Source organism: Kitasatospora sp. NPDC127067 (assembly GCF_042724755.1).
In the GTDB taxonomy this organism is placed as follows: domain Bacteria; phylum Actinomycetota; class Actinomycetes; order Streptomycetales; family Streptomycetaceae; genus Kitasatospora; species Kitasatospora lactacystinica.
This window is the reverse complement of record NZ_JBHXEM010000074.1, coordinates 1-43,413: the sequence shown is the minus strand read 5'-3', so window position 1 is coordinate 43,413 and position 43,413 is coordinate 1. Positions and strand designations below refer to the sequence as shown.

General features: G+C 74.1%; 47 protein-coding genes. 25 read left to right on the top strand and 22 right to left on the bottom strand.

All coding sequences use genetic code 11. From position 1 onward, the window contains the following. Positions 1–279 precede the first annotated feature (279 nt). Together ACFWJ4_RS26495 and ACFWJ4_RS26490 are read right to left on the bottom strand one after the other, a co-directional pair. Positions 280–501, bottom strand: coding sequence for a hypothetical protein (locus ACFWJ4_RS26495; RefSeq protein WP_380547749.1), 222 nt, complete (start codon positions 499–501; stop codon positions 280–282). A gap of 237 nt (positions 502–738) precedes the next feature. After that, positions 739–1,488 (bottom strand): SDR family NAD(P)-dependent oxidoreductase, encoded by a 750-nt coding sequence (locus ACFWJ4_RS26490; protein WP_380547746.1) that lies wholly within the window; start codon positions 1,486–1,488, stop codon positions 739–741. 93 nt (positions 1,489–1,581) lie between these two features. Between ACFWJ4_RS26490 and ACFWJ4_RS26485 the strand changes: the two genes are divergently transcribed. The 4 genes from ACFWJ4_RS26485 (at position 1,582) to ACFWJ4_RS26470 (ending at position 5,080) form a co-directional block, all read left to right on the top strand. Next, complete coding sequence (locus ACFWJ4_RS26485; protein WP_380547761.1) at positions 1,582–1,992, top strand: winged helix-turn-helix transcriptional regulator; 411 nt, start codon at positions 1,582–1,584, stop codon at positions 1,990–1,992. 76 nt (positions 1,993–2,068) lie between these two features. Beyond that, positions 2,069–2,734 (top strand): SMI1/KNR4 family protein, encoded by a 666-nt coding sequence (locus ACFWJ4_RS26480; RefSeq protein ID WP_380547743.1) that lies wholly within the window; start codon positions 2,069–2,071, stop codon positions 2,732–2,734. A gap of 71 nt (positions 2,735–2,805) precedes the next feature. Beyond that, positions 2,806–3,228 (top strand): PH domain-containing protein, encoded by a 423-nt coding sequence (locus ACFWJ4_RS26475; protein WP_380547740.1) that lies wholly within the window; start codon positions 2,806–2,808, stop codon positions 3,226–3,228. A gap of 160 nt (positions 3,229–3,388) precedes the next feature. After that, the gene (locus ACFWJ4_RS26470) at positions 3,389–5,080 is read left to right on the top strand and encodes a DUF4157 domain-containing protein (RefSeq protein WP_380547737.1); all 1,692 of its coding nucleotides are present in this window, start codon (positions 3,389–3,391) and stop codon (positions 5,078–5,080) included. 83 nt (positions 5,081–5,163) lie between these two features. On the opposite strand, the gene ACFWJ4_RS26465 is transcribed toward ACFWJ4_RS26470, so the two are convergent. Together ACFWJ4_RS26465 and ACFWJ4_RS26460 are read right to left on the bottom strand one after the other, a co-directional pair. Next, on the bottom strand, positions 5,164–5,469 hold the full coding sequence (locus tag ACFWJ4_RS26465; RefSeq protein WP_359910675.1) for a hypothetical protein: 306 nt from the start codon (positions 5,467–5,469) through the stop codon (positions 5,164–5,166). 204 nt (positions 5,470–5,673) lie between these two features. Further along, positions 5,674–6,171: an aegerolysin family protein gene (locus ACFWJ4_RS26460; RefSeq protein ID WP_359910672.1), complete on the bottom strand. Its 498-nt coding sequence runs from the start codon at positions 6,169–6,171 to the stop codon at positions 5,674–5,676. A gap of 215 nt (positions 6,172–6,386) precedes the next feature. Here ACFWJ4_RS26460 and ACFWJ4_RS26455 point away from each other — a divergent pair, with 215 nt between their 5' ends. Beyond that, positions 6,387–9,485 (top strand): BTAD domain-containing putative transcriptional regulator, encoded by a 3,099-nt coding sequence (locus ACFWJ4_RS26455; RefSeq protein WP_380547734.1) that lies wholly within the window; start codon positions 6,387–6,389, stop codon positions 9,483–9,485. A gap of 30 nt (positions 9,486–9,515) precedes the next feature. Here the strand turns inward: ACFWJ4_RS26455 and ACFWJ4_RS26450 are convergent, their stop codons facing one another. Continuing rightward, positions 9,516–11,423 (bottom strand): serine/threonine protein kinase, encoded by a 1,908-nt coding sequence (locus ACFWJ4_RS26450; RefSeq protein WP_380547732.1) that lies wholly within the window; start codon positions 11,421–11,423, stop codon positions 9,516–9,518. Positions 11,424–11,912: 489 nt separating this feature from the next. Between ACFWJ4_RS26450 and ACFWJ4_RS26445 the strand changes: the two genes are divergently transcribed. The 6 genes from ACFWJ4_RS26445 (at position 11,913) to ACFWJ4_RS26420 (ending at position 18,890) form a co-directional block, all read left to right on the top strand. Beyond that, entirely contained in the window at positions 11,913–12,797 is an 885-nt protein-coding gene (locus ACFWJ4_RS26445) for a MerR family transcriptional regulator (RefSeq protein ID WP_380547729.1), read from the top strand. A 140-nt stretch (positions 12,798–12,937) separates the two neighbouring features. After that, positions 12,938–13,900 carry a quinone oxidoreductase family protein gene (locus ACFWJ4_RS26440; protein WP_380547727.1) on the top strand — a complete coding sequence of 321 codons (963 nt, stop codon included), beginning with the start codon at positions 12,938–12,940 and terminating at the stop codon, positions 13,898–13,900. Between the two features lie 17 nt (positions 13,901–13,917). Next, positions 13,918–14,511 carry a TetR/AcrR family transcriptional regulator gene (locus ACFWJ4_RS26435; protein ID WP_380547758.1) on the top strand — a complete coding sequence of 198 codons (594 nt, stop codon included), beginning with the start codon at positions 13,918–13,920 and terminating at the stop codon, positions 14,509–14,511. A gap of 469 nt (positions 14,512–14,980) precedes the next feature. Further along, positions 14,981–16,387, top strand: a complete 1,407-nt coding sequence (locus ACFWJ4_RS26430) for an MFS transporter (RefSeq protein ID WP_380547724.1) — start codon at positions 14,981–14,983, stop codon at positions 16,385–16,387. Between the two features lie 731 nt (positions 16,388–17,118). Next, positions 17,119–17,397: a hypothetical protein gene (locus ACFWJ4_RS26425; protein WP_380547721.1), complete on the top strand. Its 279-nt coding sequence runs from the start codon at positions 17,119–17,121 to the stop codon at positions 17,395–17,397. Between the two features lie 389 nt (positions 17,398–17,786). Beyond that, positions 17,787–18,890, top strand: coding sequence for an NADH:flavin oxidoreductase/NADH oxidase (locus tag ACFWJ4_RS26420; protein ID WP_380547718.1), 1,104 nt, complete (start codon positions 17,787–17,789; stop codon positions 18,888–18,890). Between the two features lie 75 nt (positions 18,891–18,965). On the opposite strand, the gene ACFWJ4_RS26415 is transcribed toward ACFWJ4_RS26420, so the two are convergent. Next, the gene (locus ACFWJ4_RS26415) at positions 18,966–19,484 is read right to left on the bottom strand and encodes a hypothetical protein (protein WP_380547715.1); all 519 of its coding nucleotides are present in this window, start codon (positions 19,482–19,484) and stop codon (positions 18,966–18,968) included. Between the two features lie 290 nt (positions 19,485–19,774). On the opposite strand from ACFWJ4_RS26415, the gene ACFWJ4_RS26410 reads away from it, so the two are divergent. Then, positions 19,775–20,215, top strand: a complete 441-nt coding sequence (locus ACFWJ4_RS26410; protein ID WP_380547755.1) for a carboxymuconolactone decarboxylase family protein — start codon at positions 19,775–19,777, stop codon at positions 20,213–20,215. A 24-nt stretch (positions 20,216–20,239) separates the two neighbouring features. Here ACFWJ4_RS26410 and ACFWJ4_RS26405 read toward each other — a convergent pair whose 3' ends face one another. Together ACFWJ4_RS26405 and ACFWJ4_RS26400 are read right to left on the bottom strand one after the other, a co-directional pair. After that, positions 20,240–20,653 carry a hypothetical protein gene (locus ACFWJ4_RS26405; RefSeq protein ID WP_380547713.1) on the bottom strand — a complete coding sequence of 138 codons (414 nt, stop codon included), beginning with the start codon at positions 20,651–20,653 and terminating at the stop codon, positions 20,240–20,242. Between the two features lie 48 nt (positions 20,654–20,701). Then, positions 20,702–21,712, bottom strand: coding sequence for a zinc-binding alcohol dehydrogenase family protein (locus ACFWJ4_RS26400; RefSeq protein ID WP_380547752.1), 1,011 nt, complete (start codon positions 21,710–21,712; stop codon positions 20,702–20,704). A gap of 191 nt (positions 21,713–21,903) precedes the next feature. Here ACFWJ4_RS26400 and ACFWJ4_RS26395 point away from each other — a divergent pair, with 191 nt between their 5' ends. The 3 genes from ACFWJ4_RS26395 (at position 21,904) to ACFWJ4_RS26385 (ending at position 22,826) form a co-directional block, all read left to right on the top strand. Then, entirely contained in the window at positions 21,904–22,284 is a 381-nt protein-coding gene (locus ACFWJ4_RS26395) for a winged helix-turn-helix transcriptional regulator (RefSeq protein ID WP_380547710.1), read from the top strand. A 74-nt stretch (positions 22,285–22,358) separates the two neighbouring features. Further along, positions 22,359–22,484, top strand: a complete 126-nt coding sequence (locus tag ACFWJ4_RS26390) for a hypothetical protein (RefSeq protein WP_380547708.1) — start codon at positions 22,359–22,361, stop codon at positions 22,482–22,484. A 54-nt stretch (positions 22,485–22,538) separates the two neighbouring features. Next, the gene (locus ACFWJ4_RS26385; protein ID WP_380547705.1) at positions 22,539–22,826 is read left to right on the top strand and encodes a hypothetical protein; all 288 of its coding nucleotides are present in this window, start codon (positions 22,539–22,541) and stop codon (positions 22,824–22,826) included. Positions 22,827–22,851: 25 nt separating this feature from the next. Here ACFWJ4_RS26385 and ACFWJ4_RS26380 read toward each other — a convergent pair whose 3' ends face one another. The 3 genes from ACFWJ4_RS26380 to ACFWJ4_RS26370 form a co-directional block, all read right to left on the bottom strand. After that, positions 22,852–23,253, bottom strand: a complete 402-nt coding sequence (locus ACFWJ4_RS26380; RefSeq protein ID WP_380547702.1) for a VOC family protein — start codon at positions 23,251–23,253, stop codon at positions 22,852–22,854. Between the two features lie 92 nt (positions 23,254–23,345). Beyond that, positions 23,346–24,560, bottom strand: a complete 1,215-nt coding sequence (locus tag ACFWJ4_RS26375) for a sensor histidine kinase (protein WP_380547699.1) — start codon at positions 24,558–24,560, stop codon at positions 23,346–23,348. Continuing rightward, on the bottom strand, positions 24,557–25,252 hold the full coding sequence (locus tag ACFWJ4_RS26370) for a response regulator transcription factor (protein ID WP_359910714.1): 696 nt from the start codon (positions 25,250–25,252) through the stop codon (positions 24,557–24,559). The genes ACFWJ4_RS26375 and ACFWJ4_RS26370 overlap by 4 nt, the downstream gene beginning before the upstream one ends. Positions 25,253–25,396: 144 nt before the next feature. Here ACFWJ4_RS26370 and ACFWJ4_RS26365 point away from each other — a divergent pair, with 144 nt between their 5' ends. Both ACFWJ4_RS26365 and ACFWJ4_RS26360 read left to right on the top strand, forming a co-directional pair. Further along, a complete protein-coding gene (locus tag ACFWJ4_RS26365) occupies positions 25,397–26,053 on the top strand; it encodes a M15 family metallopeptidase (RefSeq protein ID WP_380547696.1) in 657 nt (218 codons plus the stop codon). Between the two features lie 236 nt (positions 26,054–26,289). Beyond that, positions 26,290–27,189 carry an endonuclease/exonuclease/phosphatase family protein gene (locus ACFWJ4_RS26360; protein WP_380547693.1) on the top strand — a complete coding sequence of 300 codons (900 nt, stop codon included), beginning with the start codon at positions 26,290–26,292 and terminating at the stop codon, positions 27,187–27,189. Between the two features lie 46 nt (positions 27,190–27,235). Here ACFWJ4_RS26360 and ACFWJ4_RS26355 read toward each other — a convergent pair whose 3' ends face one another. The 6 genes from ACFWJ4_RS26355 to ACFWJ4_RS26330 form a co-directional block, all read right to left on the bottom strand. Continuing rightward, entirely contained in the window at positions 27,236–27,901 is a 666-nt protein-coding gene (locus tag ACFWJ4_RS26355; protein WP_380547691.1) for a GDSL-type esterase/lipase family protein, read from the bottom strand. 124 nt (positions 27,902–28,025) lie between these two features. Beyond that, the gene (locus tag ACFWJ4_RS26350) at positions 28,026–28,673 is read right to left on the bottom strand and encodes a hypothetical protein (protein WP_380547688.1); all 648 of its coding nucleotides are present in this window, start codon (positions 28,671–28,673) and stop codon (positions 28,026–28,028) included. A gap of 172 nt (positions 28,674–28,845) precedes the next feature. Further along, positions 28,846–29,901, bottom strand: a complete 1,056-nt coding sequence (locus tag ACFWJ4_RS26345; RefSeq protein WP_380547685.1) for a hypothetical protein — start codon at positions 29,899–29,901, stop codon at positions 28,846–28,848. Next, positions 29,898–30,812, bottom strand: a complete 915-nt coding sequence (locus ACFWJ4_RS26340) for a hypothetical protein (protein WP_380547682.1) — start codon at positions 30,810–30,812, stop codon at positions 29,898–29,900. Before ACFWJ4_RS26340 ends, ACFWJ4_RS26345 begins: the two co-directional genes overlap by 4 nt. After that, positions 30,809–31,666, bottom strand: a complete 858-nt coding sequence (locus ACFWJ4_RS26335) for a hypothetical protein (protein ID WP_380547680.1) — start codon at positions 31,664–31,666, stop codon at positions 30,809–30,811. The genes ACFWJ4_RS26340 and ACFWJ4_RS26335 overlap by 4 nt, the downstream gene beginning before the upstream one ends. 64 nt (positions 31,667–31,730) lie before the next feature. Further along, positions 31,731–32,603, bottom strand: a complete 873-nt coding sequence (locus ACFWJ4_RS26330) for a hypothetical protein (protein WP_380547677.1) — start codon at positions 32,601–32,603, stop codon at positions 31,731–31,733. A 387-nt stretch (positions 32,604–32,990) separates the two neighbouring features. On the opposite strand from ACFWJ4_RS26330, the gene ACFWJ4_RS26325 reads away from it, so the two are divergent. After that, positions 32,991–33,641 carry a hypothetical protein gene (locus ACFWJ4_RS26325; protein ID WP_380547674.1) on the top strand — a complete coding sequence of 217 codons (651 nt, stop codon included), beginning with the start codon at positions 32,991–32,993 and terminating at the stop codon, positions 33,639–33,641. Continuing rightward, the gene (locus tag ACFWJ4_RS26320; RefSeq protein WP_380547671.1) at positions 33,638–34,384 is read left to right on the top strand and encodes a helix-turn-helix domain-containing protein; all 747 of its coding nucleotides are present in this window, start codon (positions 33,638–33,640) and stop codon (positions 34,382–34,384) included. The genes ACFWJ4_RS26325 and ACFWJ4_RS26320 overlap by 4 nt, the downstream gene beginning before the upstream one ends. Here the strand turns inward: ACFWJ4_RS26320 and ACFWJ4_RS26315 are convergent. From ACFWJ4_RS26315 to ACFWJ4_RS26300, 4 genes are all read right to left on the bottom strand, one after another. Further along, complete coding sequence (locus tag ACFWJ4_RS26315; protein ID WP_380547668.1) at positions 34,360–35,016, bottom strand: class I SAM-dependent methyltransferase; 657 nt, start codon at positions 35,014–35,016, stop codon at positions 34,360–34,362. The genes ACFWJ4_RS26320 and ACFWJ4_RS26315 overlap by 25 nt on opposite strands. Before the next feature lie 274 nt (positions 35,017–35,290). Further along, positions 35,291–35,578, bottom strand: a complete 288-nt coding sequence (locus tag ACFWJ4_RS26310) for a DUF397 domain-containing protein (protein ID WP_380547665.1) — start codon at positions 35,576–35,578, stop codon at positions 35,291–35,293. A gap of 108 nt (positions 35,579–35,686) precedes the next feature. Beyond that, entirely contained in the window at positions 35,687–35,941 is a 255-nt protein-coding gene (locus ACFWJ4_RS26305) for a DUF397 domain-containing protein (protein WP_380547662.1), read from the bottom strand. Next, positions 35,938–36,795, bottom strand: a complete 858-nt coding sequence (locus ACFWJ4_RS26300) for a helix-turn-helix domain-containing protein (RefSeq protein ID WP_380547659.1) — start codon at positions 36,793–36,795, stop codon at positions 35,938–35,940. The genes ACFWJ4_RS26305 and ACFWJ4_RS26300 overlap by 4 nt, the downstream gene beginning before the upstream one ends. A gap of 235 nt (positions 36,796–37,030) precedes the next feature. On the opposite strand from ACFWJ4_RS26300, the gene ACFWJ4_RS26295 reads away from it, so the two are divergent. Together ACFWJ4_RS26295 and ACFWJ4_RS26290 are read left to right on the top strand one after the other, a co-directional pair. Then, positions 37,031–37,423: an ATP-binding protein gene (locus ACFWJ4_RS26295; RefSeq protein WP_380547656.1), complete on the top strand. Its 393-nt coding sequence runs from the start codon at positions 37,031–37,033 to the stop codon at positions 37,421–37,423. Then, complete coding sequence (locus ACFWJ4_RS26290) at positions 37,420–37,686, top strand: hypothetical protein (RefSeq protein WP_380547653.1); 267 nt, start codon at positions 37,420–37,422, stop codon at positions 37,684–37,686. The genes ACFWJ4_RS26295 and ACFWJ4_RS26290 overlap by 4 nt, the downstream gene beginning before the upstream one ends. A 411-nt stretch (positions 37,687–38,097) precedes the next feature. Here the strand turns inward: ACFWJ4_RS26290 and ACFWJ4_RS26285 are convergent, their stop codons facing one another. Further along, a complete protein-coding gene (locus ACFWJ4_RS26285; RefSeq protein WP_380358549.1) occupies positions 38,098–39,081 on the bottom strand; it encodes a hypothetical protein in 984 nt (327 codons plus the stop codon). Positions 39,082–39,297: 216 nt separating this feature from the next. On the opposite strand from ACFWJ4_RS26285, the gene ACFWJ4_RS26280 reads away from it, so the two are divergent. The 4 genes from ACFWJ4_RS26280 to ACFWJ4_RS26265 all read left to right on the top strand — a co-directional run bounded on the left by ACFWJ4_RS26280 (position 39,298) and on the right by ACFWJ4_RS26265 (position 43,359). After that, positions 39,298–40,434 carry an alpha/beta hydrolase gene (locus ACFWJ4_RS26280; protein WP_380547650.1) on the top strand — a complete coding sequence of 379 codons (1,137 nt, stop codon included), beginning with the start codon at positions 39,298–39,300 and terminating at the stop codon, positions 40,432–40,434. A gap of 49 nt (positions 40,435–40,483) precedes the next feature. Continuing rightward, the gene (locus ACFWJ4_RS26275; RefSeq protein WP_380547647.1) at positions 40,484–41,593 is read left to right on the top strand and encodes an RICIN domain-containing protein; all 1,110 of its coding nucleotides are present in this window, start codon (positions 40,484–40,486) and stop codon (positions 41,591–41,593) included. 372 nt (positions 41,594–41,965) lie between these two features. After that, positions 41,966–42,490, top strand: a complete 525-nt coding sequence (locus tag ACFWJ4_RS26270; protein ID WP_380547644.1) for an RICIN domain-containing protein — start codon at positions 41,966–41,968, stop codon at positions 42,488–42,490. A gap of 317 nt (positions 42,491–42,807) precedes the next feature. Then, positions 42,808–43,359 carry an RICIN domain-containing protein gene (locus tag ACFWJ4_RS26265; protein WP_380547641.1) on the top strand — a complete coding sequence of 184 codons (552 nt, stop codon included), beginning with the start codon at positions 42,808–42,810 and terminating at the stop codon, positions 43,357–43,359. Positions 43,360–43,413 lie beyond the last annotated feature (54 nt).

Here is a 43,413-nt window from a genome sequence, read left to right as displayed (position 1 = left end):
GGCCCCAGCGACTTCCCGCGCCTGGTGGTGGATTGAGACCCGATCACCCCACCCCTCCCGCAGACCAGCCGCCCGCGAAGGAAGTCGGACCCGCCGACTTCCTGCGCACCGGCTCGATGAAAGGACAGGGCCGGTCGGAGCCGCACCACCCCGAACAACCCACGCCCAAGCCCCGGCGCCGCACGAAAAGTCGACCCCGCCGACTTCCTGTACGCCATCCCAGAGGGCGTTCTGCGAGGACACGAGAGGTGCGCCCGTTGTACCGAAGGCTGGCTCCGATCAACGCGGTTGACGTTCGGCAAGGACGCGTTCCGACGGAAACAGGAACAAGCGCAGCCCCACCCGAGCGACCTCTCGGCCACCAGGGCGCGTGTCGAAAGTGCTGGTCACCGCCACTCGTTTGACGGCTTCGACCAGCACCGTCGCTTCGTGGCGGACAGCGAGTTCGTCGTGTCCCGTGGCTGCCGCGCGGTGGCGCTTGAAGCGGTGGATCACCATCACGGTGCCGCCGAGGCCGACTCCGCGCCCGGCACTCGCCCTTCGGGAACGGATCCGTCACGACGGGCGACACATCACGCCCGCCCTGGACCGGATACCGCGAGGCGACAGGCCCACCCGTCAGCTGCGCGAGCCGCGCCGAGGCGGCCGCACGCACCTCCTGCGGACGTTCACCGATCCGGCCGCGGGATGTGCCGACCCCAGGCATACAACGGAGCCCGCTGCCGAACGGACGGGGCGTCAGCGCATGCCGCCGGAAGCGAGGATGACATCCCCGGTGATCCAGCGCGCGTCGTCGGAGGCCAGGAAGGCCACCAGCGGGCCGTAGTCGTCCGGGGTGCCCGTGCGGCCCAGTGGGGTACCGGCGATCGCCTGTGCTTCCTGGGCCGAGCCGGGGAATCCCATGGCCCTGGTGCCCTCGGTGTCCGACGGTCCGGGCATGATCGCGTTGACCCGGATGCCGCGCGGGCCGAGTTCCTTGGCCGCCACGATGGTGAACGCGTTGACGGCGCTCTTGGACGCGACATAGAGCGAGGCGTACGGCGGGTGGGTGAGCGTGCCGGCCGTCGAGACGTTGATGATCGACGCGGCGCCGATGTCCTCCTGCGCGGCCAGGGCCTGCGTCGTGAGGATCGTCCCGAGCAGGTTCGTCGTCATCTCGCGCTGGAACTCCTCTTCGGTGATGCCCGACAGCGGCGCGAAGGCGGCGACGGCCGCGTTGTTCACGAGCACGTCGACCGGTCCGTACTCCTCGCGCGCGCGATCGAACAGATGGCGCACGTCGTCGCCGCGGGCCACGTCCGCCCGGACCGCGATCGCCCGGCCGCCCTCGGCGGTGATGCCGGCGACGACCCGTTCGGCGCCCTTCGCGTCCTCCCGGTAGTTCACCACCACGGCCGCGCCGGTCCCGGCCAGCGCCTTGGCGATCCCCGCACCGAGGCCCTTCGACGCGCCCGTGACGATCGCCGTACGTGCGTTGCTGCTGATCACAGTGACTCCTCGAACGTTGGTGCCTGCGGAAGTCACCGTAGGAAAGCTGGTTACTGCGAGGAAGTACGTACTTTTTTGTAACCTCATGACGTGATGGAAACTCAGCACGTCGCGACGGCCGCCCGGCTCCTGGCCCACGACACCTTCGACAACAGGTGCGTGCTCAGGCCGATCATCGATCAGACGACAAGCCGCTGGGCGACACTGATCGTCTCGGCCCTCATCGCCGGCCCGCACCGCTTCGCGCAGCTGCACCAACGGGTCGGTGGCATCAGCCAGAAGATGCTGTCGCAGAACCTCAAGGCACTGGCCCGGGCCGGGCTCGTCGACCGCCATGTCGCGCCCACCACCCCGCCCCAGGTCACCTACAACCTGACGGAACTCGGTGTCAGCCTGGCCGGGCCGCTGACCGAACTCATCCAGTGGTTCGGCCGGCACGGGGACGAGCTCCTCGCCGCCCAGGAGCACTACGACAGCCGGCAGGAGTCACAGCGCGCGTCCTGAGCGGGACGGCAGCCTGTCGGAGCCTTCGCCTAGAGTGCGGCATCCAGTACGACGACGGCCGGCAAGAGGACGGACGATGACCGAGGCGTGGAACCGACTGCGGGCGATCATGGGAGAGCCGGTGTACACCCCGGCACGCGTTCCGTGGGAGCTGGCGCCTGCCGAACTCGGGGTCCAGCTGCCGTCGGACTACCGCGCGTTCGTCGACCTGTACGGCGGGGTGAACCTGAACGGCGAGTGGGGCGTGTACACGCCGAGCGAGAAGCCGTCCTTCTACGAAGCGCCGGGCGGACTGGCGGACTGGCTTATCACGAACGACGTCGATCTCCGCGACCAGATCGAGGGCGAGGAGGTGTGGTGGGAGCAGCCCGGCCCCACCCCGGTGTTCCCGGACCCGGGCGGCCTGCTGTCCTGGGGCTGGAACAGCAACCACAACCAGTGCTGCTGGCTGACGACCGGTCCGGACCCCGAGCAGTGGCCGGTGACGGTGTTCTACGAGGACCGGCTCGACCACTTCGACGGTGGTTTCGCGGAGTTCCTGGCAACCGTGCTGACCGGCGGTTACGCGGCGGAGGACGAGTTGCTGGTGCGCGCGGACCCCGAGGTGTGGGGGCCTCAGCCGGCCCGACCCCTCTGGTCTCCCAAGAGCGACTGGGCGGGCAGGAACTGGGGCGCCGAGTGGGGTATCGAGGGATTCCTCGCCGCGCCCGGGTCGACGGAGATGCCGTGGGTCAGGGCGTGACGGGCGATCGGCGCGACGGGCAGCTCCGCTTCAAGGCGCCGATCCGGTACCGGCGGACGGGCCGGAGGACCTTGGTCCTCTTCCCGACCGCTCTGGCCTGCGCCCTTGCCTTCGTCCTCGCCGCGGGGGCCAAGGGCCGGGATCCCGCGATGATCGCGGCCTTCACGCTCTGCCTGATCGTCGCCTACGTCATCGCCGCCTCCTTCGTGGGCCCGTTCTGCGGCAGTACCACGGTGGATTCCGCGGGCCTGACCACGCGGACCCTGCTGAGGACACGTGTGGTCACCTGGCCGCAGGTGCGGTCGTTCGGGGTCTCGCCGGAGGTCAACCGCGGCATCGAGCACTGCCTCCTGGAGGTGCGCCTGCACCAGGGGCGGGCAGTCGTCCTGCCGGGCCTGGTCGCGTCGAGCGCGGACGACCCGGAGCTCCGGTCGCGCCTGTCCCAGCTGCGGGCCGCGTGGACCGCGCACCGATCCGCTGCCGCGGCCGGGTGATGCGGCTCGACGGGCGCGCTGCCCCGCGCCGGGCGGCCCGGGCGGCCCGGCCGGGTCTGCCCCGCGGGGGCAGTGACTCTGCCCCCGCGTACCTGGCCGGGGGCCGACCGTGGCACGTATACAGGAGGCTGAGCCGTCCTCCGCCCCGAAAGGGTCCCTCATGCACGCACGGGAAGCCGCCAGAACGCCGAACGGCGCCCGCTCCGGCCGCCAGGGCGCCGACTCCGCGCGGACGGCCCGCACCGCAGCCGTACCGGTGCGGCCGGCGGCGGGCCTTCCGTCCCCGCAGGAGGTGGCCGCCCTGCAGCGCACCGTCGGCAACGCCGTCGTGGCCCGGATGTTCGAGGAGGCCCGCCACCGGCACGCCCCGGACTGCGGCCACCAGGAGCCGGGCGGCGGCGGGGAGCCCGTGCAGCGCTCCGCCGTGCACCGGGTCCTCGGGTCGCCGGGCCGGCCGCTCGACGCCGGGCTGCGGGAGGAGATGGAGCAGCGGCTGCGGGCGGACTTCTCCGACGTGCGGGTGCACACCGGCACGGCCGCGCAGCGTTCGGCGCAGGAGGTGGGCGCCCGCGCCTACACCTCGGGCAGCCATGTCGTCCTCGGTGCCGGAGGGGCGGACAAGCACACCCTGGCCCATGAGTTGACCCATGTGATCCAGCAGCGCAACGGCCCGGTGGCCGGCACGGACCACGGCAACGGCCTGCGCGTCAGCGACCCGTCCGACCGCTTCGAGCGCGAGGCGGAGGCGACCGCGCGCCGGGTGATGGCGGCGCCGGTGCAGCGGGCCGTCGCCGCCCCGGACGCGCCCGGCCCCGCGGACCGTGCCCCGGACAAAGCAGCCCCGGGCGGGGCGGCCCCGGCGGTGCAGCGGGTCGTCAAGGTCGTCAACGCGGTCATCAAGGCGGATGAGACCGACAAGGTCCAGTGGAAGGCCGGGCGTCACCAGAGGCTGCCGGAGGCGGACAAGAAGGCGATCCTGGCCGAGATCGGGAGGATGGCCGAAGCGGAGGAGTCCGTACGGTTCAGGTCGTACGAGGAGCTCATCGACGCGGCCCACGCCCGGGTGCGGGCGGCGAGCGGGCAGAACCTGGCGCCGGTGACGCCCGTCGCCGTCGCCACCGGGGCGCTCCAGCACGCGTTGACGATCTCCGACGAGGAGCAGATGAAGCGCCACAAGGAGGTGCGCCGGCGACTGTCCCTGCGCGGGGTCGGCCTCGACCTGGAGGCGTTCCGCAACCGGCAGGCGATGGTGAACCCGTTCACGTACAGCGACGTGGAGGACGGCGCCTCCTACACCATCGGCGCCGGCGGGAACTTCGTCCTCGGCAGCGTGCAGGAGGGCGACTACTCCCAGCTGTTCGACCTGGCCAGGAGCAAGTCGGGCCTCACGGAGCAGCAGTTGGCGAACCGGTTCATCAAGGCGCTGTCGGAGAGCGGCAGCAGGCCGTTCGACGATCTGCCCAAGGACGCCCAGAAGTACTGCGCCAAGGTCGTGGCCATCATCCAGGGCGCCGAGTTCCGCCGGGCCGCCGCCAACCCGACCGCGGCCGTCGCGGCGTTCAACAAGGTCGCCACCGGTGAGACGGCCACGCTCCACGAAGCGATGAACACGTTCACCCTGTTCGCCAAGGCCGGCGGCGGATCGGCGGACTCGCAGTACCACCGCGACAGCAAGGAGCCCGACGCGGAGCTCAACGCCCGCATCCTCCAGGAGTTCAGGTCACTGGCCCAGCTCGTGTCCGCGAACGGCTTCGACCCCAACGACGAGAAGCAGTTCTACGAGGCCTGCGAGACCATCGCGGTCGGCTCCATGAACTCCTTCAAGTCGAACTTCAGCTACACGATGACGTGAGCGGACCGGCCCCCGGGCCCCCGCAGGCGCCGAGGTGTCGGCCGTCGCCGCCGCGACGGCGGCCGACACCCGTGTGCGGTGGGTCAGTTGTCGTTGTTGACCTTGGTGTAGGCGGAGCTGTAGCCGGTCGGACAGTAGAGGGTGTCGCTCCCGTTGCCCATGTGCCAGGAGCCGAAGACCGTCGTCTGGTTGCCCTTGACGTTGTCGTTGTTGCAGACCAGCACCAGCTGCCAGTGGTTCTTGGTGGCGGTGGTCTGGCAGCTCACCGACCCCCAGTTCGTGCCCTGGGTGGTGCTGCAGTACGAGGTCGCCGACGCCCCCGGCGCCGCCATCACACCGGCGGCCACCAGCAGCGCCGCACCGGTTCCCAGAGCCGCAATTCGACGCACGGCCTTCTCCTTCGTCGCATCTCGAACAATCGGTGCGGTCAGCATGCCGAAGATGCGACCGGATGTATCCACCGTCGGCGCGACTGGCCGAAACCGGCCCGTCCGCTTCCCCGGGCAGCACCTGCCGGAACCGCCGCACGCCCGGGGCGCCCGGCCGGGGAGGGAAGGTCCCGGCCGGGCGCCCGACGGTCAGCCGGCTACCGCTCAGGGGCCCGTGATCGTCCAGTACACGGCGGCGTTGTTGCCGCTGCCCCCGCTCTGCGCGAACCGGAACATCGGGTCGGAGCCGGCGGAGTCGTAGCCGTTGCTGCCGGCGTACGGGTTGTTCCAGTGCAGCTGCACGCGCTTGCCGTTGAGCCCGGGGTTCCCGCAGTTCTCCGCGTCGTAGATGACGTGGCCCTCGGTCCCGGTGAGGAAGCCGTTGCTCTCGGACTGCCAGCGCCCGGTGTTCCCGTCGCGCACGATGGCGTCCGGGGCCAGGCCGCTCGACCAGATGCCGTGGTCCAGCCAGGCGTTCTGCAGGCGCAGTTCGCAGCCCGTCCAGTTGACGACCGCGACCTGCGTGCTGCGCGCCGCGCTCAGCGCCTGCGCCGGCTGCTGGTCCGCGGTGGCCGCGCCGGCCGGGGCGGCCGTCGCGAACAGCGCGGCGGCGACGCCCGCCGCGGCCAGCGCCGAACGGACCAGGGACTTCCGCTGTGCCATGGGGCACTCCTCTCGTTCCCGGACCGCATCGGTGCGGTCCGACTGCTCGAAGCCTCGGCCGGGCCCGTCAACAGGCGGTCGACAATGTGTTGACAGGCGATGGACAAGCAGCGCGCCGTCGACCGCCCGGACCGGGCACGGCGCCTCTGACCAGGGGTGATGCGGTCGGTATCATGCGCCGGGGGGATCGTTGCGCGGGCGGAGGGGGACGGCTGGTGGGTGGTTTGCGGTTCGCGGTGCTGGGGCCGCTGCGGGGGTGGCGGGACTTCGGCGAGCTCGCGCTCGGGTCGCCGCAGCAGCGGAGCCTGCTGCTCGCGCTGCTGCTGCGGGCCAACCACCCGGTGTCGACCGGTCAGCTCGTCGACGACCTGTGGGGCGAGGAGCCGCCCGCCAAGCCCTCCGCCGTGATCCGCACCTACGTCCACCGCCTGCGCCGCGTCCTGGGGCCCGACGCGCCGACCACGCTCAGCGGGGGCTACCTGCTCGCCCTGGACCCGGGCGCACTGGACACCCACCGCGTCGAGGAGCTCCTCGACGAGGCGAAGGAACTGCGCGCCGACGGCGAGCACGCCCACGCCGCCGGCGCGCTCCGCTCGGCGCTGGCCCTGTGGCAGGGCGAGCCGATGACCGCGCTCCCCGGCCCCTACGCCGAACGGCAGCGCGGCGAGTGGGCCGAACGCCGGGTGACCGTCCTGGAGTCCTGCCTGGAGGCCGAGATCGAGGCCGGACCGTCCGGCGAGCTCGTCGCCGAGCTGACCGCCGTCGTGGCCGAACACCCGCTCAGGGAACGGTTCTCCGAACTGCTGATGCTCGCCCTCTACGGAACCGGCCGGCAGGCCGAGGCCCTGGGCCTCTTCCGCACGGCGGACCAGCGGCTGCGCGAGCAGCTCGGCGTCAGCGCGGGGCCCGGACTGCGCGAACTGCAGCGCCGGATCCTGGTGGCCGACACCGGCCTGGTGTCGCCCGCGCGGCCCCGGCCCGCCGGCGCGACCCGCCCGCCCCACCGGACCCGCCCGCCGTACCGGGCGGCGGTCCGACCCACCCAGGTCCCCGCCGACCTCGCCGACTTCACCGGCCGCGAGGCGCAGACCGAGGCCCTGCGGGCCGTCCTGCTCACCCCGCACACCGTGCCCGTGGCCACCGTCTCCGGCCTCGGCGGCGTGGGCAAGACGGCGCTGGCCGTCCACGTCGCGCACGAGCTGGCCGCCGACTTCCCCGACGGCCAGCTCTACCTCGACCTGCACGGCGCCGACGGCCGCCCGACCCGCCCCGAGGAGGCCGTGGGCACCTTCCTGCGCTCCCTCGGCGTACCGGCGGACGCACTGGCCCCCGGACTCGCCGAACGCTCCGCCCAGTTCCGCTCGCTGCTCTCCGACCGACGCGTGCTGGTCGTCCTCGACAACGCCCGGGACGCCGAACAGATCCGGCCGCTGCTGCCCGGCCGGCCCGGCTGCGCCGTGCTCGTCACCAGCCGGGCCAGGCTCGGTTCGCTGCCCAACGCGCACGTCGTCGAGCTCTCCGCCTTCGCCCGGCAGGAGGCCCTCGGCCTGCTCGGCCGGGTGATCGGCGGGCAGCGGCTGCGGGCCGAGGAGCGGACGGCCGCGGAACTCGTCCGGCTCTGCGGACACCTCCCGCTGGCCGTGCGCATCCTCGCCGCCCGCCTCGCCTGCCGGCCGGACTGGACCATGGCCCGGCTGCTCGACAAGCTGTCCGGCGACGGGCGCCGGCTGGACGTGCTGCGCGCCGGGGACCTCGCCGTCGAACCGGCGTTCCGCTTCGGCTACGACCAGCTGACGCCCGAACAGGCCCGGGCCTTCCGGCTGTTGGCGGTGCCGGAGGTACCGGACCTGTCACCGGGCGCGGTCGCGGCGGTGCTCGGCCTGCCCGAGGAGGAGGCCGAGGAACTGGCCGAGTCGCTGGTCGACTGCTCGATGCTGGAGACCGCGCCCCCGGACCGCTACCGGTACCACGACCTGCTGCGCGCCTTCGCCCAGCAGCTCGCCCCGGCCCCGCAGGCCGGACCGCAGGCGGAGGCCGGGCCACAGGCGGAGGCCGGGCCGCAGGCGGGGACCGGCTCGCAGGCGGCGGAGGAGGACTTCCCGGCCGCCGTACTCACCCGGCTGGCGGCCCACCACCACGCCGAGACCGTCGCGGCCCTCGGCCCGTCCGCCGCCCGCGCCGCCCTGCCCGGTGCCGTTGCCGACGCCGGTGCCGGAGCCGACGCCGGTGCCGGAGCCGACGCCGGTGCCGGAGCCGATGGCGGTGCCGGTGGCGGAGCCGCCTTGCGCGCGGCGGCACCGCCCCACGGCCGCGTCGACTACCACGGCATCGGCGCACTCGTCGGCCAGTACGCCGGGCTCCCCGAGCCGCCCCGGCTCGACCTGGTCGCCGAACTGCTGCTCGGCTGCAGCCTGTTGTGCGACACCGGCCAGGCCACCCGGCCGCTCGGGCACGCGGCCAAGGTCCTGCTCCGGGCCGCCCTCCAGCAGGGCGACCGCACGGCCGAGGTCAGGGCCCGGCTGGTGCTCGGACGACTGCTCACCGAGGTCGGCTCCGAACCCGCGGCCCTCGCCGAACTGCTCAGGGCCCGCGACCTGTGCACCGCCCACGACCTGCCGGGGCCGCTGCTCGCCCTGGCCCACGCCTCACTGGCCGCCCTGTTCGTCCAGGTCGGCCGGCCGGGCGACGCGGTCGCCGGCTTCACGGCGGCGGTCTCGGCCTGGGAGAAGCTCGGCGACCGGCGCTCGGTGGCGGCCGAACTGCTCAACCTGGCCCGCGCGTTCACCGAACTCGGCCGGTTCGACGCGGCCGTCCGCGTCGTCGACCAGTCCCTGCTGATCTGCCACCGGCTCGCCGACCACGACCTCCAGGCGCTCGCCCTCGACTCGATGGGGACGATCGCCCACGACCGCGGCGAGTTCGAACAGGCCCTGCACCACCACCGCAACGCCCTCTCCCTGCTGCGGCCGGACGACCGGCGCCGCACGGGCCGTACGCTGCTGCGGCTCACCGAGTCGCTGCGCGCCGTCGGCCGCGACGAGGAGGCGGTGGCGGCGGCCGACCGGGCGGTCGAGGTGCTGACGCTCGACGGCGACCGCCGGGGACGGGGGCTGGCCCTGGCGGCGCTCGGCGACGCACTCGCCGAGCGCGGCGGGGACGGCGACGGGGACGCGGCCCGGGCCCACCGGTCGGAGGCCTACGACATCCTGGCCTCCCTCGGCTCCCCCGAGGCCAACCGGTTGCGCGCCCTGATCGGCCCGGACGGGCCCGCCGTGCGGCCCCGCCGGCAGTGGCCGTCCTGGCTGCCGGAGTGACCTCCCAGGGCCCGACCGGCGGCCGGCGGCTCACCTCAACGTCCACACCTGGTTGTCCGCACCCGAGCAGGGCGCCACTCGGACCCAGTGGCCCACACCGTCGGACGTCAGGCACAGGTTGGTGTCGGCGTTGACGATCCGGTGGCCGCCCGGAACCGGCGTGATGGCCCAGACCTGGTTCCAGTTGGACGGCGGGCTCGTCCAGATCTGCACCCGACCGCTCTCCCTGTCCTGGTCCAGCCCCTTGGTGAAGTTGCTGGAGGCGTTGCGCAGGTAGTACCTACCCTCGTCGACCTTGTCCAGCCGCCACACCTGCGCCAGCGTACCGTTGGCATCGAAGGTGTCGACCTGGTTGCCGTCCCGGTCCTTGGAGTAGGAGTTGTCCAGCGTGCCGCCGTTGCTGCTGATCCGCGCCAGCTCGGGCAGCGGCGCCACCGGCTGCCGGGTGGGCTGCGTCGGCGTCGCGGACGCCGTGGGCGTGGCCGTCTCGTCGGGGGCCGGCCGGACCGGGGCGGTGGGGGTCGGCGCGGGCGCGGCGGGGTTCTCCCCGGTGGTGGAGGCGGGGGCCGGAAGCGGGGCGGAGCTGCGGGTGGGCACGGAGGCGGCCGGGGCGGGGGGCGTGGCGAAGGGGCTCCGGGCGGGCGGCGCGGGGGCGGCCGGGGCGGGGGCGAGGCTCTCGCCCGTGCCCGGCACGGCCGGCGGGGGCGGGAGCGGGAGCGCCGCCGGGGCGGACGGCTGTCCGATGAGCGGGCCGGCGGCCTCCACGAACGCGGCGGCGTCCGGCCGGTCGGGGCCGTCCGTGGGCCCGGCGACGGCGGCGGTGTCCTGCGGCGCGCCGTTCCGGTCGGACCGGACGACCGCCGCCCCGGCGGCCCCGGCCACGCAGAGCAGGGTCAGGGCCGTCACCCCGGCCAGCGCCCGCAGGCGGTGCCCGGTCCGCGGGGCGTGTCCGGTCCGCGGGGCACGCGCCGCGACCGGCCGGGGCCCGGTCCCACTCCCTGTCCAGGACGGGGACGGGCCCGGAGACGGCGCCGCCTCCACCGCGGTGAGGGCGCGGCGTGCTGCGGTGGCCATCGTCGCCGCGTCGGGCCAGCGCTCACCGGGTTCCTTGGCCATCGCCCGCTCGACCAGCGCCCACACCGGCGCGGGCACCTCCCCGGGAAGCGGCGGCACGGGCTCCGTCAGGTGCTTGAGGATCACTTCGAGGGCGGTCTCCCCCTCGTACGGGAGCCGGCCGGCGAGACACTCGTAGAGGACCACGCCGAGCGCGTAGAGGTCGGCCGAGGCGGTGACCGTCCCGGTGGAGGCCTGTTCCGGTGCCTGGTAGGCGGCGGTGCCCAGCACCATCCCCGGGACGGTCGTCCGGGCGTCGCAGTCGGGCCGGGCGATGCCGAAGTCCGCGATCACCGTCCGGTCTCCGCGGACCATCAGGTTGGCCGGTTTGATGTCCCGGTGGACCACCCCGGACCCGTGCGCGGCCTCCAGCGCCTCCAGCACCTGCAGGGCCAGCTCCAGGGCCTCCGCCACCGGCAGGGCTCCGCGGCGCTCCAGGACGGCGCTCAGCGGTTGCCCTTCGATCAGCTCCATGACCAGGTAGCCGACCGGGCGCCGCCCGTTCGCGGCACCGGACCCGGCGTCAGGCCCGTGGTCGTCGCCGAGCCCGGCGTCGGGCCCGCGGTCGTGGTCGTGGCCGGGCCCGCGGTCGTGCCCGTAGTCGTACACGCCGACGATGCCCGGGTGCCGCAGCCGGGCCATGACCCGGGCCTCGGCGTGGAAGCGCTCGGCGAAGCCGGGCTCGTCCAGCAGGGCGGGCTTCACCACCTTGACCGCCACCCGGCGGCCGAGGACCTCGTCCTCGGCGAGCCACACATCGCCCATCGACCCGCCGCCCAGCCAGTCCACCAGTCGGTAGCGGTCGGCGAGCACGGTGCCGCGCATGCATCTCCCTGAATCGAGCCCGAGGACCGGAGCGGATCCGGGGACCGGCCCGGTTCCCCGGGCGCGCCCTGGTCCGGGCGCACTCCGAGGATCATGACACCGGCAAGTCAACTACTGAATTCCCATCATATGAACCGCTCTCGGCTCGGGCCATCACCGGCCCCCGCCCCCCGGCGGGCCGGCGGCGGGCCCGGCCCGCTCCGGCGGCGTGCGGGGTGCCCGCGTCGTCGTTCGTCCACGGACGGTGCGACCCGGGGGCGTCCCCGCCCAGGTCGCGGGCAGCCGACCGTGCACGGACGGCCTCCGGTCCACGGCCCGGTGAACCGCCCCGCCCGGCACCGCGAACCGGCGGCGGATCCGGCGGACTTCCACGAACTTCCGCGGGCTTCTGCGGCTTCTGCGGGCGGTTCCGGTGCGAATGCCGACGTACCACCGCATAGCGTTCCGGGGTTTGCCCCTCCCCCAGGGGAAGGCGGCACAGTGGCGGGCGTGCAGGAGAACGTGATCACCATCGGCGAACTCGCCGCCCGGACCAGGCTCAGCCTCAAGGCCCTGCGGCTCTACGACGGGCGGGGGCTGCTGCCGCCCGCCCTGGTCGACGCGCGCACCGGGGTGCGCCGCTACGGCCCGGCGCAGGTCGAGCGGGCCCGGCGGATCGCGCTGCTGCGCGCCGCCGGGCTGCCGCTGGCGCGGATCGCGGCCGTGCTGGACGCGGCCGTGCCGGACCCCGGCGCGGACCCCGGCGCGGACCCCGGCGCGGACCCCGGCGCGGACGCGGACGCCGACGGCAACGCGGGCGAGCGGGAGCTGCTGGCGTACTGGCGGGAACGGGAGGCCGAGCACGCGGCCCGCCGGGAGGCGGTGGGCTACGCCCGGGAGGTTCTGAGCGGAAGGAGCACCACCGTGTTCGAGATCGCCGAGCGCGACGTGCCCGAGCAGCGGGTGCTGTTCGTACGCCGGCACGTGGACGCCGCCGCGCTGCCCGGCTTCCTCGCCGAGGCCGGCGAGTCGCTGCTCGGCCGGCTGCGGGAGGTCGGCGCGTGCCTGTCCGGACCGCTGTTCGCGGTGTACCACGGCCTGGTGGGCGAGGACTGCGACGCCCTGGTCGAGGTCTGCGCCCCCACCCCGAACGACGTCGGGCCGCACGGCCCGTTCGCGGTGCGCATCGCACCCGCGCACCGCGAGGCGTACACCGCCCTGACCCGGCGGGGCTTCACCGCGATGGCCGCCGCCCACGACGCGGTGGGCGCCTGGGCCGCCGCCCGCGGGTACGGGCGGGGCGGGCCGAACCGGGAGGTGCACTACCCGAACCGGGCGACCGCCGGACCGCAGGAGCACGTCGTGGACGTCGCCGTGCCGCTGGCCGCGGGGTAACCGCCCGTCGCCGTAAGGATTTCTGGACTTGTGGGTCCATTGTCGACTGCCTAGCGTGCTTGCTCGTTCCCCTCTTCTCCTCCCTCGCTTCGACGCGCTTCGACCCGCTTCGACGAGCCCGCACAGGAAGGTGTCAGCCCATGCACGCGATCCGGATCGAGGAGCACGGCGGCCCCGAGGTCATGCGCTGGACCGAGCTGCCGGACCCGGTCCCCGGCCCCGGCGAGGCGCTGGTGCGCCTGGGCGCGGCGGGGGTCAACTACATGGACGTCGGCGCCCGGGCCGAGGGCGGCCCGGGCTGGGCGGCACCGGTGGTCCTGGGCGCCGAGGGCATGGGGTACGTCGTCGCGCTCGGCGAGGGGGTGGACGGCCTGGCCGTCGGCGACCGGGTGGCCTGGTTCTACCACCCGGGCAGCTACGCCGAGTTGCTCGCCGTCCCGGCCGCCTCGCTGGTCGCGGTGCCGGACGGCGTACCGGACGAGATCGCGGGCGGCCTGCTGATGCAGGGCCTGACCGCGAGCCACCTGAGCACCGAGACCTACCCGATCGCCCCGGGCGACACCGCCGTGGTGCACGCGGCGGCGGGCGGGGTGGGCCGGTTGCTGACCCAGCTGGTCACGGCGCGCGGCGGCACCGTGATCGGTCTGGTCTCCCGCGAGGAGAAGGCCGCCGTCGCGAAGGAGGCGGGCGCCGACCACGTGCTGGTCCACTCCGGCGGTGGCTTCGAGGACCGGATCAGGGAGCTGACCGGCGGGCGCGGGGCCGACGTCGTCTACGACGGCGGCGGAGCCGACACCTTCCGCTCCTCCCAGCTGGCCCTGCGCCCGCACGGGGTGCACGCCTACTACGGCCCCTTCATGGGCGTGCCCGAGCTGCGGCCCACCGACCTGCCGAACAGCATCCTGCTGACATACCCGGTGGTGCACCACCACGTCCCCACCCGCGAGGCGCTGGTGCGGCGCGCCGGCGAGCTGTTCGACCTCGTCCTGTCGGGCCGGCTCACCCCGCGGATCACCGGCCGCTACCCGCTGGCCGAGGCAGCCCGGGCGCACGCGGACCTGGAGTCCCGGCGCACCACCGGCAAGCTGGTGCTGCTGCCGTGACCGTACCGAAGGGGCAGGTGCCGCCGACCCGCAAGGGCGCCGCGACCAGGCAGCGCATCATCGAGGGCGCCGCCCTGGAGATCCGCGGGACGGGCGTGTTCGCGCTGCGCCTGGAGGACGTGATGGCCCGCACCGCGACCAGCAAGAGTCAGCTGTTCCACTACTTCCCCGGCGGGAAGGACGAACTGCTGCTGGCCGTGGCCCGCCTGGAGGCGGCCCGGGTGCTCGACGACCAGCAGCCGGAGCTGGACTCCCTCACCTCCCGGGAGGCCTGGTGGCAGTGGCGCGACAAGGTCCTCGCCCGCTACCGCGCGCAGGGCGTCGACTGCCCGCTGCACGTGGCCCTGTCCCAGCTGGGCACGGCCACCGACGCGGGCCGCACGGTGGCCGCCGAGCTGCTGGGGCAGTGGCAGCGCCGGCTCGCCGCGGGCATCCGCCACCTGCGGGACGGCGGGGCGCTCGCCGCCGGCCTGGACGCCGAGCGGGAGGCCGCGGCGCTGCTGGCCGGGGTCCAGGGCGGGGTGCTGATCCTTCTGACCACCGGCTCCACCGACCACCTGGAGGCGGCGCTGGACTCGGGCCTCGCCCGGCTGGGGCTGACGCCGAGGTGAGCCGAGCCGAGCCGGGTTGATACCGGCCCGATGCCGGCCTGACGGAGCGCTCACGGGGAGCCGGCCGAGGGCCCGCCGCGGCCCGTCGAGGATGACGCACCGGGGTCGCCCCCGTACGGACGGGCACCGCCCGGGTGTGGAACGGGTCACAGTTCCAGGGCTGTTGGGGGCCGCGGGTGAGAAGGGTCACGCCCGGAGCGCTCTCGCGGCCCGCGGCGGCGGCCGCCCCCGGCAGGACTGGGCGGGCGCCGTTCCGGCACGGGCGAAGGGCCCGTCCGCTTCGGGACCTTGGTCGTGAATCCCCTCGACCTTCGGCCCGGTGGCGGCCCCGCGGGGCCGGGGCAACCGTGGACGGTCGCCCGTTGTGACCGGGCGATGGCGCCGTCCGAGGTGGGCGGCGTCTTCCCCTGCCGTCTACCCGGCGCACGGTGCGCAGTGCGTGCCGTACGCTCCGGAGGACCCTCAGCACATGTCCCAGACCATCGACAACGCCCCGTATACCGCGTTCCACCGCAGGCTGGCCCTGGCCTGTTCGGGCGGACCCCTGCTCGACGGCTACATCCTGAGCATCGTCGGCGTCGCCCTGATCGGGATGCGCCCGGACCTCGGGCTGTCCACCGCCGAGGTCAGCCTGATCGGCGCCGCCGCGCTGGTGGGGATGTTCGTCGGCGGCGCGCTCTTCGGCGTGCTGACCGACAAGATCGGCCGGGAGGTGATGTACACCGCCGACCTGCTCGTGATGGTCGCCTGCTCGGTGCTCTCCTTCTGGGTGGACGCGGTGTGGGCGATCGCCGTGCTGCGCTTCGTGCTCGGCATGGCCGTGGCCGCCGACTACCCCATCGCCACCTCGCTGCTCGCCGAGTGGCTGCCCGCCAAGAAGCGCGGCCGCCTGCTCGGGCAGCAGATCGTCGCCTGGTACGCCGGCTCGGTGCTCGCCTACGTGGTGGGCTACCTGTTCCTGGAGCTGGCCGGGCCCGGCAGCTGGCGGTGGATGCTCGCGAGCTCCACGGTGCTGTGCGTGGTGTTCCTGGTGATCCGGCGCGGCTCGCCGGAGTCCCCGCGCTGGCTCGCCGCCAACGGGCGGGTCGGTGACGCGGTGCGCGTGGTCGAGAAGCACCTCGGGGTCCGGGTCGACGGCCGCGAGCTGATGCCCGATCCGGCCGAACGCGGCCGCCCCGCCGGGCTGCGCCTGCTGATGACCCAGCCCTACCGGCGCCGCACCCTGTTCTGCGGCCTGTTCTTCATGTGCCAGGTCGGCCCGCTGTTCGCGATGCTCACCTTCGGCCCGCAGATCCTCTCCTCCTTCGGCATGCCGGGCGGCACCGTGATGGAGACCCTCGGCACCGGCCTGATCAGCCTGGTCTTCCTGCTCGGCTGCTACCCGGCGCTGCGCCTGATCGACACCCGCGGCCGGCGGCCCGTCATCATCTGGTCCTTCGCGCTGATGACCGTCCCGCTGGCGCTGCTGGGCGTGTGGCCCACCGCCCCGGCCGCCGTCGCGCTGCTGGCGCTGTGCGCGTACGCCTTCCTGTGCGGCGGGCCGAACGTGCTCGACTGGACCTACCCCAACGAGCTGTTCCCCACCGAGATCCGCGCCACCGCCGTGGGCGTCGCCACCTCGGTCAGCCGGATCGGCGCGGCCGTCGGCACCTACCTGCTGCCGCTGTCGCTGACCGGGCTCGGCACCGGCCCGACCATGCTGATCGCCGCCGGGACCACCGCCGTCGGCCTGCTGGTCTGCGTCCTGTGGGCCGAGGAGACCCGCGGCACCGCCCTCGGCGCCTCCCCCGCGGCCGCCGCCGGCGCCTCCGGCTCCGCCCCGCGTCCGGCCCGGGCCGCCGTCCCGGCCCAGCGGCTCCCGCAGACGGCGCGCTGACGGCCCCGCTGCGCACGGCCCCCGCGCCCCGCTTCGACGGCGCCGCCCGGTTCCCCCGGGCGGCGCCGTCCGGCGTTACGGGGTGCCGACTCCCTTTTCCCGCACCACCGACCGCACCCGCCCGACTCGCACCGGCGACACCGACCGCACCGGCGGCACCGACGGCACCGACCGCACCGACCGCACCGGCGACACCGGCGACACCGTCACGAGCCGCCGACCCCCGCGCCCCGAAGCGTTCCAGGGTGGCGTGGTAGGCCCGCCACAGGGGGCGCGGGCCGCACCAGGAGTGGGGCGGCAGGAGGTCGTCGCGCTCCACGTCGGCGGGCAACCGGCCGGTGACAGGGGTGACCACGCGTCCGCGGTGGTGGGCGAGGTAGGTCCAGAAGCCGACGGCGAGCGGTGCGGCGGCCACACCCGCGGGGACCGGCCAGGTCTCGCCGGTCTGCGGGTGCCGCGGCACCACGGCGATGTCCGGGAGCGGGCCGGGCAGCCGCAGGCCGGGACCGGCCAGAGCCACGCGCCGGGGAGGGCGCCCGGCCGCCCGTCCCGGGGGGAGCAGTTGGTCGAGCAGCGCGTGGAAGGCCTCGGCGAGGGGGCCGCCGGGCAGGACGACGGGCGAGCCGTCCGCGGCGGCGACCAGATGGGCGAGCACCACGGCCGACTCCGCCTCCCAGCGCGGGTCCCACCGCCCCGTCTCGTCGAACGGCTCGGCGGCGCACCACCATTGGGTGAGCGCCGCCCAGTCCGCGACCGGGCGGGCGGGGCCCGCGGGGACGGGGCGCACCGCGTCCGGCTCCAGCCAGGTGGCCTGCCACAGCGAGCAGTCGTCGATCCTGGTCGCGACCTTCCGGCCGCAGCCGGCGCAGGTGACGTTCGGGCCGTTGCGGCCGTCGATGCCGCAGCAGGCGCCGGGTTCGCGCCGCTGGACGAGGGTGGTGCCGTGGGCGTCACCGGGGGCGATCACGATCGAGCGGGAGGCGCTGCGAGGGTGGTCGTCGACGGCGTAGGTGCCCGATTCCATGAGGACGGGCATGGGGTGGCCGTTGCCGTAGCCGAAGCCCGCGTAGGCGGGGTACGGGACCCGTGACAGCGGCACGGTCAGTGCGTGTCCGCACCGCCCGCACGCGAAGAACTCCATGCACTCCCCTGTTCCGGCGCCGGGAGCGGTCGTGCGCGGCGCCGGTGGGTGAGTATCGCGGGCCCGGCGGCCGAAGCCAACGGGTTTTCCGCCGGCCCCGCCCCGACCCCGGGGCGGGGCCGGCCCGGCGGAGAACTCTTGCAAGTCCCTGCGTGCGCAACTATTGTTTGCGAATGTAAATGCAGCTGCAAAAGTTGCACACCAACCCTTGATTCGCCTCCGCGTCCTGGCGCCGGCCCGACCCACCGGGAGTCCGACATGAGCACCTCTCTCTTCGCCCCGCTCACCCTGCGGTCGCTGACCGTCCCCAACCGCATCTGGATGCCGGCGATGTGCCAGTACAGCGCCGCCCCGAACGGGGACGCGGCCGGCGTACCCACCGACTGGCACTTCACCCACCTCGCGGCCCGCGCCGCCGGCGGCACCGGGCTGATCATCACGGAGGCCACCGCGGTCAGCCCCGAAGGACGCATCAGCCCGTACGACCTCGGCATCTGGAACGACGAGCAGGTCACGGCCTTCCGCCGGATCACCGACTTCCTGAAGAGCCAGGGCACCGTCCCCGCCATCCAGCTCGCCCACGCCGGGCGCAAGGCCTCCACCGAGCGCACCTGGATCGACCGCGGACGCCCCGTCACCCCGGACGAGGAGCACGGCTGGACCCCGGTCGGCCCCAGCGCCGACGCCTTCTCCCCCGCCCACACCACCCCGGACGAGCTGACCGAGGAGCAGATCGGCGAGATCGTGCGGCAGTTCGCCGACGCCGCCCGGCGCGCGCTCGACGCCGGCTTCCAGGTCGCCGAGGTCCACGGCGCCCACGGCTACCTGGTCCACCAGTTCCTCTCCCCCGCGTCCAACCACCGCACCGACGGCTACGGCGGCTCCTACGAGGGCCGCATCCGCTTCGCGCTGGAGGTCGTCGACGCCGTCCGCTCGGTGTGGCCCGAGGACCTGCCGGTCTTCTTCCGCGTCTCCGCGACCGACTGGATCACCGAGAACCCTCAGGACGGCCGCGAGGGCTGGACCTCGCAGGACACCGTCCGCCTCGCCAAGGAGCTCCGGGCCCACGGCGTCGACCTGCTCGACGTCTCCACCGGCGGCATCGTCCCCGACGCCCGGATCGAGGCCGGGCCCGGCTTCCAGGTGCCCTTCGCCGAGGCCGTGCGCCGCGAGACCGACCTGCCGGTGGCCGCCGTCGGCCTGATCACCGACCCCGCCCAGGCCCAGGCCATCCTCACCGACGGCCGTGCCGACGCCGTCCTGATCGGCCGCGAACTGCTGCGCGACCCCTACTGGGCCCGCCACGCCGCCGCCACCCTCGGCGGCGAGGTCGCCACCCCCGCCCCGTACCACCGCGCCTGACGCCCGCATGCGCGCGTGGGGCGGGGAGCCGATCCGGTCGGCTCCCCGGGCCCCACGCGGGCACCGGGGGGCTGTTCAGGCCCCCTGTCGCCGCGAGCCGTCGGCGCCTTCGTCGTCCACGGCCGTGGCGTCGCTCAAGTCCTCCACCCTCACCGGCCGTTGGCCGTCGAACACCACCGCGAGGCCGTAGGGGTCGCAGATCGGCAGGCGTCCCTCGGCGAAACGCAGGTGCCACTCGTCGAGGTAGAAGTTGAGCTGCGGGCAGTCCAGTGGGAACTCCGCGACGGGCAGGCCGCGGTAGGGCTGCGCCTGCGCTTCGGTGAGGCCGAAGAAGGCCGGGTCGGCCTCCACCTGCTCGCGCACGAAGCGGATCCCCGTCCCGATGTAGTGGTCGACCCTGCCGAGCACCTCGCCGACCAGGGGAAGATCGGCCCGGTCGAGGTCGTCGGTGCCTTCGAGCAGGATGGTGGCCTCGACGGGGGCGCCGTACAGCGCACTCCTCGGCGCCCGGGCCACGCTCCAGACCCTCAGCCCGTCGGGCCCCTGATCGGGGAGCAGCTGTCCGATGCCGCTGCGGAAGACGTTCGAGGACACGGCTGCTCCATCTCGCGAAGCCCGGGGCCGCGGCCGCCGGGAACGGACGGGCAACGCTACCCCGGTACACGGCGCCGTCCCGCCGGACCGCGTGTCCGCAGGAAATCTTTCGGCCCGGGCAGGGCGGGGTGATGCCATTTCAGGGGGTCCGGGCCGCAAATCTTCCTGTGGAGGTGGAGTTGCGTGGCGGACTTGAGTTGGAGTGCACTCCAAGTTCTACGGTTCCTTCCGTGGTCGCCGGCGCCGGTGGTCGGCGGCCGGGAAACGGGAGAGGAGCAGCGCAGATGAGCATGTCCGCGAGTGAGGCCGAGGTCCGCCGGGAGCGTTTCGCGCACGGGGCCGCGGTGCTCGACCGGATCGACGGCGAGGCCGGGCGGCGGGTGGTGGAGTCGCTGGGCGAGGTGAGCCCCGAGCTCGGGCACCAGGTGGTCGCGTGGGGGTTCGGGGAGATCTACAGCCGTCCCGGGCTGGCGCCGCGCGAACGGCAGTTGGTCACCCTGGGCATGCTCACCGCGCTCGGCGGGTGCGAACCGCAGCTGGAGGTCCACGTCAACGCCTCGCTGAACGTCGGGCTCACGCCGCAGGAGATCGTCGAGGCGCTGCTGCACTCCGCCGTCTACTGCGGGTTCCCGAAGGCGCTGAACGCGACCTTCGTCGCCAAGAAGGTGTTCGGCGAGCGCGGCCTCCTGCCGGTCGTGACGGACGGGCAGGAGGACCGGTCGGTCGGCTGAGCGGCAGTCGGGCCCGTCGGCGTGTCAGGCCGTGGCCGGTGGTGCTTCCTCGGGCAGCAGGTGCCGGCCGAGGTGCGCCGTGAGAAACGCGGCGATCGCCTCCGCATCGGTGGACTCCGCCGGCAGGTCGCCCGGGCGGGGCTGGAGGAGCCCGATGAGTTCGTCCCGCAACCGGGCGTCGAGAAGCGGCGCCCGGTAGCGGTCGATGGTCCCGCGGTAGAACAACCAGTCGAAGATCCTGACGGCGGGGCAGCGGCCGGACTGCGGCTCGTCCGACAGATGGCCCTCGTGCCAGGCGCCGACGTAGACGTAGTCCGCGCGCCTCAGCGCCCCGTCGAGGTTCGGGGTGGGAAGGTCCTTCAGGTTCCAGTGGCTGCGGGCTTCGGCCTCGGGTACGGGTCCCGGGAGTGCGGCGAGCCAGAGACGAAATTCGAGCACCGAAGCAGCTTGGCAGACCTTCACCGGACCGTCGGCCGGGACACCGGCTCAGAACCCGGTCAGGGTCGTCTTGCCGATCGCCGCACCGGACTCCTGGAGGCGGTGGGCCGCCCGGAGGTTGGCGGCGTTGACGGGGCCGAGGTCGCGGGTGGCGGTGGTGGTCAGGACGCCCGCGTCCACCAGGCGCGCGACCCGGTCGAGGATCCGGTGCTGCACCGCCTGGTCGGCGGTGGCGTGCAGGGAGCGGGTGAACATGAACTCCCAGTGGAAGGAGATGCTCTTGCCCTTGAGGACGCCGATGTCCAGGGAGTCGAAGTCGTCGATGGCGACGATGCCGCCGAAGGGGTTCAGGGCCTCGGCGTAGGCGGCGAGGTTGCGGTCGGTGGCGACGGTGCTGAAGACGTGGTCGAGGCCGCCGGGGGCGGCCTTCGCCAGCTGCGGGCCGAGCGGGCGCGTGTGGTCGATCACGTGGTCGGCGCCCATGCGGCGGGCGAAGTCGGCCGACTCCGGGCGGGACGCGGTGCCGATCACGGTCAGGCCGGTGAGGGCACGGGCGAGCTGGGTGACGAGGGAGCCGACACCGCCCGCAGCGGCGGTCACCAGCAGGGTGCCGCCCTGCTCCGGGCCGCCGGTGCCCAGGCCGAGGCGTTCGAAGAGGCCCTCCCAGGCGGTCAGCGCGGTCAGCGGCAGCGCGGCGGCCCCGGCGTGGGAGAGGGTGGCCGGCTTGTGGCCGACCAGGCGCTCGTCCACCGCGTGGTAGCGGGAGTTGGTGCCGGGCCGCTCCAGGGCGCCGGCGTAGTACACCTCGTCGCCGACCTCGAAGAGTTCCACCTGCGGGCCGACCGCGACCACGGTGCCGGACGCGTCCCAGCCCAGCACCCGCGGCTCACCGCCCGGGTCGGCGTTCTGCCGGACCTTGTGGTCCACCGGGTTGACGGCCACCGCCTCCACCCGCACCAGCAGGTCGCGCGGGCCCGGCCGGGGCACGGGCAGCTCGACGTCGAGCAGGCTCTGCGGGTCGTCGACCGGCAGGCTCCTGCGGTAGGCGACGGCGGGCATCGTCGCGGGGATCGCGGCCGTCCCGGGGGTCGTGGTCGTCTCGGGCATCAGGGGTCTCCTCGTCGGAAGGGGTGGGCGGCGCATTGCCGTCCGGGCACGTCGGCGACGGTATGCGAGGGGTAGTGGTTACCCGCAAGGACCATTGGTACCCATCGGGTACCGAAGCAGTACCCGATGGGTACCATCGGCGGGTGACAACGACCCGTACGGCGAAGACCCACGCCCCCGACTGCACCGACCCCAGGTCCGTCTACGCCGCGGCCTGCCCCTGCCGCGACATGCTCGACCTGCTGGCCAACAAGTGGAGCGCCCTCGCGCTGGGCGCCCTGGAGGACGGCCCGCAACGCTTCGGCGCGCTGCGCACCCGCCTGCAGGGCGTCAGCCCCAAGGTGCTCACCCAGACCCTGCGCCGGCTGGAGGAGCACGGCCTGGTCGACCGCGAGATCCACGCCGAGGTCCCCCCGCGGGTCGAGTACAGCCTCACCGCACTGGGCGCGGACGCCTGCGTCCCGCTGGCGCACCTGCGCACCTGGGTGGAGCACAACATCGACCGCTTCCCCGGCCCCGCCTGAGCCCGGCCCGCCCGAAAGGCCCCGGGGCGAAACGCGCATGCGCTTCCGTCGGGGCGTCTGCCATCCTCGGGCGCATGCCAGCCCGCAACCGCCGGCTGCCGCGCGCACCGCAGACCTGGACCCTGTCCCGGCACAGCCGCTCCCGGCGCCCCGAAGGCGGCGGCACCGCCCACCGCGACGACCACCGGCCGTATCCCTGAACCACCCGTCGAGGGGCAGGAACCGCCCTTCGTACGGTCGGACCGCGCCCACGATTGCCGTCCCGGATCACGGCCGGTGCCGAGGCCAACGTCCACCTCCTCGCCGAGCACTCCGCCGGCCGCTACCGCTTCCACGACCTGGTCCGGCTGTTCGCCGCCGAGCGGGCCGCGCTGCAGGAGAGCGAGCACTCCCGCGGCCTCGCCCGGCGCCGCTGGTACGCCTGGTGCCTGCGGCACGCCTGGGCTGCCGCCCTCGACCTGTACCGGGAGCTCCCCGAGCACTACCGCGGCCCGGTCGCCCTCCTGACCTCCCTCGGCTTCACCCCGCCCGGTGGGCCGTGACCCGCCACCGGCCGGCCGCGGAGGGTCAGCCGTCGGCCTGGTCCGGACGGCGGCGCTGGCGCAGCGAGATGCGGTTGCCGTCCGGGTCCGCCGTCTCGATGCGGACCCCGAATCCGTAGTCCTCCGGCTCCGGCAGGTCGAAGACCACCCCGCGGTCGCGGAACACCCGGAAGTCGGCCCGCAGGTCGTCCGATTCGAGGATGACCGGGCCGGGCGTCCCGTCCGGCCCGTCCGGCCGGCCCGCGCCGGCGGGGTGCGCCCACAGGAGGAGTTCGACCGGGGTGCCGGGGACGCCGACGGTGAGGAAGCGTCCGCCGGGGTTGGGGAAGTCGATGCGCTTCTCCAGGCCGAGTTGCTCCGTGTAGAACGTCAGGGCGCGGTCCTGGTCGGTGACGTAGAGCGTCACGTACATGAGGTCGGTGAGCACGGCGGGGTCCTTCCGGCTGTCGGTCGCTGTCACCTCACCGACGGATCCCGGCCCGGGGATGTGACGGGCGGACGGAGGAATCTTTTTTCCGGTCATCCGGCTGCGCGCGGGGCGGGCCGTTCCCGGTCGGCGGCCGGGCCGGGCAGGGTGAGGGTCGCCCGCAGGCCGCCGGCCGGTTCGGGGGCGAGGTGGAGTTCGCCGTGGTGGGCCTCGGTGACGGCGGCGACGATCGCCAGGCCCAGGCCGTGGCCGCGGCGGGCCGGGTCGGTCCCTGCGGTGCGCCCGCGTCCGCGCAGGAACGGTTCGGTGAAGGTGGCCACGGCCTCCTCGGTCAGCCGCGGGCCGGTGTTGGTGACGGTCAGGTGCACCCGGCCGGGCCGTTCGGGGTCGGCCCCGGTGGCGACGGTGACCCGCCCGCCGGCGCCGGGCGGCAGGTTGTGCCGCAGCGCGTTGTGCAGCAGGTTGACGGCCGCCTGGCGCAGCAGGACGGGGTTGCCGGTGGTCGGGGCGGGGCGCAGGTCGGCGGTGAGGGTGACACCGAAGGCCTCGGCCTCGTCGCGGACGGCGGCCAGCGCCTCGCCGGTGGCGGCGGCGAGGTCGGTGGGGGCGAGGTCGGGCGGGGCGTGGCCGAGGTCGGCGAGCTGGAGCAGGGCCTCGCTGATCTCGATGCCGCGCTGGTTGGTGTCCTGGAGGCGGGTGACGAGGCGGCCCCAGTCCTGGCCGGCCGGGTCGGCGGCGGCGACCTGGAGCATGGTGCGGGTGATCGCGAGCGGGGTGCGCAGTTCGTGGGAGGCGTTGGCGGCGAAGCGCTGCTGGGCCTCGAAGGAGCGCTGGAGGCGCGCCAGCATCTCGTCGAAGGCGTCGGAGAGGTCGGTGAACTCGTCGCGCGGCCCGGTGAGGGCGATGCGGTGTTCCAGGGCCCCGCTCGCGGCGCGGTGGGCGGCGCGGGTGATGTCCTGCAGCGGGCGCAGCACCCGGCCGGCGATCAGCCAGCCGCCGATCAGGCCGACGGCGGTCAGCAGGGCCAGGGCGTAGCCGCTGGCCCTGAGCAGCGAGTCCAGGATCTCCTGGCGGGAGGGGGCGTCGGAGCGGTAGCGCGGGTTGGAGGAGGTGAGGGGGTAGTTGGGGACGTAGCGCATGCCGACGTAGACCACGGCGAGGGAGAGGAGGCCGGCGGTGACGGCGAAGAGGGTGTAGCTGAGGGTCAGGCGCATCCGGGCGGTCAGGCGGCGCGGTCGGCTTCCGGTGCGGCGTCCGCCGGTACGGCGGCCGGGGTCGGAGGGGTCGGAGCCGGGGTCGGGGTTCACCGCGGGGTGCCTTCCTGGCCGGGGTCGGTGGAGGGGTCGGTGAGGCGGTAGCCCACGCCCGGCACGGTCTGGATCACCCACGGGTCGCCGAGGCGTTTGCGCAGGCCGGAGATGGTGATGCGGACGGCGTTGGTGAAGGGGTCGGCGTTCTCGTCCCAGGCGCGTTCCAGCAGGTCCTCGGCGCTGATGACGCCGCCGCGCGCCGCCATCAGGACCTCCAGGACGGCGAACTGCTTGCGGGACAGGCCCACGTAGCGGCCGTCCCGGTAGACCTCCCGGCGGAAGGGGTCCAGGCGCAGCCCGGCGTACTCCAGGACGGGCGGGGCGGCCTGGGCGGGGCGGCGGGCCAGCGAGCGCAGCCGTACGACGAGTTCGGCGAGGTCGAAGGGCTTGGTGAGGTAGTCGTCGGCGCCGAGTTCGAAGCCGGCGACCTTCTCGTTCAGGCGGGCGGCGGCGGTGAGCATCAGCACCCGGCAGCCGAGGCCGCTGCGGACGATGCTGCGGCAGACGTCGTCGCCGTGGGTGCCGGGGATGTCGCGGTCGAGGACGACGACGTCGTAGCTGTGGACGGCCAGGCGCTCCAGCGCCGCGTCGCCGTCGGTGACGATGTCGCAGGCGATCGCCTCCAGCCGCAGGCCCGCCTGGACCGCCTCCGCGAGGTAGATCTCGTCCTCCACCACCAGGACCCGCACGTGCCGTTCTCCCTGCTCTCCGCTGTTCGTACCCATTGGACCCGATGGGACCTATCGAAAACGTATCGGCCTGCGCAGACGTCCTCGCAACACCGGTTCTCCTCCAATGGTCCGGCAACGGACGAGCAACACCGGGAGGCAGGAATGGACACGACGGACACCCCGACGGAGACGGGGACCAGCACGGGCACGGCGGCGCGGAGCGGACGGCGGCGGCTGGCCGCGGGCGCCGCCGCGACGGCGGTGCTGACCCTGGCCGGGGCGTGCGCCGCCGCCGACCCGCCGGGCACCGAGGCGGTACTGCGCACCCTGGCGGCCACCGTCACCACCTCGCCCGTCACCGCCTCGCCCGTCACGACGGAGGCCGAGGCGGACGGGGAGATCCCGGACGGCAGGACGCTGAGCCCCTCCGACACCGGCTCCCCGGCCGTGGGCAACCTGGACGGGCCGCTGCGCGAGGCCCTGCAGCGGGCGGCCGGCGACGCCCGGGCCCAGGGCATCGAGATGACCGTCACCTCCGGCTGGCGCAGCAAGGCCTACCAGCAGCGGCTGCTGGACCGGGGGGTGGTCAAGTACGGGAGCCTGGAGCAGGCCCGCAAGTTCGTCAACACGCCGGAGAAGTCCGCGCACGTCTCCGGCAAGGCGGTGGACGTCGGCCCGACCAGCGCCGACTACTGGCTGATCCAGCACGGCGCCCGGTACGGGCTGTGCCAGGTGTACGCCAACGAGATCTGGCACTTCGAACTGCTCACCCGGCCGGGCGGGACCTGCCCGGCTCCGCTGCCGGACGCCGCAGGGTGAGGGGGCGCGCCGTGACGTCCTCCGCGCCGTCCGAAACACCCGGGACTCCCGCACCGACCGGGACGCCCGCCCGGCCCGGGACGCCGGAGCGGCGGCGACGGGCCGCGCCGACGTGGCCGGCCGCACCGAGGTGGCCGGCCGCACTGAAGCGGCTCCTCGCGTCGAGGGGGCCGGGCGCACCGGGGCGGGGAGCCGCGCCCGCGTGGCGGGCCGTGCCCCGCTGGCGGCGCGGGCGCGTGCCCGCCGCGCTCGGGCTGCTCACCGCGCTCGCCCTGGGCGGCCACCGGCTGGTGCCGGAGCTCGGCGTGGGCCTGGGCAGCCTGTGGGAGAGCGCCCTGCCGTGGAGCGGCCTGGTGGCGGTGGCGGCGCTGCTGTGCGCGGCGCTGCGCCGGGCCCCGGCGGCGGCCTGCGCGGGCGGGGTGCTGGTGGCGGTGTGGGCGGTGGTGTTCGGGCCGCTGCTGCTGTCCGGCGGGGCCCCGGCGGGCGGGGCCGGCGGGCCGGGCCTGACGGTGGTCACCCACAACGTGAACGCCGCCAACCGGGACCCGGCCGGCACCGCCCGCGCGCTGCTCGCCGCCGACCCGGACCTCGTCGCGCTGGAGGAGGTCACCGACGCGGCCCTGCCCGCCTACCGGAGCGTGCTGGACCGAGCCCTGCCCCACCACGCCCGCACCGGCACCGTCGCCCTGTGGAGCCGCTACCCGGTGACGGAGTCCCGGCGGCTGATCATCGACCCCGGCTGGAACCGCTCCCTGCGGGCCGAAGTCAACACCCCGGGCGGGCCGTTGGCGGTGTACGTCGCCCACCTGGCCTCGGTGCGCACGACCTTCTCCGGCTTCGCCACCGCGCACCGCGACCGCGACATCGCCGCCCTCGCCGGGGCCCTGGACGCCGAACCGCTGCGCCGGGTCGTGCTGCTGGGCGACCTCAACACCGCCGCCGACGACCGCGCTCTGGCCCCGCTGGCCCGCCGTCTCACCCCGGCCCGCGGCGGCTTCGGCTTCAGCTGGCCGGCCGCGTTCCCCCTGGTCCGCATCGACCACGTGCTCACCCGCGGCCTTGCCGCCACCGACACCTGGACCCTTCCCGCCACCCCCAGCGACCACCGCCCGGTGGCGGCGAGGCTGCAGGGGTGACGGCAGGGGCCCGGCGGCCGGGCCGGGACGGTGCCCCCCGGCCCGGTCAGGCGACCAGGCGCAGCCAGGCGGCCGCGAGTGCGGCGTGACCGGCCGGGGTCGGGTGGACGCCGTCCGCGGACCAGTGCTCCGGTCGGGCCGTCGCGCCGAGTTCGGCGAACCTGCCGTCGGCGGCGAGCAGTTGGGCGCCGTACCGGCGGGCGAGCCTGCGCACGGCCTGGATCTTCGGGTCCAGGTCGGCGCGCCACTGCTCGCGTTCCTTCTCGCCGACGGGCACCGCGTCGCCGGCCTCGACGACGCCGCGGATCGGCACGAGGAACGGCTCGATGAGGAGCAGTCGGGTGCCCGCCTCGGCGAGGGGCGCGAGCAGGCGGTCGTAGGTCGCCTCGAAGCGCTCCGCGGGGATCGGGTACCCCTTCGGGTCGAGGGTGTGCCAGCCCGTGTCGTTGACCCCGACGAGGATCGACACCACGTCCGGGCGCGCGTCGAGCACGTCCGTGCGCCAGCGGGCCTCCAGGTCCATCGCCTTGTCGCCGGCGTTCGCGGTGTTCAGCCAGGTCACCGGCCGGTCCGGGTGGCGGTGGCCCCACTCGCCGGCGACGAGCAGCGGGTAGCCGGTTCCGAGGCCGTCCTCGCTCTCCCGGCGCCGGCCGTCGGTGATCGAGTCGCCGGTGAACATCACGGTGCTTCCCGGCCGGATGGTGATCGTCATGTGCGCTCCTCGGAAGAGGTGGGGCAGGTCCTCTTCCAAGGTGCCGGGCCGCGCCGTCGGCACACCGACGGCCGTCGGCATTCCGCCGTCATCCGGCTTTCACCATCGCGCATGTGACGTGGCGTCAGTTCGCGGGGACGGCATCCTTGGGCAGGGTGTGCCAGTTGGTGACGACCGGCTTGTCGACCGGGGTGGTGCCGACGGGGACGCTCGCCGGGTTCGGGTCGGGGGTGCCGATGCCGATGATGACGTCGGTGTACTGGACGGCCTGGTTGCCCTTGGTGGTCTTGGCCATGATGCCCGCGTAGGCGGTCTTGGCGCCGCTCAGGGTGATCGACTCCCCGGTGCCGTGCTCGAAGGGCCCGGCCTCGATGCCGCCGGAGCCGAACGCGATGACGGGGTGGGTGCCGGGGAGCGTGCAGGTGATGCCCTGCTTGGCCTTGGCGCTGATCAGGATGTAGCCGCCGGCCTGGGTTTCGGTCTTCGCGGTGAAGTCCAGGTCGTTGGCGCCGCAGGCCTGGCCGTACCCGCTCTTGTCGGCGGCGGGGGCGGAGGGGGCCGGGGAGGACTTGGGCGGGGCGGTCTTCGTCGGCGCGGCCCCGGCCGGGGCGGCCGTGGTGGGCGCGGCGGCGGGTGCCGCGGGGCCGGTGGCCGCGGGGCCGGTGGCGGCGGGAGCGGCGCTCGTGTCGCTGTTGTCCGGTCCGCAGGCCGTGGCGGTGGCGGCGATCGCCGCGACGGCGGCGGCGGTGAGGACGAGGCGGCGCGTGCGCATGGGTTCTCCTGCTGTCGATTCTCGGCGGTGCGTTCTCCGATGCGTGATCACCGTACGCGGGGGTCGTTCACGGGCCGGTGCGGGAAATATCCCGATCCTGTCCCAGAAGGCGCGCGGGGAAGACGGCCGGGCCGGCTCCCCGGGGGGAACCGGCCCGACCGCTGAGGCGGAGTCAGGACAGCAGGTCCGCCTGGAGGGTGACGACCTGCCGGAACGGCGCGGTGGGCACGCCGGCGGGGTTGGTCATGGTGACGACGGCGAGGACGTCGGCGGCGGAGAGGTAGGCGACGCGGGCGGTGGGGGCGCCCTTGGCGCCGGCCGCGGTGGACTCCACGGTGGTCAGGCTCATGCCGTCGAGGGTGTCCCAGTCGTCGTGGGGGGTGCTCCTGGTGTCGGCGGCAGCCTTGGGGCGGCCCTTGGAGCGCAGGTCGGCGAAGGCCTCCCAGGACTCCCGCACGGAGCCGAAGCGCAGCAGCCGGATCTGGGTGCGGGTGCCGTCGGAGGCCGTCCACTCCCGGACGGTGGCCGCGCGGCAGGCGTCCTCCAGCAGCAGGACGCGCACCTTGACCGGGTCCTGCTGGTCCTCGGCGAGCGCGTCGCAGGGCACCCACTGGCCGAACCCGGAGCCGGGCGCGGGCGCGCCGGCGGAGGCCGAGGGCGCCGGGGAGGCGGTCGGCGACCCCGAGGCGGTGGGCGACCCCGAGGGGGCGGCACCGGCACCGGGGGCCGGGAAGACGGGCGGGGTCAGCGAACCGCCGGCCTCCTTGGGCGCGGGCAGCAGCAGGTGGCGCAGGTCCGCGTGGTGCAGGGACTTGCCCTTGTCGTCCGGGGCCCCCTTGCCGGCCGGCAGCGGCGGCAGGGTCAGCGGCGCGAAGGTGTACCGGCCGTCGCTCGCGGTGGCCAGGCCCGGCAGGTCGGTGCGCTCGGGCGCGGTGACGGCCAGGGCGGTGCCGGTGCCGGCGAGGACGAACACCAGGGCGGCGCCGCCCCAGCGCACCGCGGCCTTGCGGCGCAGGGCCCGGCGGGCCTCCCGCTCCGCGAGGACGGCCGGGTCCTCGGGGACGGCGACGGGCGCGGCGAGCGCCGCCAGGAGCGGATCCGGCGCGTTCGCGGGGGCGTTCTGCGGTGCGTTCGCGGACACGCTCTCGGGCGCGGGCGCGGGCGCCGGGACGTTCCCGGGCGCGGGCGCGCTCTCGGGCGCGGGCGGCGGGGTGGCGTGGTCGGTCATACGGACGCTCCCGGGCGGGCGAGGCGGTCGAGCTGGGCGGTGAAGAGGGCGACGATCCTGTCCTTGGGCAGCGGTGCCACGCCCTCGGCGCTCATGATCACCAGGAGGTCGCCCTCGGCGGCCGAGCACTCCAGGTAGTCGATCGGCGCGGACGGCGGCGCCGGCATCAGGTAGCAGTGCGCCTCGGGGTGGCCGGGGATCGCCGGGCCGATCCGGAACAGTCCGGTGTCGCCGGTGAAGACCGCGGTGTACTCGTTGATCCGCTGCACTTCCTGCTGGTTGAACTGGCGCAGCTTCAGGCCGATCACCAGGTCGTCCCCGTCGGCGCGGTAGGTGCGCACGCCGGTGGCCTTGACGTGCATGCTCTCCCAGTAGGAGCGCATCTTGTCGCGCTTCTCCTTGGGGAGCTGCTGGAGGTCGGCGTCCAGCTCGGCGGCCAGCTGCTCGCCGCCCAGCTCGGTGTCGTTGCCGTAGCCGCCGTCGTCCGGGCCGGGCTGGTAGCCCGCCGGGACGGGCAGCAGCAGGTCGCGCAGCGAGCCGAAGTGGCTGCCGTTGGACTTGGCGCCGTACGGCGTGGCGGTCGCGGTGGGGGTGGGACCGGTGGACGGGGCGGCGGCGGTGACCGGTGCGGGGTCGTCGTACCGGGTCTTGATGATGCCGACGCCGATGACCACGCCGACCAGCGCGGCCGCGGCCGTCGCGGCGCCCGCGCGCAGCAGGCGGCGGGAGGCGGGACTCGGGCCGGCCGGAACGCCGGGCGCGGCGGGCGCGGCGGGATCGACGGATCCGAGCGGCGGAACGGACCCGCCGGGCGGCACGGACCCGATGGGCGGGCCGGTCAGGGCGGACGGGGCGCCGGGCGCCGGCTCGGGCGCGCCCGGGGCGGCGGCGGTCACGGTGTCGTCGTTCATACCAGCCGCTCCCACTGCCGCTTGGCGAGGTCCTTGAGGGTGTCGGGGTTCACCGGCTGGGGGCCGAAGACCTCGACCTTCATCTCCAGCGGGCCGCGCTTGGCGACGGCCTCGCCGAAGTAGTACTGCTCGTTGCTGTCGGCCCAGTGGTGCGGCGCGGCGTCCACCTTGTAGCCGCCGGGAGCGCCGTCGGCGAACGCCGGCCAGGTGACGGAGCGCACCTGGTCCGCGTGGTCCGCGGTGAACTGGGTCAGCGTGATGCGGTAGCGGACGTCGTCCTTCTTCCAGGCCACCTCGGCCGCGCGGCGGAAGCCGTTGGAGGCGAGGTCCTTGAAGGTGGCGACCTCGTCGCCGTTCTCCTCGGCGAGTTCGCCGATCGAGACCCAGCTCGGCTTGTCCGCGAAGTCCGCCCAGGGGGCGCTGCCCTCGGGGGCGGTGATCAGCAGCTTGGTCAGATCGCCGTCGATGGCCAGCGGCTTGGGCTGCTCGGCGGCGAGGGCGGCCGGGTCGACCGTGCCGGCCGGGTAGGACGGGTGGGCGACCTGGAGCGGCGGCAGCGGCGTGGGCGGGCGCTGGGCCTGCACGGCGTAGCCGACGCCGCCGCCGACCAGGGTGCCCAGCACCAGGGCGCAGGCGCCCAGCAGCACGGGGCGGGGGCGGCGCGGGGCGCGCGGGGCGGGCGGGGCTTCGGCCGCGAACGGCTCGGCGGGGACGGCGGGGACGGCGGGGACGCCGTGCTCCGGCGCGACGGGCGGCGCAGCGGGCGCGGCGGGCGGGGCGGCGGGCGGCGGCGGAACAGCGGCCGCGGACGCGGCGGGCACGGCGGGCGCCGGCTCCGCGGGTTCGGTGGTCACGGAAGTGGCTCCAGAGAAGGGGGAAGAGGAAGGGGTGGCGTCGGGCGGGCGGGCGGAGCCGGGCTCAGCCGCCGGTGGTGAGCCACTCGCGCTGGCGCTTCATCAGCTCGTTCAGCAGCGCCTTGTCGGGCGTCCCCTTCACGTCGACGTCGACCGTGTACTGCACGTCGCCCTGGCTGGAGATGCCGCTCATCGATCCGGTGTAGGCCTGCTGCTTGGGGGCCTGCAGGTAGCCGTGGCCGCCCGGGTCGCCGTCGATGTCGAACGGGCTCAGCGACTTGACCTCGTAGCCCTTGACGAAGTCGCGTGCCGCCGCGGTGGAGCCGAACTTCAGCAGGGTGACGGTGACTTCGGCCTTGCCGTCGGCGGTCCGGTACGTCCGGGTCGCGCCGCTCCTGTAGCCGTACGAGCCGAGGATGTCCATGATGCCGTCCTGCTTGCCGAAGAGCGCGGCGACGTCGTCGTTGGTCATGGTCATCCCGTCCGCGGGACCGTAGGACTCGCCGCCGGCCGGGAGGGGGAGCAGGAAGTAGCGCAGGTCGCCGTCGTGCTGGCCGTTCTTGACCGTGCCCTTGACGGTGCTGGCGGGGGCGGGTTCGGCCGGGGCGGCGGTGGGCACCGGGACGGGCGCGGCCGAGGGCGTCGCGGACGCGGTGGCACTCGCGGTGGCACTGGCGCTCGCGCTCGCGACCACCCTCGACGGGGCGGGGGCGGCGGCGGCCGAGCGGGCGGCGGGCTTGCCGACGGCGACGGTCACCGCGGCGCTGGCCGCGGTGACCGCGAGCAGGCCGGCGGTGGCCAGCGCGACGCCGACGGCGCGCGGCAGCCGGCGCGGGGCCGGCTGCGTTGCCGGCTCCGGTGCGGGCGCAGCGGCCGGCTCGGCCGGTGCCGGAGGTGCGGCGGCGGCGCCCTCGTTCTCGGGCTCAGGCTCGGGCAAGGAAATCCCCCCAGGAAGAATGCGGAATCCCACGCGCGGGCCCCTCGCGGGCGCCACTGCCCCAGCGGGTTCTCCGGGAATTCCGTCACGCGTGTCGGCAGGAATTATGAGAGGCCGCCGACACCGCTGCCAAAACAGTTAACCGTCACACTTTCCCCCAATGTTCGACGAATCGGACACGCCGTGATCGAACCGCAATGGGCGCTGTCCTGCGGTGATGACACTGTGTCGACACATCGATTCGAACACGGCCTCCTCCCGTCCCGGCGGCCCGTGACGATGTCGCGGTCCCGTCACCGCTCGGCACGAAGGCGCGCCCGCGGGGTCGGGGCGGCGTCAAGAACGGGCAAGGACCGGGAGAAGGACGGGGAAAAGGGGGGACGTGCCGTGACGAGGGGGGAAGCCGGCCGCCGGCGGGCGTGGCCGGCCGTGGTGGCGCTCGCGGCGCCGGCCGCCGCCGGAGCACCGGTGGTGTGGGCGTGGTCGCTGGACCGGCCGGTGGGCGCGGGGCCGCTGTGGCTGTGCGCCGCCGCACTGGCAGTGGGCGCGGCCGCCTCGGTCCGGCCGGGCCGACGGGCGGACCGGCGGGCGCGCCGCGCCGGCGGGGACGCGGCGGTCCGCGCGTGGGCGGTGGTGCTGCTCGCAGCCGCCTGGGGGACGGCGTTCGCGACGGCCCAGGCCGTCCACACCGCCCAGGTGCGGGCGCACGAGCCGCGCAGCGGCGCGGCGGTGGTGACGCACTGCCGGGCGACCGGCCAGCGGCCGGTGGAGGGCGGCGGTCTGGGCTCGAAGACGTACGGCTGCACCTACCGTTGGAGCGTGGACGGACAGGAGTTCAGCGAGGAGCGCCCGGTCGACGAGCCCTACCCGGACGGCCATGAGGTCCGGGTCTGGCTGGAGGACGGCGGGCGGATGGTCACCGGCCGCCCGAGCCCGGCGGCGGTCCCGTTCTGGATCGTGCTGGCCCTGCTCGGCCTGGCCGCCGTACCGTACGCCGCCGTCCGCCTGGCCGCTCAGGTCAGGGAGGCGGACCGGTGAGCAGCGGCAGCGGGACCGGCCCGCGGTTCGCCGTCGGCCCCGGGTACGCGCTGTACCGGGGGCCGCTGGCCGACAGCGCCTTCCACCGGCACACCACCTTCCAGGTCGCCGTCGCGGGCGCCGCCCGCACGGTGGCCATCGAGGACGACACCGGGCGGCGCCACCGCGGTCCCGCGCTCGTGGTGCCGCCGATGGTGCGCCACCGGATGGCCCCGACCCGGGAGGTGCTGACCTTCTACGTCGACCCGCACTGCGCCTTCGCCGACCGGCTGCGCACGGGCTGCGGGCAGGGGGTCACCGTCGCCCCGCAGTGGCACGGCCTGACCGAGCGGGAGGTACGGCCGGACGGCGGGCTGCCCGCCACCGGCCTGGACCCGCGGCTGCGTGCGGCCATGGCGGCGCTGGCCGACGGCCAGCAACCGCTGGAGGGCCTCGCCGCGCGCGTCGGGCTGTCCCCGCAGCGCCTGCGGGCCCTGGCACAGCGGCAGTTGGGGGTGCCGCTGGCGCGCTGGCGCAGTTGGCAACGGCTGTCCCGGGCGACGCTGGCGCTCGGCGAGGGGTACTCGCCGGCGCAGGCGGCGTTCGCGGGCGGGTTCGCCGACCAGGCCCATTTCACGCGGTGGATGCGGGAGTTGACCGGGCTGACGCCCTCGCAGGTGCTGCCCGCGCTGCGCGGGGCGGAGGGCGGGGCCGGGGGTGCGGCCGGGGATACGGCCGCTCAGGCGGGGCGGCGCGCGGTGTAGAGGGACATCGAGCCGGTCACCGTCGCGACGGTGTCCGTCTCGCGCACGCCCTCGAAGCCCGCCTCGGCGATGAGGCGGGGCAGGATGCCGTCGGCATTGGGCTGGGTGTCCTGCTTCCCGTCGGCGAACTGGACGATCCGGAAGGCCAGGCGCATGGCCGCTGTGCGCTGCCGCCCGTAGTCGGCGATCACCAGTTTGCCGCCGGGGCGCAGGGTGCGGTGCATGGCGGCGAGGATCGCCCGCTTCATCGGGACGGGGCACTGGTGGAGGACGAGGCTGGAGACGACGGTGTCGGCCGCTTCGTCGCCGACGACCTCGGCCACCGCGTCGCCCATGCCGGTGCGGAAGTCGGGGTCGGCGCCGGCCGCGGCGGCCTTGCGGCGGGCCAGGCGCAGCACGGCGGGGTCGGGGTCGACGCCGATGACGGTGGCCTGCGGTTCGGCGCGGTGGAGGAGGACGGCGAAGGAGCCGGTGCCGCAGCCGACGTCGACGATGACGTCACCGGGGCGGGGGGCGGCGTGCATGGCCAGCAGGCTGCGCCACAGGCGTTCGCGGGTGAGCGAAACGATGGGGTCGTACAGGCCGAGGGCGAAGCGTCCGGCGGCGGGGGTGAAGGTGTCGCTCGGTGTCATGGGGCCAGTGTGGGCGGGTGGTTGGGGCAGAGTCTTGAACGAATCGCTCGCCCACCGAGGTGCCCGCGGGTACGCGGGAGCCGCTCTTGCCCCGGGTCCCGCCGGGGCGGGCGTCAGGACCGATCCGGAGTTCGCACGGCCTCGTTCGAGAGTCCTGGGCCGTGCCCCACCTGTTCCTTCGCCGGTCTCGACGTCGCGCAGGAAGTCGGCGGGTCCGACTTCCTGCGCACAAGGGGGCAGTGAGGGCGGCGGGAGAGACGACAGGCCCACGGCATCACCGAGGTTGCGAACCGCAGCACACAGCACAGCACCGGGCGGCCCCGCGCACTCCGCGGGGCCGCCCGAGAGCTCTTCGGGAACGGTCCGGAAAGTCGCCCGCCCTGATGCCGATGACGAAGGACCGCCACGCCTCGACAGTGAAGCTCAGAGCCGGGCCGTGAGGATCCTTGCTGTCCCGAACCCGAACCATGCCCGTGACGCCATCGGCCACCACGACGCAGTGGCCGTGGCCATTGCTGTGGGTGCTCCTGCGCCGGACGGCATCACGGGGGCGATCTCTCATGTGCCGTACTCCTCTGCGACGTTCCCCCAAGGAGAAATGGCTTGAGCAAGCAGACCGGGCGGCCTCGCGTGCTCCGCGAGGCCGCCCGGAAAAAAAGGCACTTCAGGATCAGGCCGGGAAGTCGTGGGCCTGGATACCCGCAACGAACGACCGCCACGCCTCGGCAGTGAAGGCGAGAGCCGGACCATCAGGGTCCTTACTGTCCCGGACCGGAACCATGCCGGTGATGCCGTCGGCCACTTCGACGCAGTTGTCGTTCGGGTTGCTGGCGCTCGACTTGCGCCAGGTAACGGGGAGTTCCGCGGCAACCTCGACGCAGTCGCCACCAGAGGCGTTGCTGTAGCTGCTCTTGCGCCAGTTCATGCTCCGTACCCTTCTGTCACCAGCTTCTGCATCCAGGAGACGGAGTCCTCCGGAGTCATCGCCAACGACGTTAGTTGGTTGAAGACAGTCTCGTGCCGAATGATGTCTGCCTCCTTCTCGATGTAGAGGCTGCTGGTGACCGACTCACAGAAGACAACCTCGCCAGGCACCTCCGCGAAGGAGAGTATGCGGAAATTCGTGCCCATCGCCGCGTGAGCACCCACGCTGAACGGAATCACCTGGACGGTGATATTGGGCAGTTGTGCAGTCTCGACCAGGTGGCCGACCTGCTCCGTCATGACTTGAGAGCCACCGACCGCGCGCCGGAGGGCAGCCTCGGAGAGCACAGCATGTACGGCGAGTGGTTCTGGATTCCGAATCAGCTCTTGGCGTTGCAACCTGAGCTTCACCCGTCGTTCGATGGCTTGGTCACTGTTCTGCTCCGACCGGAAGGTCCGAAATACCTCGCGCGCGTAGCCGGCGGTCTGAAACAGCCCAGGAATCAACTCGGACTCGTAGGAGCGAATCCGCGCGGCGTCGGCCTCCAGACCTACGTACGTCTGGAACCAGTCCGGCAGCGTGTCCGCATAGTCGTGCCACCAGCCGCGCTGTGTGCTGCGGCGAGTCAGCGAGATGAACTGCCGCAACTCGGCCTCGTCGCTGACGCCATACAGTTCGAGCATCGCGCGAACGTCGGATTCCTTCAGAGTCGTCTGACCCGACTCGATCCGCGACACCTTGGTTGCGCTGAAGCCGAGCTCGTCCGCAACGAACTTGGCCTGACGCCCGGTCCGTTCGCGCAATCGTCGCAGCTCGGAGCCGAGCCTACGGCGTAGCACGGTTGGACTGTCCACGCTCGTCGCTCCCTCTTGGTTGACGTCGGGTCACAGTCTGCCACCTCCCTCGGGATCACAGGAATCTTGCCGGTCCGCGCAATTGCGTGATGGTGCGCTTGCATAATGACGCCATTGCATAGCATGCTACAGCGCGTAGCCACTCAGGCCTCCTGGGTGACGTTCCGTCGGGCATCCCCATACCTCCGCCCGACCCACATGGCTTCAAACTCCGTTCCTGGAAGGTGTCTTCGCCATGTCCTCCCACTCCTCCGCCACCTGGCTGCCGCGCAGCCGCCGCGCCCCCGGCGAGGGGCGCCGCTTCCTCGCCTCGCTCCTCTCCTCCACCCCTCACGAGGAGCCCTACCTCGACTCGGGGCTCCTGATCGTCTCGGAGCTCGTCACCAACGCCCTCCTGCACGGCACGCCGCCGGGACACCGCATCTACCTCTCCCTGCACCTCGACCCCACGTTCCTCCGCATCGAGGTGCACGACGCCCGGCAGGACCGCGGGCCCGTCCTGCGCGCCCTCACCCTCGACGGCGAGGCCGGGCGCGGCCTGCACCTCGTCAAGTCCCTGACCAAGGAGACGGGTTGCTCCCCGCGCCAACCGATCGGCAAGATCGTCTGGTGCGAGGTGGCCGCGTGAGGGCCGATCACGACATCCGCGTGGAGGTCCCGGGCCACCGCCCGCCCGACGTCCACACCCTCAACGCCGATGCCCTCGAACGGATCTGGGCCTCGGTCTGCCACCTCCCCATGTCCCGCTTCCAGCACTACGTCCTGGAGCGCCGCCTCACCGGCCCCTGCGCCCGGCGCGACATCGTCCGCGACCTCGCCGACGCCCCCGTCCTCGCCCTCCCCCTCGGCGACCGCGAGATCCGCATCAGCTGGGCGGACACGGCCGGGTAGCCGTCCCGGCCCGGACGCCACCGCATCGCCGAGTCGCTCCGATCCGATCCGACGGCCGTCGCGGCCACTCCCCCGCGTGAGAAGTCGGCCGGTCCGACTTCTCACGCCAAAGCACACCAAGGCGCCGCACCCCGAGTCGACCCCAGGGTCACAACACCCCCCGCCGCACCACCCACCCCCACGTGAGAAGTCGACCGGCCCGACTTCTCACGCACCGAACCACACCAGGGCCCCCGAGACCCGCCGCCCCACTCACACCACCCCCGCCGCACCACCCACCCCGCACGAAAAGTCGGCTGTTCGAAAGCGATGAGACCGGTGAGCAGGCGCACCACCCGCCCCCACGCGAGAAGTCGGCCGGTCCGACTTCTCGCGCCGAACCGCGCCGAGCAGCACTTCGCCGCCGACCGGTCAGAGCCACCCCCGCCGGGCCGCCTGCACCCCGGCCTGGAACCGGGTAGTGGCGCCCAGATGCGCCAGCAGGGTGGACACCCGGCGCACCACGGTGCGCCGCCCCAGCCCCAGCCGGCGGGCGATGGCGTCGTCCGTGGCACCTCCCGCCATCAGCGTCAGGATCCGCCGGTCGCGTTCGTCGACCCGCAGGTCGACCTCGGCCATCGACGCGGGCACCGCCAGGCGCCACAGCGTCTCGAACACCGCCGTCAGCGCGTTCAGCAGTCCGGAGGGCCGGATCAGCAGCGACACCACCCCCGGCCGGTCGTCGGCGGGCAGGGTGACGATGGCCAGGTCGTCGTCGCCGATGGCGAGTTTGAGCGGCGGCTCGTCCAGGGTGCGGGCCTGCTCCCCCGCCTCGATCATCCGGGCCATGTTGGGCCCGACCACCGGGTCCTGGAACGCGCAACCCTGGTAGATCACGCGGTAGTTGACGCCCGCTGCCATCCGGCGCCGTTGCAGCACCTCCTGGTCGAGGTAGTGGGCGGGGCTGCCGGAGTACGGCGGCACGTCGATGACCCGTAGCTGGTGGCGGGCCGCGAGTTGGAGGCGGCGGCTGGCGGCCAGCACCTCGGCGGGGTCCTCGACCACCTCCAGCGCGCCGTAGCTGCCGGTGTCGCGCCGCGCGAAGCGGTAGAGCCGTTCCAGTTCGGCGCCGGCCCGGCGGGCGGTGGCCTGGCGCAGCGCGTCGTGCTGCAGCACCGCTTCGACGACCCGGGCGGGTGGCAGCGCCTCCCAGGCGTGGTCGCGGTCGTCGGCGCTGTCGGTGGTGTCGAAGGCCACCGCGACGCCCTCGTCGGCGAGGTCGCGCAGGACGGCCAGGACGGCGTCCTCGTCCAGGCCGCTCTCGCGGGCGAGTTCGGGCACGCGGGCCCGTGGCCGGCCGACCAGGCCGTGGTAGACGCGGCCGCGTTCGGAGTCCGGTTCCAGCACGTCGTGCACGACGCCCCCCAGTCATCGTGTCCCGCCACCATGTCATGTCCAGGGCAGGCTCGGGGGAGCCTACCCACCCCTGCGGCGCACATGCGCCAGTGGCCCAGGTGCGCCGCCGGGGGCCCTGGCGTCGGGGCGGGGCCACTGGCAAGAGTTGTCGGCGATCAGTCAGATCGCCGAGGATCACCGAAGATCGCCAAAGGTCGCTGAAGGTCGAGGACGCCCATGCCCCCTGCCCGGCTCCGGCGCGCCCGCGCGGCACTCGCCGCCCTGGCCGCCTGCCTGCTCCCGCTCGCCGCGACGCCCGCGGCCTCCGCCGCACCCGCGGCGCCCGCAGCGGCCGCCGTACGCGCCGAGGCCGCCGTACGGGCCGACGCCGACGCGCCGCCGCCGCTGACCGACGGCTTCGGGCTGACCCAGGTCGGCGCCGCCACCGGCACCGCCACCAACTTCGTCATCACCGTCACCACGGCGAAGGTCGCCGGGCCGCACACCATCCGCATCCTGCTGCCCGCCGACTACGCGCAGCGGCCGGACAAGCGCTACCCGGTGCTGTACTTCCTGCACGGCGCCTCGGACAACCCGAGCGACCCGGCCCTGGCCTACCCCGCGCTGACCGCCGCCCAGTCGATGATCACCGTCATCCCGGACGGCGGCCTGCGCGGCTGGTACACCGACTGGCTCGACCAGAACACCGCCGCCGGCGCCCAGAACTGGGAGACCTTCCACCTCACCCAGGTCCTGCCGTTCGTCGACGCCAACCTGCGCACCCGCACCGACCGCGCCCACCGGGCCGTCGGCGGGCTGTCCATGGGCGGCTTCGGCGCCCTGCACTACGCCCAGGACCGCCCCGACCTGTTCGGCCAGGTCCTCACCATGTCCGGCGCCAACGACCTCTCCACCGACGAGATGATCATCCGCGGCGCCGTGGTCGCCACCCTCACCAACGCCGGCACCGTGCTCTGCGGCCCCAGCGACGGCCACCCCTGCGGCCTGGACTTCGGCCCCACCGTCTCCAGCGACGCCATCTTCGGCACCCCGTACCCGGTGTTCAACGCCGACTGGCGCTGGAACGCCGCCGACCCCGTCGCGCGCGCGGGCCTGCTGGAGCACACCGGCATCACCGTCTACACCGGCAACGGCAACAACAACCCCGCCGACATGGAGTTCTGGGCCGAGGGCACCGCCAAGCGCCTCAAGCAGCGCCTGGACGCGCTCGGCCTGCCGTACCGCTACGTCGGCTACGGCGACGGCACCGGCTGGGGCGCCGACTGCCACGGCGGCCACACTCCGGGCTGCTGGGCGCAGGACCTCGCGGACTACGTCCCGCGCCTGGAGGCGGCCTTCGCCGCCGCGCCCTGAGCCCCGCCCCTCCCTCCCCGCTCTCCTCTCCCCGACGAAAGGAAAACCCTTGCCCACCACGACCCCCGGCCGTACGGCGACCTGGCTGCGCCTGTTCGCGGCCCTCCTGGTGACCTGTTGCGCCGCCCTGGGCCTGACCGCCGCGCCCGCCCGCGCCGCCGCGGCCACCCCGGAGGCCGTGCCGGCCCCGCTCGCCGCCTGCGCCTCGCCGCAGCAGTGCCTGACCATCAAGTCGCTCAGCAACGGGCGCCAACTCGACGTCCAGAACGGCAACATGGGCGACGGCGCCTACATCGTCACCAACTCCGCCCCCGGCTACCACCAGTCCTGGCGGCTGAACGTCGACCCGTCCGACTCCTCCTTCACCATCGTCAACAACGACACCGGCAAGTGCATCGACCTGGCCTTCTTCACCCCGGCGCTGCGCCAGCAGAGCTGCGCCGGGCAGGCCAGCCAGCGCTGGTACTTCCAGCCCGCGGCGGCCGGCGGCGCGGACTCGTTCATGATCCGCCACGCCGGTGACAACACCTGCCTGGACCTGCTGCTCGGCGGCAACTACGACGACGCCTGGACCGACCAGTACAGCTGCAACGGCACCGTCAACCAGCAGTGGTCCACCGGCTTCGCCCAGGCCGCCCGCAACCTGGCCGTCGACCACGGCGCCAAGCAGTGCCAGAAGGACCCCTCCAGCTGCTCCTGGGCCACGAAGAGCGAGGCCCCGGCCGCGCCGCTGCCGCGCACCTGCGCCTCCGCGGTCTGGTTCAACAACACCAGCAGCGCCGTCCAGCAGTCCTTCGCGGTCACCGACGACAGCGGCTGGTCCAACACCATCGGCGCCGACATGGGCACCCAGATGTCCGCCGGCGCCCCCGGCAACGTCCTGACCGGGACGATCAGCTCCTCGCTGAAGTACAGCAACGAATGGCACGGGTCGCGGAGCGTCAACAACAGCGTGACCGTCACCGTCCCGACCCAGCAGTACGGCTGGGTGACGCTCGCCAAGATCGCCCGCAAGGTCACCGGCACCTGGACCTTCGACGCCCACGGCATCCCGTGGACCGCCGAGGACACCGTCACCGTCCCGCTCAGCTCCGACCCCACCGCCGGCGCCACCCTCTACATCGCCAACACCAGCGCGACGTTCAGCAGCTGCTCCTGACACCGCGCCCGCTCCACGGCCGCCGCCCGCGCACCGCGCCGGGCGGCGGCCCCGCGTTTCCCGCCGGTCGGACCCCGCAGGCCGTCCGGACGTGCGCCGCCGCGCAACCCGCCGTACAGTACCCCGGCCCACCCCGCCCGCACGGCCGTGACCTGCGCATTCACCCGAAGCTGCGGGCGGACGGACCTCTGGCTAGCCTGGTCGTCGGGTGGGTGCGAAGCATCGCCGTGCCCACCGGCCCCCGAAGGCCCAGCGGCCGGTGCGACCCAAAGGGATCCACAGGGACCCCCAGGGCTTCCGGCGTCATCCGCGGAAGAGCCCGCGCACCTCTCGGACCACTCCACGAGGGACTCCCACATGAGAGTGACAACCATGTCTCCCGCCAAGCGCATCGCGACCGCGGCCGTCGCCGCCGTCCTGCTGGGCGCCACCCCCGGCCTGGCCACGGCCGCCACTCCGCAGACCGCGCTCCCCTCCCAGCCGACCGGCGAATGGCACCAGTTCAAGATCTACCCGCTCAACCTCCCGGCCAGGAACCTGGACGTCGACAGCGCCGGCAGGGCCGTCGTGGCCGTCGTCGACCCCGAGAGCGCACGCCAGCAGTGGAACCTGAGCAACACCGGCGGGCTGCCGCTCATCGAGAACAGGGCGACGGGCACGTGCCTGACCGCGCCGGACGACACCCTGGACGCCGTCACCGTCCAGACCTGCGACAAGAACAACCCGAACCAGCGGTGGGACGTGCACTACGTGACGGCCGGCCAGGTGGCGATCTCACCGAAGGCCCACCCCCGCCTCGCCCTCACCGGGGGCACCCAGGCCGGCAGCAACAAAGCCCTCCTGCGGACCTACGCGGCGCAGGACAACCAGCAGTGGTCCATGCGGTCCGTGAAGTAGCGGCCCCGTCCCGGGCGGCCCCGCCCCCGGCAGGCCCTTCGACGCCCGCGGCACGCCCGTGACCTGCGTGTTCCCTCGGAGCTGCGGACGGACCGACCCCTGGCTAGCCTGGTCGGGTGGACACGAGGCACCTCCGTGCCCACCGGGCCCCGGCGACCGGGGCGGCGAGTGATCCAACCCCTCGCATCCACCCCCTCGCACTCACCCCCGGCCCGCCCCACGGCCCCGTGGCCCCGCGGGGCCTCCGGCGCCACCCGCCGAGGAACCCGCACGCCTCTCGGACACCCCACAAGGGAAACCACATGAGAGTGACAACCATGTCTCCTGCCAAGCGCATCGCGACCGCGGCCATCACCGCCGTACTGCTGGGCGGCACGCCCGGCCTGGCGACGGCAGCCACCGGAACGGCCGGATCCCAGGCCCCGCAGCAGACGACGCAACCGTCCAAGCAGACCGAGAACTGGAACCAGCTCCGGGTCTGGCCACGGGGCGACACCTCGGCCAGGAACCTGGAGGCCGGGCGCGGCGGCCGGGTCGTCGTGGCCACCCCCGAGCGCAACAACGACCGCCAGCAGTGGAGCCTGAGCACCGTCACCGGGAAACAGCTCATCAAGAACAAGGCGACGGGCACCTGCCTGACCGCACCGAACGGCTCCCGCGGCTCCGTCACGCTCCGGCCCTGCGACCAGAACGACATGAACCAGCAGTGGACCGTGCGGAACGTGGGACAGGGCAAGGTCAGGATCTCCCCCGCCACCCACCCCGACCTCGCCCTCACCGGCGGCACCAGGCTCGGCAGCGCCGTCGCCCTGCGGATGTACGACGGGGCGCGCTCCCAGCAGTGGAGCACGGTGCCGCCGGGATCCTGATCCCCCGGAGGCTCCGAAGGCCACGTCCGGGTCCTCGACCATGCGGTCGAGGAC

What these genes read in the sequence shown, in the direction of transcription:
- ACFWJ4_RS26485 (WP_380547761.1), top strand. Translation starts at nt 1,582, where the DNA reads ATGGAAACTCAGCACGTCGCGACGGCCGCCCGGCTCCTGGCCCACGAC.
- ACFWJ4_RS26480 (WP_380547743.1), top strand. Translation starts at nt 2,069, where the DNA reads ATGACCGAGGCGTGGAACCGACTGCGGGCGATCATGGGAGAGCCGGTG.
- ACFWJ4_RS26470 (WP_380547737.1), top strand. Translation starts at nt 3,389, where the DNA reads ATGCACGCACGGGAAGCCGCCAGAACGCCGAACGGCGCCCGCTCCGGC.
- ACFWJ4_RS26460 (WP_359910672.1), bottom strand. Translation starts at nt 6,171, where the DNA reads ATGGCACAGCGGAAGTCCCTGGTCCGTTCGGCGCTGGCCGCGGCGGGC.
- ACFWJ4_RS26450 (WP_380547732.1), bottom strand. Translation starts at nt 11,423, where the DNA reads ATGCGCGGCACCGTGCTCGCCGACCGCTACCGACTGGTGGACTGGCTG.
- ACFWJ4_RS26440 (WP_380547727.1), top strand. Translation starts at nt 12,938, where the DNA reads ATGCACGCGATCCGGATCGAGGAGCACGGCGGCCCCGAGGTCATGCGC.
- ACFWJ4_RS26430 (WP_380547724.1), top strand. Translation starts at nt 14,981, where the DNA reads ATGTCCCAGACCATCGACAACGCCCCGTATACCGCGTTCCACCGCAGG.
- ACFWJ4_RS26420 (WP_380547718.1), top strand. Translation starts at nt 17,787, where the DNA reads ATGAGCACCTCTCTCTTCGCCCCGCTCACCCTGCGGTCGCTGACCGTC.
- ACFWJ4_RS26410 (WP_380547755.1), top strand. Translation starts at nt 19,775, where the DNA reads ATGTCCGCGAGTGAGGCCGAGGTCCGCCGGGAGCGTTTCGCGCACGGG.
- ACFWJ4_RS26400 (WP_380547752.1), bottom strand. Translation starts at nt 21,712, where the DNA reads ATGCCCGCCGTCGCCTACCGCAGGAGCCTGCCGGTCGACGACCCGCAG.
- ACFWJ4_RS26390 (WP_380547708.1), top strand. Translation starts at nt 22,359, where the DNA reads ATGCCAGCCCGCAACCGCCGGCTGCCGCGCGCACCGCAGACCTGGACC.
- ACFWJ4_RS26365 (WP_380547696.1), top strand. Translation starts at nt 25,397, where the DNA reads ATGGACACGACGGACACCCCGACGGAGACGGGGACCAGCACGGGCACG.
- ACFWJ4_RS26355 (WP_380547691.1), bottom strand. Translation starts at nt 27,901, where the DNA reads ATGACGATCACCATCCGGCCGGGAAGCACCGTGATGTTCACCGGCGAC.
- ACFWJ4_RS26350 (WP_380547688.1), bottom strand. Translation starts at nt 28,673, where the DNA reads ATGCGCACGCGCCGCCTCGTCCTCACCGCCGCCGCCGTCGCGGCGATC.
- ACFWJ4_RS26345 (WP_380547685.1), bottom strand. Translation starts at nt 29,901, where the DNA reads ATGACCGACCACGCCACCCCGCCGCCCGCGCCCGAGAGCGCGCCCGCG.
- ACFWJ4_RS26340 (WP_380547682.1), bottom strand. Translation starts at nt 30,812, where the DNA reads ATGAACGACGACACCGTGACCGCCGCCGCCCCGGGCGCGCCCGAGCCG.
- ACFWJ4_RS26315 (WP_380547668.1), bottom strand. Translation starts at nt 35,016, where the DNA reads ATGACACCGAGCGACACCTTCACCCCCGCCGCCGGACGCTTCGCCCTC.
- ACFWJ4_RS26310 (WP_380547665.1), bottom strand. Translation starts at nt 35,578, where the DNA reads ATGAGAGATCGCCCCCGTGATGCCGTCCGGCGCAGGAGCACCCACAGC.
- ACFWJ4_RS26305 (WP_380547662.1), bottom strand. Translation starts at nt 35,941, where the DNA reads ATGAACTGGCGCAAGAGCAGCTACAGCAACGCCTCTGGTGGCGACTGC.
- ACFWJ4_RS26295 (WP_380547656.1), top strand. Translation starts at nt 37,031, where the DNA reads ATGTCCTCCCACTCCTCCGCCACCTGGCTGCCGCGCAGCCGCCGCGCC.
- ACFWJ4_RS26280 (WP_380547650.1), top strand. Translation starts at nt 39,298, where the DNA reads ATGCCCCCTGCCCGGCTCCGGCGCGCCCGCGCGGCACTCGCCGCCCTG.
- ACFWJ4_RS26270 (WP_380547644.1), top strand. Translation starts at nt 41,966, where the DNA reads ATGTCTCCCGCCAAGCGCATCGCGACCGCGGCCGTCGCCGCCGTCCTG.
- ACFWJ4_RS26265 (WP_380547641.1), top strand. Translation starts at nt 42,808, where the DNA reads ATGTCTCCTGCCAAGCGCATCGCGACCGCGGCCATCACCGCCGTACTG.